At 35.0% G+C, this 57,671-nt stretch carries 62 protein-coding genes and 1 tRNA gene (2 of these 63 running past the window's edge); 26 read left to right on the top strand and 37 right to left on the bottom strand.

Features of this window, described 5'->3' with window-relative positions:
- From ACFSQS_RS02080 to ACFSQS_RS02040, 9 genes are all read left to right on the top strand, one after another.
- Window positions 1-326, top strand: partial view of an SDR family NAD(P)-dependent oxidoreductase gene (locus tag ACFSQS_RS02080; RefSeq protein WP_388013329.1) — the 3' portion only. Its footprint begins 358 nt before the window's first position; the window shows 326 of its 684 coding nt (coding positions 359-684); its start codon lies beyond the left edge, outside the window; it ends in the stop codon at window positions 324-326.
- Window positions 327-328: 2 nt separating this feature from the next.
- Window positions 329-868, top strand: coding sequence for a glutathione peroxidase (locus tag ACFSQS_RS02075; RefSeq protein ID WP_388013326.1), 540 nt, complete (start codon window positions 329-331; stop codon window positions 866-868).
- A gap of 5 nt (window positions 869-873) precedes the next feature.
- Window positions 874-1,050 (top strand): Lacal_2735 family protein, encoded by a 177-nt coding sequence (locus tag ACFSQS_RS02070; protein WP_388013323.1) that lies wholly within the window; start codon window positions 874-876, stop codon window positions 1,048-1,050.
- The gene (locus ACFSQS_RS02065; RefSeq protein ID WP_388013320.1) at window positions 1,037-1,498 is read left to right on the top strand and encodes a TspO/MBR family protein; all 462 of its coding nucleotides are present in this window, start codon (window positions 1,037-1,039) and stop codon (window positions 1,496-1,498) included. Before ACFSQS_RS02070 ends, ACFSQS_RS02065 begins: the two co-directional genes overlap by 14 nt.
- 4 nt (window positions 1,499-1,502) lie before the next feature.
- Complete coding sequence (locus tag ACFSQS_RS02060) at window positions 1,503-1,970, top strand: SRPBCC family protein (RefSeq protein WP_388013317.1); 468 nt, start codon at window positions 1,503-1,505, stop codon at window positions 1,968-1,970.
- Between the two features lie 46 nt (window positions 1,971-2,016).
- Complete coding sequence (locus ACFSQS_RS02055; protein ID WP_388013315.1) at window positions 2,017-3,321, top strand: cryptochrome/photolyase family protein; 1,305 nt, start codon at window positions 2,017-2,019, stop codon at window positions 3,319-3,321.
- A gap of 371 nt (window positions 3,322-3,692) precedes the next feature.
- The gene (locus ACFSQS_RS02050) at window positions 3,693-4,055 is read left to right on the top strand and encodes a SnoaL-like domain-containing protein (protein ID WP_388013313.1); all 363 of its coding nucleotides are present in this window, start codon (window positions 3,693-3,695) and stop codon (window positions 4,053-4,055) included.
- 185 nt (window positions 4,056-4,240) lie between these two features.
- Window positions 4,241-5,908 (top strand): formate--tetrahydrofolate ligase, encoded by a 1,668-nt coding sequence (locus tag ACFSQS_RS02045; RefSeq protein WP_388013311.1) that lies wholly within the window; start codon window positions 4,241-4,243, stop codon window positions 5,906-5,908.
- Between the two features lie 158 nt (window positions 5,909-6,066).
- Window positions 6,067-6,447, top strand: coding sequence for a hypothetical protein (locus tag ACFSQS_RS02040; protein WP_388013308.1), 381 nt, complete (start codon window positions 6,067-6,069; stop codon window positions 6,445-6,447).
- 207 nt (window positions 6,448-6,654) lie between these two features.
- On the opposite strand, the gene ACFSQS_RS02035 is transcribed toward ACFSQS_RS02040, so the two are convergent.
- Window positions 6,655-6,728 (bottom strand) — tRNA-Met (locus ACFSQS_RS02035).
- A gap of 140 nt (window positions 6,729-6,868) precedes the next feature.
- On the opposite strand from ACFSQS_RS02035, the gene ACFSQS_RS02030 reads away from it, so the two are divergent.
- Together ACFSQS_RS02030 and ACFSQS_RS02025 are read left to right on the top strand one after the other, a co-directional pair.
- A complete protein-coding gene (locus ACFSQS_RS02030; RefSeq protein ID WP_388013305.1) occupies window positions 6,869-7,261 on the top strand; it encodes an START-like domain-containing protein in 393 nt (130 codons plus the stop codon).
- 64 nt (window positions 7,262-7,325) lie between these two features.
- Window positions 7,326-8,168, top strand: coding sequence for an aminotransferase class IV (locus ACFSQS_RS02025; RefSeq protein ID WP_388013302.1), 843 nt, complete (start codon window positions 7,326-7,328; stop codon window positions 8,166-8,168).
- Between the two features lie 120 nt (window positions 8,169-8,288).
- Here the strand turns inward: ACFSQS_RS02025 and ACFSQS_RS02020 are convergent, their stop codons facing one another.
- The 5 genes from ACFSQS_RS02020 to ACFSQS_RS02000 form a co-directional block, all read right to left on the bottom strand.
- A complete protein-coding gene (locus ACFSQS_RS02020; protein WP_388013299.1) occupies window positions 8,289-8,849 on the bottom strand; it encodes a YqgE/AlgH family protein in 561 nt (186 codons plus the stop codon).
- 123 nt (window positions 8,850-8,972) lie between these two features.
- The gene (locus ACFSQS_RS02015; RefSeq protein ID WP_290268080.1) at window positions 8,973-9,245 is read right to left on the bottom strand and encodes an HU family DNA-binding protein; all 273 of its coding nucleotides are present in this window, start codon (window positions 9,243-9,245) and stop codon (window positions 8,973-8,975) included.
- A gap of 190 nt (window positions 9,246-9,435) precedes the next feature.
- Complete coding sequence (gene fmt / locus ACFSQS_RS02010) at window positions 9,436-10,383, bottom strand: methionyl-tRNA formyltransferase (protein WP_388013295.1); 948 nt, start codon at window positions 10,381-10,383, stop codon at window positions 9,436-9,438.
- Between the two features lie 201 nt (window positions 10,384-10,584).
- Entirely contained in the window at window positions 10,585-12,486 is a 1,902-nt protein-coding gene (locus ACFSQS_RS02005) for a RecQ family ATP-dependent DNA helicase (RefSeq protein WP_388013292.1), read from the bottom strand.
- Window position 12,487: 1 nt separating this feature from the next.
- Window positions 12,488-13,027 carry an AAA family ATPase gene (locus ACFSQS_RS02000; protein ID WP_388013289.1) on the bottom strand — a complete coding sequence of 180 codons (540 nt, stop codon included), beginning with the start codon at window positions 13,025-13,027 and terminating at the stop codon, window positions 12,488-12,490.
- Between the two features lie 91 nt (window positions 13,028-13,118).
- Here ACFSQS_RS02000 and ACFSQS_RS01995 point away from each other — a divergent pair, with 91 nt between their 5' ends.
- From ACFSQS_RS01995 to murA, 3 genes are all read left to right on the top strand, one after another.
- Entirely contained in the window at window positions 13,119-13,412 is a 294-nt protein-coding gene (locus ACFSQS_RS01995; RefSeq protein ID WP_388013286.1) for a DUF493 family protein, read from the top strand.
- A 266-nt stretch (window positions 13,413-13,678) separates the two neighbouring features.
- Complete coding sequence (locus tag ACFSQS_RS01990) at window positions 13,679-14,332, top strand: DUF4290 domain-containing protein (RefSeq protein WP_388013283.1); 654 nt, start codon at window positions 13,679-13,681, stop codon at window positions 14,330-14,332.
- Window positions 14,333-14,338: 6 nt separating this feature from the next.
- Window positions 14,339-15,649 carry a UDP-N-acetylglucosamine 1-carboxyvinyltransferase gene (gene murA, locus ACFSQS_RS01985; protein ID WP_388013280.1) on the top strand — a complete coding sequence of 437 codons (1,311 nt, stop codon included), beginning with the start codon at window positions 14,339-14,341 and terminating at the stop codon, window positions 15,647-15,649.
- Between the two features lie 43 nt (window positions 15,650-15,692).
- Here the strand turns inward: murA and ACFSQS_RS01980 are convergent, their stop codons facing one another.
- The 13 genes from ACFSQS_RS01980 to ACFSQS_RS01920 form a co-directional block, all read right to left on the bottom strand.
- Window positions 15,693-16,364, bottom strand: coding sequence for a hypothetical protein (locus tag ACFSQS_RS01980; protein ID WP_388013278.1), 672 nt, complete (start codon window positions 16,362-16,364; stop codon window positions 15,693-15,695).
- 99 nt (window positions 16,365-16,463) lie between these two features.
- Complete coding sequence (locus ACFSQS_RS01975) at window positions 16,464-16,910, bottom strand: hypothetical protein (protein ID WP_388013275.1); 447 nt, start codon at window positions 16,908-16,910, stop codon at window positions 16,464-16,466.
- 201 nt (window positions 16,911-17,111) lie between these two features.
- Window positions 17,112-17,630: an Hsp20/alpha crystallin family protein gene (locus ACFSQS_RS01970; protein WP_388013272.1), complete on the bottom strand. Its 519-nt coding sequence runs from the start codon at window positions 17,628-17,630 to the stop codon at window positions 17,112-17,114.
- Between the two features lie 122 nt (window positions 17,631-17,752).
- The gene (locus ACFSQS_RS01965) at window positions 17,753-18,166 is read right to left on the bottom strand and encodes a hypothetical protein (RefSeq protein WP_388013269.1); all 414 of its coding nucleotides are present in this window, start codon (window positions 18,164-18,166) and stop codon (window positions 17,753-17,755) included.
- Between the two features lie 21 nt (window positions 18,167-18,187).
- Entirely contained in the window at window positions 18,188-19,549 is a 1,362-nt protein-coding gene (locus tag ACFSQS_RS01960; protein ID WP_388013266.1) for an MBL fold metallo-hydrolase RNA specificity domain-containing protein, read from the bottom strand.
- A 17-nt stretch (window positions 19,550-19,566) separates the two neighbouring features.
- Window positions 19,567-20,412 (bottom strand): ATP cone domain-containing protein, encoded by an 846-nt coding sequence (locus tag ACFSQS_RS01955; RefSeq protein ID WP_388013263.1) that lies wholly within the window; start codon window positions 20,410-20,412, stop codon window positions 19,567-19,569.
- Between the two features lie 73 nt (window positions 20,413-20,485).
- Complete coding sequence (locus ACFSQS_RS01950; protein ID WP_388013260.1) at window positions 20,486-21,316, bottom strand: universal stress protein; 831 nt, start codon at window positions 21,314-21,316, stop codon at window positions 20,486-20,488.
- Entirely contained in the window at window positions 21,306-22,172 is an 867-nt protein-coding gene (locus ACFSQS_RS01945) for a universal stress protein (protein WP_388013257.1), read from the bottom strand. The genes ACFSQS_RS01950 and ACFSQS_RS01945 overlap by 11 nt, the downstream gene beginning before the upstream one ends.
- Before the next feature lie 24 nt (window positions 22,173-22,196).
- Entirely contained in the window at window positions 22,197-23,045 is an 849-nt protein-coding gene (locus tag ACFSQS_RS01940; protein ID WP_388013254.1) for a universal stress protein, read from the bottom strand.
- Between the two features lie 647 nt (window positions 23,046-23,692).
- Window positions 23,693-24,079 (bottom strand): hypothetical protein, encoded by a 387-nt coding sequence (locus tag ACFSQS_RS01935; protein WP_388013251.1) that lies wholly within the window; start codon window positions 24,077-24,079, stop codon window positions 23,693-23,695.
- A gap of 5 nt (window positions 24,080-24,084) precedes the next feature.
- A complete protein-coding gene (locus ACFSQS_RS01930) occupies window positions 24,085-24,933 on the bottom strand; it encodes a universal stress protein (RefSeq protein ID WP_388013248.1) in 849 nt (282 codons plus the stop codon).
- A gap of 90 nt (window positions 24,934-25,023) precedes the next feature.
- Window positions 25,024-26,079: a response regulator gene (locus tag ACFSQS_RS01925; protein WP_388013245.1), complete on the bottom strand. Its 1,056-nt coding sequence runs from the start codon at window positions 26,077-26,079 to the stop codon at window positions 25,024-25,026.
- A complete protein-coding gene (locus ACFSQS_RS01920) occupies window positions 26,076-27,956 on the bottom strand; it encodes a sensor histidine kinase (RefSeq protein WP_388013242.1) in 1,881 nt (626 codons plus the stop codon). The genes ACFSQS_RS01925 and ACFSQS_RS01920 overlap by 4 nt, the downstream gene beginning before the upstream one ends.
- A 125-nt stretch (window positions 27,957-28,081) precedes the next feature.
- On the opposite strand from ACFSQS_RS01920, the gene ACFSQS_RS01915 reads away from it, so the two are divergent.
- The 9 genes from ACFSQS_RS01915 (at window position 28,082) to ACFSQS_RS01875 (ending at window position 34,003) form a co-directional block, all read left to right on the top strand.
- Window positions 28,082-28,492 (top strand): hypothetical protein, encoded by a 411-nt coding sequence (locus tag ACFSQS_RS01915; protein WP_388013239.1) that lies wholly within the window; start codon window positions 28,082-28,084, stop codon window positions 28,490-28,492.
- A 3-nt stretch (window positions 28,493-28,495) separates the two neighbouring features.
- On the top strand, window positions 28,496-28,795 hold the full coding sequence (gene trxA, locus ACFSQS_RS01910; protein ID WP_388013236.1) for a thioredoxin: 300 nt from the start codon (window positions 28,496-28,498) through the stop codon (window positions 28,793-28,795).
- 82 nt (window positions 28,796-28,877) lie between these two features.
- Window positions 28,878-29,480, top strand: coding sequence for a WG repeat-containing protein (locus ACFSQS_RS01905; RefSeq protein WP_388013233.1), 603 nt, complete (start codon window positions 28,878-28,880; stop codon window positions 29,478-29,480).
- A 92-nt stretch (window positions 29,481-29,572) separates the two neighbouring features.
- Window positions 29,573-30,463, top strand: coding sequence for a DnaJ C-terminal domain-containing protein (locus ACFSQS_RS01900; protein ID WP_388013230.1), 891 nt, complete (start codon window positions 29,573-29,575; stop codon window positions 30,461-30,463).
- The gene (locus ACFSQS_RS01895; protein WP_388013227.1) at window positions 30,463-30,756 is read left to right on the top strand and encodes a chaperone modulator CbpM; all 294 of its coding nucleotides are present in this window, start codon (window positions 30,463-30,465) and stop codon (window positions 30,754-30,756) included. The genes ACFSQS_RS01900 and ACFSQS_RS01895 overlap by 1 nt, the downstream gene beginning before the upstream one ends.
- A 10-nt stretch (window positions 30,757-30,766) precedes the next feature.
- The gene (locus ACFSQS_RS01890) at window positions 30,767-31,351 is read left to right on the top strand and encodes a CDP-alcohol phosphatidyltransferase family protein (RefSeq protein ID WP_388013224.1); all 585 of its coding nucleotides are present in this window, start codon (window positions 30,767-30,769) and stop codon (window positions 31,349-31,351) included.
- Between the two features lie 69 nt (window positions 31,352-31,420).
- Window positions 31,421-31,873, top strand: a complete 453-nt coding sequence (locus ACFSQS_RS01885) for a pyridoxamine 5'-phosphate oxidase family protein (RefSeq protein ID WP_388013221.1) — start codon at window positions 31,421-31,423, stop codon at window positions 31,871-31,873.
- Between the two features lie 21 nt (window positions 31,874-31,894).
- Window positions 31,895-32,992 carry a DUF6920 family protein gene (locus ACFSQS_RS01880; RefSeq protein WP_388013218.1) on the top strand — a complete coding sequence of 366 codons (1,098 nt, stop codon included), beginning with the start codon at window positions 31,895-31,897 and terminating at the stop codon, window positions 32,990-32,992.
- Window positions 32,993-33,076: 84 nt separating this feature from the next.
- Entirely contained in the window at window positions 33,077-34,003 is a 927-nt protein-coding gene (locus ACFSQS_RS01875) for a universal stress protein (protein ID WP_388013215.1), read from the top strand.
- A 54-nt stretch (window positions 34,004-34,057) separates the two neighbouring features.
- On the opposite strand, the gene ACFSQS_RS01870 is transcribed toward ACFSQS_RS01875, so the two are convergent.
- The 3 genes from ACFSQS_RS01870 to ACFSQS_RS01860 are packed head-to-tail and all read right to left on the bottom strand — an operon-like array spanning window position 34,058 to window position 36,615.
- Entirely contained in the window at window positions 34,058-35,044 is a 987-nt protein-coding gene (locus tag ACFSQS_RS01870) for an MlaD family protein (RefSeq protein WP_388013212.1), read from the bottom strand.
- A 17-nt stretch (window positions 35,045-35,061) separates the two neighbouring features.
- Window positions 35,062-35,841, bottom strand: a complete 780-nt coding sequence (locus tag ACFSQS_RS01865) for an ABC transporter ATP-binding protein (protein WP_388013209.1) — start codon at window positions 35,839-35,841, stop codon at window positions 35,062-35,064.
- A 3-nt stretch (window positions 35,842-35,844) separates the two neighbouring features.
- Window positions 35,845-36,615 carry an MlaE family ABC transporter permease gene (locus ACFSQS_RS01860; RefSeq protein WP_388013206.1) on the bottom strand — a complete coding sequence of 257 codons (771 nt, stop codon included), beginning with the start codon at window positions 36,613-36,615 and terminating at the stop codon, window positions 35,845-35,847.
- 130 nt (window positions 36,616-36,745) lie between these two features.
- Here ACFSQS_RS01860 and ACFSQS_RS01855 point away from each other — a divergent pair, with 130 nt between their 5' ends.
- Window positions 36,746-37,525 carry a patatin-like phospholipase family protein gene (locus ACFSQS_RS01855; RefSeq protein WP_388013203.1) on the top strand — a complete coding sequence of 260 codons (780 nt, stop codon included), beginning with the start codon at window positions 36,746-36,748 and terminating at the stop codon, window positions 37,523-37,525.
- Window positions 37,526-37,586: 61 nt separating this feature from the next.
- Window positions 37,587-38,531 (top strand): L,D-transpeptidase, encoded by a 945-nt coding sequence (locus tag ACFSQS_RS01850; RefSeq protein WP_388013200.1) that lies wholly within the window; start codon window positions 37,587-37,589, stop codon window positions 38,529-38,531.
- A 156-nt stretch (window positions 38,532-38,687) separates the two neighbouring features.
- Here the strand turns inward: ACFSQS_RS01850 and acs are convergent, their stop codons facing one another.
- Genes acs through ACFSQS_RS01820 form a run of 6 tightly spaced genes read right to left on the bottom strand, consistent with a single transcriptional unit; the run spans window position 38,688 to window position 46,903 of the window.
- A complete protein-coding gene (gene acs / locus ACFSQS_RS01845) occupies window positions 38,688-40,595 on the bottom strand; it encodes an acetate--CoA ligase (protein WP_388013197.1) in 1,908 nt (635 codons plus the stop codon).
- Window positions 40,596-40,634: 39 nt separating this feature from the next.
- On the bottom strand, window positions 40,635-42,563 hold the full coding sequence (nagB, locus tag ACFSQS_RS01840; protein WP_388013194.1) for a glucosamine-6-phosphate deaminase: 1,929 nt from the start codon (window positions 42,561-42,563) through the stop codon (window positions 40,635-40,637).
- A gap of 17 nt (window positions 42,564-42,580) precedes the next feature.
- Window positions 42,581-43,558 (bottom strand): Gfo/Idh/MocA family protein, encoded by a 978-nt coding sequence (locus ACFSQS_RS01835; protein WP_388013191.1) that lies wholly within the window; start codon window positions 43,556-43,558, stop codon window positions 42,581-42,583.
- Between the two features lie 32 nt (window positions 43,559-43,590).
- Window positions 43,591-44,910 (bottom strand): sugar MFS transporter, encoded by a 1,320-nt coding sequence (locus tag ACFSQS_RS01830; RefSeq protein WP_388013188.1) that lies wholly within the window; start codon window positions 44,908-44,910, stop codon window positions 43,591-43,593.
- Between the two features lie 22 nt (window positions 44,911-44,932).
- Window positions 44,933-46,000, bottom strand: a complete 1,068-nt coding sequence (locus ACFSQS_RS01825; protein WP_388013185.1) for a phosphotransferase enzyme family protein — start codon at window positions 45,998-46,000, stop codon at window positions 44,933-44,935.
- Window positions 46,001-46,903, bottom strand: coding sequence for a nucleotidyltransferase family protein (locus ACFSQS_RS01820; protein WP_388013182.1), 903 nt, complete (start codon window positions 46,901-46,903; stop codon window positions 46,001-46,003).
- Between the two features lie 184 nt (window positions 46,904-47,087).
- On the opposite strand from ACFSQS_RS01820, the gene ACFSQS_RS01815 reads away from it, so the two are divergent.
- Window positions 47,088-48,131 (top strand): substrate-binding domain-containing protein, encoded by a 1,044-nt coding sequence (locus tag ACFSQS_RS01815; protein ID WP_388013179.1) that lies wholly within the window; start codon window positions 47,088-47,090, stop codon window positions 48,129-48,131.
- Window positions 48,132-48,133: 2 nt separating this feature from the next.
- On the opposite strand, the gene ACFSQS_RS01810 is transcribed toward ACFSQS_RS01815, so the two are convergent.
- From ACFSQS_RS01810 to ACFSQS_RS01770, 9 genes are all read right to left on the bottom strand, one after another.
- The gene (locus ACFSQS_RS01810) at window positions 48,134-48,769 is read right to left on the bottom strand and encodes a carbohydrate-binding family 9-like protein (RefSeq protein WP_388013176.1); all 636 of its coding nucleotides are present in this window, start codon (window positions 48,767-48,769) and stop codon (window positions 48,134-48,136) included.
- Between the two features lie 46 nt (window positions 48,770-48,815).
- Window positions 48,816-49,676 (bottom strand): formyltetrahydrofolate deformylase, encoded by an 861-nt coding sequence (purU, locus tag ACFSQS_RS01805; protein WP_388013173.1) that lies wholly within the window; start codon window positions 49,674-49,676, stop codon window positions 48,816-48,818.
- A 227-nt stretch (window positions 49,677-49,903) separates the two neighbouring features.
- Window positions 49,904-50,776: an AraC family transcriptional regulator gene (locus ACFSQS_RS01800; RefSeq protein ID WP_388013170.1), complete on the bottom strand. Its 873-nt coding sequence runs from the start codon at window positions 50,774-50,776 to the stop codon at window positions 49,904-49,906.
- Window positions 50,777-51,020: 244 nt separating this feature from the next.
- Window positions 51,021-52,163, bottom strand: a complete 1,143-nt coding sequence (locus ACFSQS_RS01795) for an alpha-hydroxy acid oxidase (protein WP_388013167.1) — start codon at window positions 52,161-52,163, stop codon at window positions 51,021-51,023.
- Window positions 52,164-52,181: 18 nt separating this feature from the next.
- Window positions 52,182-53,870, bottom strand: coding sequence for a beta-N-acetylhexosaminidase (locus ACFSQS_RS01790; RefSeq protein ID WP_388013164.1), 1,689 nt, complete (start codon window positions 53,868-53,870; stop codon window positions 52,182-52,184).
- A gap of 30 nt (window positions 53,871-53,900) precedes the next feature.
- Complete coding sequence (locus tag ACFSQS_RS01785) at window positions 53,901-54,239, bottom strand: L-rhamnose mutarotase (protein ID WP_388013161.1); 339 nt, start codon at window positions 54,237-54,239, stop codon at window positions 53,901-53,903.
- Between the two features lie 5 nt (window positions 54,240-54,244).
- Window positions 54,245-55,573 (bottom strand): L-fucose:H+ symporter permease, encoded by a 1,329-nt coding sequence (gene fucP / locus ACFSQS_RS01780; protein ID WP_388013158.1) that lies wholly within the window; start codon window positions 55,571-55,573, stop codon window positions 54,245-54,247.
- An 80-nt stretch (window positions 55,574-55,653) separates the two neighbouring features.
- Window positions 55,654-56,433 (bottom strand): SDR family oxidoreductase, encoded by a 780-nt coding sequence (locus ACFSQS_RS01775; protein ID WP_388013155.1) that lies wholly within the window; start codon window positions 56,431-56,433, stop codon window positions 55,654-55,656.
- A 222-nt stretch (window positions 56,434-56,655) separates the two neighbouring features.
- Window positions 56,656-57,671: the final stretch of a glycosyl hydrolase family 95 catalytic domain-containing protein gene (locus tag ACFSQS_RS01770; protein ID WP_388013152.1), read on the bottom strand. It continues 1,369 nt past the right edge of the window; 1,016 of the gene's 2,385 nt are visible here — the last part of the coding sequence; its start codon lies beyond the right edge, outside the window — the gene reads right to left on this strand; its stop codon occupies window positions 56,656-56,658.

Raw genomic sequence — 57,671 nt, 5'->3', positions numbered from 1 at the left:
CAGCCAAATTGGGCATGCCTTTTCATGCCAGCATAGCAACCTCAAAATCTGGAGTAGAAGGTTTGGTTAAATCTTTAGGTGCAGAACTTGCGCCGACTATTCGTGTAAACGCCATTGCTCCCACGGTTACTAATACCCAATTGGCCTCAAAACTTTTAAGGAATGAAAAAATGGTTGAGAATATTACAGAAAGACATCCTCTAAAAAAGTTTTTAAATCCTGAAGAAGTTGCAGATATGGCTGCATTTTTAATATCAGACAAAGCCGCTTCAATGTCTGGGCAAATTTTTGAAATGGACTGTGGCATTGTTAGTTTTAAAATATAACTATGAATCCGCTAAAAATTTTTATTGCTACTTTATTTTCAAAAGAAAACAAAGCTAAGAAAATAGATATCGATTCTATTTATGAAATAGAGATAAATACACTTGATGGCAAACCTTTAAAGCTTTCAGAGTTTAAAAACAAATTTATACTTTTTGTTAATGTAGCATCAAAATGTGGTTTTACACCACAATACAAAGCCCTGCAACAGTTGCACGAAACCTACAAAAACAAACTGCAAATTATTGGCGTGCCCTGTAACCAGTTCGGAAAACAAGAACCCGGTAATGCCAACACCATAAAATCGTTTTGCGAAAAAAATTACGGCGTTTCATTTTTAATAACCGAAAAAATAGATGTTAAAGGAAAAAACCAACATCAACTTTACACCTGGCTTACCCAAAAAGCAAACAACAAACGGTATAATTCTGCTGTAAAATGGAATTTTCAAAAATATTTAATTGATGCCAATGGGCGTTTGGTAGATTACTACTTTTCAACAACCAGCCCCTTAAGCAAAAAAATAACCAATCATTTAAAATAAAAGCTATGTTCGGATTATTTAAAAAGAAAACCGAAGTTGAAAAGCTTCAAGAAAAATACGAAAAACTCATGAAAGAATGGCACTCACTTTCTACTGTAAACCGCTCAGAAAGCGATAAAAAATACGAAGAAGCCGATGCCATTGCCAAACAAATTGAAAGATTAAAGAATGAAGCTACTTAAATACTTTTTCGTTTTTTTAATCATCAATTTTGGTGCATTGGCCATTGGTAGCTGGCTTATGGATAATGGCCCGCAAACAAACTGGTACGTTAACTTAAACAAAGCCCCATGGACTCCACCAGGTTGGGTTTTTGGTGCAGCTTGGACCACCATAATGCTTTGCTTTTCAATTTATATGGCACTTTTGTATAAAATTACACCGCATACAAAATTGAAGATATTATTCTTAATTCAGTTTGTACTTAACGTTAGTTGGAATTTCCTCTTTTTTAATCAACATTTAGTTTTGCTTGGTTTAATTTGTATAATTTTACTTACCATTATAATAGCCAAATTGTTGATAGATTATAAAAACAAACTTAAATATAAATCGCTTTTAATACTCCCCTATTTTTTATGGTTATGCATTGCAACATCATTAAATGCTTACATATTAATTTATAACTAAACTGATGAAAATTTACAGACTCCACAAAAAACAAAACCTACCAATTACCATAGATGAAGCTTGGGATTTTTTATCGAACCCAAAAAACTTAAAAACCATAACACCAGACTATATGGGGTTTAATATACTATCTGGTGCAGACAGACCTATGTTTGCGGGCCAAATAATACAGTATATTGTTACACCGGTTTTGGGTATAAAAACCAAATGGGTTACAGAAATTACACATGTTATTCATAAACATTATTTTGTTGACGAACAGCGTTTTGGCCCCTATGCACTATGGCATCATAAACATTTTATAAAAGAAATTGATGGCGGCGTAGAAATGGAAGATATTATAGATTACAAAGTACCTTTCGGGATCCTTGGGCAATTAGTTCATCCTATTTTAGTAAAACCAAAATTAGAGGAAATATTTAATTACAGAACAAAAAAATTAGAAGAACTATTCGGCACATATCATAAGTAAAAACTACATTTTTAGAGATTCCGATGCATCGGAAAAAAAGCATAAAATGAAACAACCCATTAACATATTCTGGTTTCGTCGCGATTTAAGACTCGAAGACAACCACGCATTATTTGAAGCTTTAAAAGGAAAACACAAGGTACTACCCCTATTTATTTTCGATTCTGAAATATTGGAAAAACTACCAAAATTAGATGCTCGGGTTACTTTTATTCACCACACGCTTCAAAACATAAACACAAAACTCAACAATAAATATAAAAGTGGTATCGCGCTATTTTACGGCAAACCCATATATATTTATAAACAATTAATTAAAGATTATAATATTGAAACGGTTTACACCAACCATGATTACGAACCCTATGCCAAAACCCGAGACAAGGAGATTAAAACATTTTTAAACGAAAACAATATCGATTTAAAAACATACAAAGACCAGGTTATTTTTGAAAAAGATGATGTTGTAAAAAGCGATGGCACACCCTATCTGGTTTACACACCGTATATGAAACGTTGGAAAGAAACATTTAAAAATATCGAATTCAAATCTTTTGATTCAGAGGCTTTGTTGGATAATTTAGTTTCAAAAGAAACATATCCAAATTTAAGTTTATTAGATATGGGTTTTCAAGAATCAAATCAACAAATAAAACCCTACCAAGTTACCCCAAAATTGATACAAACCTACGAGGCTACGCGAAATTTTCCAGCAAAAGATAGCACCTCACAATTGGGGCCTCATTTGCGTTTTGGTACGGTAAGCATCCGTAACATGGTAAAAAAAGCCATGGCTGAAACCAACGCTGTTTTTTTGCAAGAATTAATATGGCGCGAGTTTTTTATGCAAATCCTTTGGCATTTTCCGCAAACCCAAACCCAAAGCTTTAAACCCAAATACGACCGCATTGTTTGGCGTAACAACGAAGCCGAATTTAAAGCGTGGTGCCAAGGAAAAACAGGCTACCCTTTAGTTGATGCTGGCATGCGACAATTAAACAAAACAGGGTTTATGCACAACCGTGTGCGCATGTTGGTTGGTAGTTTTTTATGCAAACACCTACTAATCGATTGGCGCTGGGGCGAAGCCTATTTTGCAGAAAAACTGCACGATTACGACATGGCAAGCAACATTGGCAATTGGCAATGGGTTGCGGGCTGTGGCGTTGATGCAGCACCGTATTTTAGAATTTTTAACCCCACAACACAAATTCAAAAATTTGATAAAAATCTAGAATATATTAAAACATGGGTTCCAGATTTTCAAGAACTCACCTACCCACAACCTATTGTAGAGCATAAAATGGCGCGAGAACGTTGTTTAGAGGTTTATAAAAGCGCCTTGAGTTAAGCTTTAAATACACTTGACTTTGTTAGAGAAAATGATAACTTCGCTTACCGTCGGATATAAAACACTCCTAATGAGCGAAGTCGAAGTATTAAAACGACGCATATCTGCGAGCCAGTAAACGAACCTCTACAAAAAACAAAACAACTTTCTACTCAAAAAAAATTAAGTTGCAAACCAGCCCGCGTTGGGGATTGCAGTGAAAATCCTTTTTGTGAGGCATGAGCAAAAAGATTACAACGTAAAGCCCGACCTCCCGAATCTTCGAGAGTGTAACGCCCAAAATAACAGCTTTAAAAAACATAACATTTTATTAAGATTGGTGTGTTTAAAATTTTGGTACATTTATAACGCAACTTAAAACAAACTAAATTATGAATACACAAGACGTAGCAAATAAGTGGGCACAAATGTGTCGCGAAGGTAAAAACATGGAATGCATTGAAGAGCTATATGCCGACCATGTTGTTAGTAAAGAAATGCCCGGTGTCCCTTACGGAGAAATTGTTTCTGGCAAACAAAACGTTTGGGATAAAAGCAAACAATGGCTTGATAATGTGCAGGAATTTCATAGTGGCACTATATCTGATCCTGTAGTTGCTGGCAATCATTTTACAAGTAAAATGGAATTTGATGTTACCTTTAAAGACCGTGGCAGACAACAAATGGAAGAAGTTTGCGTATTTGAAGTTAACGATGGTAAAATTGTTAACGAACAGTTTTTTTACAGCATGTAGCAAAATTAAAAAAACTAAATTTCTTAAAAAAACAGAAAAGCTTCAGCCAACGCCATGAAGCTTTTTTATTTACTCTATATCGATAAAACGCGCTATAATTATATGACAAAATCACAAAATATATTTACAAAAAACTATACTTTTGCAGCAGAATTTATAATTTCTACAACACAACTTTAAGCTTTATGACCGATTTACAAATTGCAAAAACCATAGCTCTTAAGCACATTTCCGATATTGCTGAACAATTTGGCATAAACCCCGAAAACATAGATATGTACGGCAAGCATAAAGCTAAATTGCCACTACAAGCTATAAATAAGGAAAAGGCAAAAAAAAGCAATTTAATATTGGTTTCCGCAATTTCGCCAACACCTGCCGGCGAAGGCAAAACAACAATTTCCATTGGTTTATCTGAAGGTTTAAATAAACTTAACAAAAAAACCACGGTGGTTTTAAGAGAGCCTTCATTGGGCCCTATTTTTGGTATAAAAGGAGGTGCCACCGGTGGCGGATATTCGCAGGTATTACCCATGGAAGACATAAACCTTCATTTTACTGGCGATTTTTCAGCTATTGAAAAAGCGCACAACTTACTCTCGGCCATTATTGACAACAACATTCAAAGCAAAACAAACTCATTATCAATAGACCCCAGGACCATTGGCTGGAAACGCGTTATAGACATGAACGATCGTGCCCTAAGACATATAATTGTTGGTTTGGGTGGTACATCTTCCGGTATTCCCAGAGAAACCGGATTTGATATTACCGCGGCATCAGAAATTATGGCCATCCTCTGTTTGGCCGAAAATTTAACCGATCTAAAAAAACGATTAGGTAACATTTTTATAGGATATACTTATAAAAAAGAACCCGTTTACGCCAAAGATTTAAAGGCCGAAGGTGCTATGGCCGCCCTATTAAAAGATGCCATAAAACCTAATTTAGTACAAACAATTGAGGGGAATCCTGCTATTATCCACGGCGGACCTTTTGCTAATATTGCCCAAGGTACCAACTCCGTAATCGCTACGTTGATGGGTATGTCGCATTCAGATTATACGGTAACCGAAGCTGGTTTTGGCTTTGATTTGGGTGCCGAAAAATTCTTCGATATTAAATGTCAAAGTGCCAATCTTAAACCTAAAGCCGTAGTGCTAACCACTACCATTCGCGCATTAAAATACCATGGAGGTGCCGATTTAAAATCGCTTACAGCACCAAATATTGAGGCACTTAAAAACGGCTTGCCAAATCTAGAAAAACATCTTGAGAACATATCTAAATTTAACGTTGCTCCCGTAATTGCAATTAATAGATTTACATCAGACAGTGATGCCGAAATACAGCTAATAAAAGATTTTGCAACATCCAAAAATATTAAAGTAGCTTTGGCCGATGTTTGGGCAAAAGGAGGCGAAGGAGCCTTAGAATTAGCACAATGTGTTATTGATATAGTTGAAGCTGAAACCTCAAACTTTAAACCTTTGTATGATTGGGAGTCTAGTGTTACCGATAAAATTGAAACTATTGCTACCCAAATTTATGGTGCAGAGTATGTAGATTATACCACTAAAGCAAAAGCACATTTAAAGAAAATATCAAACTTAGGCCTAAACCATTTGCCCATTTGTGTGGCAAAAACCCAAAAATCGCTATCCGATAACCCTAAGCTATTGGGACGCCCCAAAGATTTTATTATTACCGTAAGAGAAATTGAAATCGCTGCCGGTGCTGGTTTTTTAATACCCATTACCGGAGATATAATGCGTATGCCCGGGTTGCCAGCCCATCCCGCCTCTGAAAATATAGATATTAGCGACGATGGTGAAATTACAGGCTTGTTTTAAATTATAACTAATGGCCACCAAACAAACTTAAAACCAACCTTAAATAAAAAATGCCCTAACGCAACATGGCAAAACTTAAATACGTAGAACTACGTATTTCTAAAACAAGTTAAATTCACTATATTTAATTGTAAGTTAAATTTTTGATAAACATTTTTATGAAAAATCACATTTTTGTTATTTTAATAATGCTCTCGTTCAATTTTTACGGACAAGAAAAAATATGCTCTAATTTTAAAACTGGTAAATTCCAATATGCAGACTTAAAATATAAAGACTGGAAAATATCAAGAAACGACTCTATACAAATAGAATTAAATACCAAAACAAGACTTAAACTATATAATTCAATTGTTTGGAAATCAGATTGCGAATTTGTGCTAACCTGTTACAAGGCTTTAAACACCAACGTTCCGGAAGACTTTGTTGGAAAAATTTTTCATATTGAAATCACAGAAACCTTTAATAATGGCTATTATTGCATAGCAAAAAACAAGGACATAGATGATATGCACCTAAAAATATTAAAAGTAAAATAAACAACCTTAGCACTATTTTATCGTTAACCGTTGTGCGTATTATTAATCCATACTAAATAAAAAAAAAAACACATAACTATTAACACCTATTTTTCAAAAAAAAGGTTACATCAACCTACAAAGAACAGCCAAACCCAACTTTAAAACACTTTAGCATTTAAAAAGCATAAAAAAAACCCAAGATAAAAATCTTGGGTTTTTTGTTTGTAGCGAGAGGGGGGCACGATCCCCCGACCTCCGGGTTATGAATCCGACGCTCTAACCAACTGAGCTACCTCGCCATAATTCCATAATTTAAGGCTGCAAATATAAAAACAAAATTGTAGCCTGCAAACTTTTAATCGTGCAAAATATTATTAAATTTTGTTATTAAACTAATCAATTAATGTATATATTGAGCATCATAAATTTTAAAGCACTTATGGACGATAAAATTAAATTTGAAATTGAATTTCCAATACACGCATCACCTCAGTTGTTATACCAATACATATCTACACCTTCTGGGTTATCAGAATGGTTTTCAGACAATGTTAACTCCAGAGGCGAATTGTTTACATTTATTTGGGACGATAGCGAAGAGCAGGCCAAACTATTAAGCAAAAAAAGCGGCGAGCGCGTAAAATTTAGATGGTTAAACGATGATGAAGAAGGCGCCTCTTGCTATTTTGAAATTAGAATTCAGGTCGATGAGATTACCAAAGACGTATCGCTTATGGTAACCGATTTTGCTGATGAAGACGAAATTGATGAAGCCAAAATGCTGTGGGAAAATCAAATTTCAGATTTAAAGCACGTATTAGGTTCTGTGTAACCAGATAATATATAAAACCGTTATATTTGCCCACTTTAAATTCAACTAAAAGTGGGATTTTTTTATGATTAATTTTAACCAACAAATCTTAGATCCAGATTCTAAACTATCTGTACATAGCCGGGGCTTTAATTACGGAGATGCCCTTTTTGAAACCCTAAAAGCATCGCAGGGCAAATTGCTTTTTTGGGAAGACCATTATTTTAGGCTAATGGCATCAATGCGCATAATGCGTATGGAAATACCTATGGAATTTACCATGGAATTTCTTGAAGAACAAATTAAAAAAACACTTGAGGCAAATAAACTACAACAATCATCGGCCCGTGTTAAGCTAATGGTGCAAAGAAAACAAGGTGGCCTGTACTTGCCAGATACAAATACGGTAGATTTTATAATAAGCGCACAAGCCTTAAAAGACGATTTTTATCTTTTAAAAGACGCATTTTACGAAGTCGATCTGTTTAAAGATTACTACATTTCTCCAACACTGCTCTCTACGCTTAAAACCAACAACAAAGCCATCAATGTGGTAGGCAGCATTTTTGCCAAAGAAAACAACCTGCACAACTGCTTGCTTTTAAACACCAACAAACAAGTAATAGAAGCTCTTAACGGCAATGTTTTTGTAGTTAAGGATAATGTAATAAAAACACCGCCTATTGCCGATGGTTGCCTAAAAGGAATTATGAGAAAACAACTTATGGATATTATAAAAAAGGTGCCCGAATATAAATTTTTAGAAGCTTCGGTGTCGCCTTTTGAACTTCAAAAAGCAGACGAGGTTTTTATAACCAATGTTATAGTTGGTATTCAGCCCATAATAAAATACAGAAAAAAAACATTTAGCACAAACGTATCTAAAATGCTAATGCAAAAACTGAATGTAAAGATTAGATTGGGTTAATAAATTCCTATTGTAAAACAGAAATCACATAAATAAATTTCAGCTTTTTAAAAGGTTAATTTAAAGCATTTAAATATAGCTGACTAAGGGTTTTGAAATTGATTTGTTTTAATATTAACATCAATTGTAACTAGGGTTTTCTGGTGCATTGGACCAAATGCTGTACTCGCCACCAAACTCCAGCATTTTTTCTTTCCAAAAACTGTGGTAATCTTTTTCTATAATATGCGCTTTATACACATTACTTGTAACCACCCAAGAATGGGCTTTTAGCTCGTCGTCCAATTGGTTTATCCCCCAACCGGAGTAGCCAAGAAAAAACCTAATATCACTCTCTTTTATGGAGTGGTTTGCAATAAGTTCGGCAACTTTACTAAAGTCGCCTCCCCAATAAATACCCAAAGAAATCTCTATACTGTCTGGAATTAGATCTGGCACCTTATGTATAAAATAAAGATTGTCCTGCTCTACCGGACCGCCGTTATAAACTTTAAAATTAACCCCAATACCTGGTATTAAATCGCTTATTGTGTATTCCAAAGGCTTATTAAGTATAAAACCTATAGAGCCTTCTTGCGAATGGTCTGCCAATAAAACTATAGAGCGGTTAAAAGAAACATCGCCAATTATAGCGGGCTCTGCGATTAACAAATCACCTTTTTTGGGTTTAGTTGTAATCATATTGTCTGGAAATTTATTAATAAATCTAATATTTATTTATTAAAAATGCAACTTTAAGATGCAATCAACAAAAAATGCCTTCAGTTTTTGAAGGCATTTAAAGAATTATAATATGGGATAATATTAGTTTACCGCATTTGATAAATCAGATCCTGCCTTAAACTTCACCACGTTTTTAGCTTTGATTTTGATTGTTTCACCAGTTTGAGGATTTCTTCCTTCTCTTGCAGCTCTTTTAGAAACCGACCAAGATCCGAATCCTACCAAAGATACTCTATTGCCTTTTTGCAAAGCACCTTCAATTTCAATAATAGCACACTCTAAAGCTTTTTTTGCAGCAGCTTTAGTTATTCCTGCGTGTTCTGCCATAGCATCGATTAAATCTGTTTTGTTCATAATATAAAATTTAATTATTAATAAATTGGTTAAACATTTGTTGTTAAATACTCTACAAATTTATACGGATTATACTACCATACAAGTAATGCTAAGGTAAATACCTGCTTTTGTTAATAACTTATTGCTTTTGTTAATAAAGCTTATGCGTTTTGTCGGTTTTTTTTAAAAATCGAGTGAGAATAAGGCTTTAGAGCACTTTGGCTTCATTACAAAATGCATACCCATTTAAAAGCGATTTGGCATCCATACTACGCTTACCAGGTAGCTTAATTTCGTTTAATACAACGTATCCGTTTGCAACAGCAACTTTTACTTCGTTTTTAGTGGTAACCACAGTACCAATTTGCAAATTATGGGCTGTATTTTCTTTTGCTGCTTTGTAAATTTTAATATCTAATGCCTTTTCGCCATTTAATAATGTGCACCATGCTGCTGGATAGGGGCTCAACCCGCGTATTTGGTTATAAATATTATCCAACGTATCGTGCCAATTAATTTTACAATTATCCTTGTTAAGCTTGTGCGCTGTTTTTATAGCGTGGGTATCCACTTGGGGAATTGTTTTCACATTACCTTTTTCAATTAAAGCAACGGTTTTTAAAACCAATGCGCTGCCAACAACCATCAATTTGTCGTGTAAGCTTCCAGCATTTTCCTCGGGGTCTATGGCCACGTCCTCTTGAAGAATCATTTCGCCCGTATCAATTTTCTCATCAATAAAAAACGTTGAAACGCCGGTTTTGGTTTCGCCGTTTATAATAGCCCAATTAATAGGTGCGGCACCGCGGTAATTTGGTAACAACGAAGCGTGCAAATTAAAGGTGCCGTATTCCGGCATTTGCCAAACCACTTGGGGCAGCATCCTAAAAGCCACCACAATTTGGAGGTTGGCTTTTAAAGCCTTTAGCTCATTTAAAAAATCCTCGCTTTTTAAATTTGTGGGCTGCAAAATGTTTAAGCCCACAGATTTTGCATATTGTTTTACCGCACTTTCGTTCAATTTTCGTCCGCGGCCGGCAGGTTTGTCGGGTGCCGTAATAACGCCCACAATGGTATAGTTGTTTTCTACCAATGTTTTTAAGGTCGCCACTGCAAAATCTGGCGTTCCCATAAAAACAATTCTTAAGTTTTTCATTTTCATTTTCATTTATATTTAAAATTTGGGCGTTCCCCTGCGCTTCGAGTACCTCAGCGATTGTCGGGTCGGGCTTTCCGCTGCAAGTCCGCGCTCGTGCCTCGCTGTGGGCTTTCCGCTGCAATCCCTAACGCACCTATCTGCCAAAGTTATACCAAACCCAATATTTAGTTCGTCTTTGCAATGTTCTTTTTTTAGTAATCAGTCTTTTAATTTATAGGTATTTGTTGTTGTAATTGTAATCATATTGTGTTCCAAAAGTAACTTTAAAACGGTTTTCACATCTTTCTCTGGGTAATTTAAAGTGGTGCTAATTAGTCGAGACGACAAGTCGCCGTTTTCAAGTAATTCTATAATGCGTTTTTTTATGGTATTAATATCTTGCGGTTTATTCTTTTTTTCAGCTAAAAAGCAAACCGAACAAATGCCGCAAGGTTTTACATCTTTTTCACCAAAATAAGCGAGCAGCTGTATGCTTTTGCAAACCGTATCGTTTTCAACATAATCAAGCATACTTTTAACCTGTTGCTGTTTTAGCTTGTTTTGTTGCTCGATAATGGAGGCGATGCGATTAATGGTTTTATCGTCTTCGCGTGGTTGGATAAAGGTAATCTGCGCATCGGTTTTTGCCAAATTTAAAGTGATGATTTCACTACGTTCAAGCGCGTTTAAAACAGCGATTAATTTAGATTCGGTAACCGAAGCCTTTTCGGCAATACGTTTTAAATCAACTTTGGTAACATGGTCGAAAATACCGCCGTACATTCTAAGCATCGATTTTACTATTATATTATATTCCTGGTGCGTTTCCAGATAATTAAACAAAGCTCCGCTAGAAATAACAAACTGAACCGTAACCTTGTTTTTAAACTGTTTTGATAGGGTAATCACGCTATTTCGGTCTAAAATCAACAGGGCGTTATAGCATAAAATAGAGTTGAAGTTATAGGTTTTGCAAAAGGTGCTAAAATTGAAATCGTTGGTAAGGTATTCGCCTTCGCCATAAGAAACCTGGAAATAACTGCACAGTTTTCGGTACACCTGTTTTACAAAATTTACCGTTGGCAGCACCTTTAAAAATTGGTTTTTAACCAAAACGGCATCGCTATTGTTTTTTAAAATAACGGCGAAAGCCTTGTCGCCATTTCTACCCACACGACCCGCTTCTTGAAAATAACTCTCAATGCTTTCGGGTAAATTTAAATGGATAACCGTTTTTACATCGGGCTTATCAATGCCCATCCCAAAGGCATTTGTGGCTACCATAACCTGTTTGCGGTTGTTAATCCAAGCAGTCATGTTTGCATCTTTTTCATCATTGGAAAGTCCCCCGTGGTAATAGGTTGCCCCAATGTTTTTCGAGGCTAAATACGAGGCCAAATCCAAGGTTAGTTTTCTGTTTCTAACGTAAATAATCGACGAGGCCTTATACTTTTTTAAAATGCTTTCAATCCGGTAATATTTATCGTTTTCGTGGTAAACCATGTACGCCAAATTGGGTCTGTAAAACGATTGCTTGAATATTTTGGGTTTTATAAAATCGAGTTCTTTGGTAATGTCGTCAATAACTTCGGGTTTTGCCGAAGCCGTTAAGGCTATTACATTTACACTGGGTTGCAATTGGCGCAGAAGCGTAATGTTTTTATAAGCGGGCCTAAAATCGCTTCCCCATTGCGAGATACAGTGCGCCTCGTCCACTGCAATTAAATTCACGTTCATTAACCGGATTCTATCCTGTACCAATTCTTGCTGTAAACGTTCGGGCGAGAGGTATAAAAACTTGTAATTGCCGTAAATGCAATTATCCAAAAGTGTATCTAATTGGCCATACGAAATCCCACTGGTTAACGCCATGGCTTTAATGCCTTTATTGTTAAGCTGCTGCACTTGGTCTTTCATAAGCGCAATTAAGGGCGAAATTACAATGCAAATACCATCTTTTGCCAAAGCAGGAATTTGAAAGCACAACGATTTTCCGCCACCCGTAGGCAACAATGCAAAGGTGTCTTCGGCATCTAAAACCGCATTAATAATAGCTTCTTGGTTGGGTTTAAAGGAAGTGAATTTCCAATAGCGTTCCAATATGTTTATGGGGTGTTCCATCTTACATATTTAGGGTATTAAGAATATAATCGACTCTTTTTTCAACCGCATCAAAAGGCACATCAATCAATTTATAGTTAAACGACAGATAGGTGTTTTGTAAATGGTCGTGAATTTGCAAAGCTTCTTCAAAACTTTCATAACGCTCGTTATCTGTTACATAAATATCTTGCCATGGTTTTAAAATAAATACGCAATCGTAAACACTATCTTTACACACATCCATAAAATACTGCGGATAACTTTCTCCTATAAAATCCATATACGCTAAAACATCGGGTACTCCCCTATCTAAAAAAACCACGCTTGTATTTAGGTTTTTAGTATCGTTATATTGCTGTTCGCGCCCCCTTAAAAGCAATTCGCTAAACAATAAAGGGTTTGTTAAAAACAGTTGGTCGATACCATCTTTTTTTGCATCAAGAATAACTTGACGCGAAATTTCCTCAAAACAAGTAAAACCTCTATTAATCAATTCATTAATAACGCTAGACTTTCCAGTTCCTGGGCCACCGGTAATAACAATTCTTTTAGTATCCAAATGGGTAATATTTATACTGTAAAAATCGGGATTTAACTTCTATTAAAAAAATGCAAATAAACAGTATCTTTGCCATTTATTAAACAATATTATGAGCACACCTACAAATTCTGATGAATTTTACAAGAAATTAAAAGTCCAATTACAAGACACGGCGCTTTGGCCCACAACTTATTTGTACAAATTTATTGTAAAAACAGATACAGAAAACATTGCTAAAGTTGAAGCTATTTTTGATAATATGGGCGCTGTTATAAATACAAAGCAGTCTAAAAATGGTAAATACACCAGTGTTTCTGTTAATATAGTAATGAAAAACCCAGAGGCCGTAATTATAAAATACAAGGAAGTAGCAAAAAAAGTAGAAGGCGTTATAAGCCTTTAAAGATTGTTGAAGTTTTCAATTTTTATTGGATAGTTTAATTGAAAACGAGAATTCTGCGTTAGGGATTGAGGCATTTGTTGAAGCTCCCCGACGCAGGAGGGAGCGACTGCCGAAAGCCCGACCCCATTGGTCGCTGAGCGGAGTCGAAGTGCGGGGTAACGCCCAAATAAAAATAAAAGACATATTTTTAAACTATCTCTTATTTTTTTGTATTTTGCGAGCGCACAGCAACTACGTGCAACAAACATATAATCTACACATTTATTTTGATAGACGATTTAGAATACAATACAGAGCGCGAGCATTTAATTATCCCAGAATACGGTCGCCACATGCAGAAAATGATTAACTACGCTAAAAGCAGGGACACAAAAGAAGAACGCGATAAATTAGCCAAGGCTATAATTTCTGTTATGGGAAACATGCAACCACATTTAAGAGACGTTCCAGATTTTCAGCATAAATTATGGGATCAGCTATTTATCATGTCCAATTTTGAATTGGATGCCGATTCGCCCTTTGAAAAACCCACAAAAGAACTTTTTGAAGAAAGTCCGGAGCCGTTAAAATATCCGCAAAACCATCCTAAATATCGGTTTTACGGAAACAATATTAAAACGATGATAGATGTTGCCAATACATGGGAAGCGGGCGAGCTTAAAGAAGCTTTAATTTATACCATTGCCAACCACATGAAAAAGTGTTTTTTAAATTGGAACAAAGACACGGTTGAGGATGCGGTAATTTTTAGCCATTTATTCGAGCTCTCAAACGGAAAAATAGATTTGCGCAACTCTGAGGAAGATTTATCAGACTCATCAAGCTTAATGCGAACCAAAACCAAATACAGCAACAGTAGCAACAAAAAAGGCGGACACCAAAAAAAGGGTTCGGGCAATCGCCAAAGAAAACGTTATTAAGCATTTATGGGAACATTTAAAATTGAAGGTGGGCACCAATTAAAAGGAAGCATTCGCCCGCAAGGTGCAAAAAACGAAGCCTTGCAAATTTTATGCGCCGTATTATTAACTCCAGAACGCATTACCATACATAACATTCCAGATATAGTAGATGTTAACAAACTAATTAGTTTATTAAAAAAACTAGGTGTTAAAGTTGAAAAAATATCACATGGAACTTACGCATTTCAAGCCGATACCGTTAATTTAAAATATCTGGAATCGCCTGAATTTAAAGAAGACGGAAAAGGACTTAGAGGCTCTATAATGATAGTTGGCCCTTTATTAGCACGCTTTGGCAAAGGTTACATACCAAAACCCGGAGGCGACAAAATAGGCAGACGACGCTTAGACACCCATTTTGAAGGCTTAATTAAACTAGGAGCAACATTTAAATATAGTAAAGAAGACCAGTTTTATGGTGTTGAAGCCAATACCCTAAAAGGCACTTACATGTTGCTTGAAGAAGCCTCGGTTACCGGAACGGCAAATATTGTTATGGCTGCTGTTTTAGCCGAAGGGCAAACCACAATTTACAACGCCGCTTGCGAACCTTATTTACAACAACTTTGTAAAATGCTGAATCGTATGGGTGCTAAAATTAGTGGCGTAGGCTCTAATATGCTGGTTATTGATGGCGTTGAAAGTTTAGGCGGCACCGAGCACACGATGCTTCCAGATATGATTGAAATTGGAAGTTGGATTGGTTTAGCGGCCATGACAAAAAGCGAGCTAACCATTACCAATGTAAGCTGGAACGATTTAGGTGTAATACCAAATGTTTTTAGAAAATTAGGTATAACCGTAGAACGACAAGGTGATAATATTTATATTCCTGCGCATACTAATGGTTACGAAATACAAAACTATATAGATGGTTCTATTTTAACCATTTCTGATGCGCCATGGCCAGGGTTTACACCAGATTTATTAAGTATTATACTGGTTGTTGCCACACAAGCCAGAGGCAGTGTTTTGGTGCATCAAAAAATGTTTGAAAGCCGTTTGTTTTTTGTTGATAAACTGATTGATATGGGAGCTAAAATAATTCTTTGCGACCCACATCGTGCTACGGTTATTGGGCACGATTTTAAATCGACTTTAAAAGCCACTACCATGACATCGCCAGATATTCGCGCCGGCGTTTCCTTGCTAATTGCGGCCTTGTCTGCTAAAGGCACATCGACTATTATGAATATTGAGCAGATAGACAGAGGCTACGAAAACATAGATGAACGTTTACGTGCCATTGGTGCACATATTGAAAGGTTTGAATAATCTGGTTTTAATAATACATTTATACTATTTTGTAGATTAAAAATTAATTAAAAATACTTTCTTTATTTGTGCTATCTTCCAATAGTTTATGATTGATAAGCTGCTGTTCTTCTAAAACTACAATAACAAGTCTTACATAATGGTTTACGGTTTCTATTATTGATTCTGGATCTATAATATCTATATAGCCCTTCCAAATTAATGTTCTATCTTTTGTGGGGCAAATACAGTACATAGAAGTTTCTGCATGATATACTGTAAACTCATTATAGTAATCTGGGTTGTAGTAAGCGTCTTGATATTTTAAATAATCTTCTCTAAACTTTATGTGGGTATTCTTATCTTCTTCATAATTTTCCCTGTAAAGAATTTTATCTTCAACACCAATAACTTTTGTAAATAAAAGAGTATCGAATCCATCAAGTAAAAGATTGTTTTCTAGTTGTTTTAATTCTTCATCTGTCTTTTTTTCTGTAGTAAATGATGGTTCAAAAAGCTCTAAACTCATTACCGCTTCTATACCTCTAGATTGGTATTCTGCTTTTAGTTGTTTTTCAAATTGCTGTCTCGCTTCTAGGTTTGTTGTCATGCCTACAATTAAAACTTTGTTGGGGTTATAAGTAACAAAGTCTGGATTTTTCCAGTTTTCTACCAATTGTGTTGTTGAGCAACTTGTTACTGCAAAGTAAATGGCTAATATTTTTAAATATTTCATCTGAGTATATTTAATTTTTTAAATAGGTATGTGCAACATCCATTTACCCACTGTAATTAGGTATCAAGTTTTAGTTATAGATGTTTCATTTTAATCATTTTATTCAAGCAATCGGTTTTGTTTTTCTTCTTTAATAATGCCTTTTATTAACGAAAAAAGTTGTGTTTTTAAGCTTCTGTATTTAATAAAAAAATCTCCAACTTGAGATTTAAGTTTTATATGCGCTGCTCTATAGGCGTTTTCTTCTTGTATTTGGTTTATGCCATCTACCATAATCTGCAGAGTTTTTTCGTGCTTTACAATGCTATCGATTAATATATGGGTTTCTTTTTGTAATCTGTTTAATTGCCGGACAATGGTTTTACTTTTAGCAAAATGTTTGGAGTCTATAAGCTTTAGGGTGTAAGATTTAACCAAATCGTCTAAAAATTGCTGTTCGTCTTTTACAAACCTGAGCTGAGATAACCATTTAATAGAATTGCTATGCATGGTTTCTGCACTAAACCAAGCTTGGTAATGTTTTACTTTTATGGCTTTTGATTCCATTTGTGCTTATTTGAAATTAAAAAAAGAGGCTGTCTAAATAACCAATATTATGCTTTCTCTTGATGAATAGCGTTGAAACCTATATTGTTTTCCGGAAGCTTAAACAATTAAATAGAGTTGTGTTAAGCGTTCGAGAAAGCTTGCTAAGGGAAGTACACTGTGCCATATTGGATGAGTTTTTTAGACAGCCCTAGAAACAGGTTAACTAACTTGAATCACTTTTTTGGGTGCCTCTTTATCAGTTAGCGGTTCTTGCTTTAACAGCTTTACTTTTAAGATTCCGTTTTTGTAAGTAGCCTTAATATCTTGCTCTAAATCTACAGAAGGCGGAAGCAAGAGCGATCTTTTAAAGGATTTGTAACTAAATTCCTTTCGGGAAAAGTCGTCCTCGTTTTGCTGGTCTTCTTCTTGTTTCTCACCACAAACCTGAAGCAAGTCTCCATCAATGGTAACCTCAAAATCTTCTTTGTTAAAACCTGGAGCTGCAAATTCGATTTCAAAATGTTCTTTTTGTTCTTTAACATTCATTGCCGGCATTAAACTGTCATCTTCAAAAAAATCATCATTGAACATGTCATCGAATCCTACAAGGTTATTTAGGTCCCGATTAAAAAACCGGCTTTCCCACGGTCTTAATAAATTGTTGCTCCATGGGGTTAACAATCTGTTTTCGAAGGGAGATAATACACTTCTTTTTTTGCGTTTTAATAGTGTTGACATGGTACTAAATATTTTAGGTTAAACTTTTAATAACAGTACTAATATAGTTGCAATAACAAACCTTTACAATGATATATATCAGTTAGTTAACATTGGTTTTACCTGTTTTAAGACTACTGTTTTTAATTAATAACAACACTTTCTAGATATTGGAACAATCTAAATTTAAAGTCGGAAATTTTAGTTTTAAAGTTGAATATGCTAAGCTCTAAATCGTCATGTTTTTTAATAAATAAATTGTTAAAAGGCAAATCTTTATATTTCATCTTTTTAATTTGGTTTGCATGCAAAAGTAATTGAGTTAGCAGCTCCTTATTATTTTCATTTAAAGTATGTATTTCTCTTTTATAGTTAACAAGCGTTTCATATAAATTGATTTCTTTAGTTTTATAAATGGGCTTACTAAGTAAAGATTTAAAAAAATTCAACTCAAATTTTAAATATTCAAGACTGGTTTTAGCTCTCAATATATAGTACTGCAATTCTTCAATAGATTTAGTACGATTAAAGCTTGTATATGGCTGTAGTGTTTTCATTTATTTGCGATATTAAAAAAATTATAGCCTTACTTTTTCAACATCTGAGAGTTTTGGTATTTTAACCTGCCAACCATAGGTGTCTTGTATTTTAACCCGAAAAGCATCTAGTGCTGTGGCTTCGCCGTGAATTAAAAATACCTGCTCAGGTATGTTTTTAATATGGCTCAACCAATTTATTAAATCGTTTTGATCGGCATGAGCCGATAAACTTTCTACACAAACAATGTTGGCCTTAACAGGATGGTATTTACCAAAAAAGCGTATTTCGTGCGCACCGTCTTTTAGCTGTCTGCCTCTGGTACCTTCGGCTTGATAGCCCACCAACAATACTGTTGTAGATGCTTCATCTATAAGTTGTTGTAAATAAGTAAGTACGCGCCCACCAGTTACCATGCCACTGCCTGCTATGATTATTTTAGAGCGTTTATCGTCTATGGTTTCCCAGGTTTCTTTATAAGATTGGATAATATTTATATGGTTGCACATGGCATTATAGTCTGCCATTGGTAATTTGTGCCATTTAGGAAAACGTTTAAAAACCTCTAAAACGTTGTTCCCCATGGGGCTATCTATAAAAATAGGAATGTTGGGTATGTTGTTAGCTTTGTAAAGTTTCCAGAGTAAATACATGAGTGTTTGCAGGCGCTCTACAGCAAAACTAGGGATGATTAAATTTCCTTTTTTATAGATGGTTTCTTTAATGAGCTTTGTTAAAACATCTTCAATATTTTCTTTAGGGTGCAGCTTATTCCCATAAGTACTTTCGATAAACAAAAAGTCTGCCCATTCTGGTTTTTTTGGGTCGTCCAGTAAATAATCGTTAGGCCTGCCAATATCGCCAGAAAACACGAAACGTTTACCGCTTATATCCATTTCGATAAAAGTGGCTCCAATAATATGCCCGTTATACTTAAACTTGTACGATATATTTGCAGATAGCGTTATCCATTTATCGGGCATTTCCGCTTTAAACAACCCTATGGTTTTTTCTGCTTCAAATTTGGTGTAAAAAGCCAAGGCAGGTTGGTGCTTGGTGTATTTTTCCTGATTTGCTTTTTTGGCTTCCTCTTCGTGTATTTTGGCACTGTCTCTTAATATAATTTCGGCAATTGCCAAAGTGGGTGCAGTTCCTATAATTTTACCTTTAAAGCCTTGTTTTACCAAGCGTGGTAAATACCCAACATGATCTAAATGCCCGTGGGTTAGCAATACCAAATCAATAGCTTCAACATCAACAGGCAAATCACTCCAATTAAGTGCCCTTAATTCCTTTAAACCCTGAAACATGCCACAATCTATCAAGATGTTTTTTTCTGAAGTTTCCAAAAGAAATTTTGAGCCCGTAACTACACCAGCTGCTCCTAAAAAATTGATTTTCATAAAATTACCCATAGCCTTTAATGATTACAAAGCATCTTTATTTCATTCAATATTTTTTCTTTTCTGGTTTCTGAAACCCCTAAATGATCCAGATAAAACGCATCTCCAATTAATGTTCTGCACAGTACCACATCTCTACTTAACAAAAACTGTTTTTCTCTGTTGCTAAGCAATGTGGAGACGGTAATTGGGTACAAGCCCAAACGGTCTATTCGATGTTTTAGGCCATCGTTTTTTGGATAATCCCAACTTAGTAAATACAAATTAACACATGTACCGTATTGTATGGCATCCTGGGTAAAACGTGTATTGGTAACCACCCAGCCGTCTGTAAGCACAGAGTTGTTATTATTAGATTTAACATTCCAATGGGCTTTTACATCGTTGTAGCGTGCGTGTATATAAAGCGGAATTTTCACATTACAGTTAAGGCCTTCTTGATTATGGAATTTACATTCTATTATCGTGGTTTCATTGTTTTTGTGTGCAATAACATCTATTTCGTGCGTTACACATTTGCCTTGTAAAATTTTACCAACTTCGGTTTTATAACCCGAGTATTGCAAAATGGCACTTATAAAACGCTCAAAAGGAAAGCCCGTTGGCCCCAGCTCGTAAATGGCTTTTTTAAGTTTGTATTTTGATGCAAAATGGCTTTTCTTTTTTTTGAGCAATGCAAAGGCTCTGTTGTAGATTTCTTTTGTTGAAATGCCGTGGTACAGCTCGTCCCTAACCTTATCTATTATTTGATTTATAGTTTTACGATCTGCTCCGGTACGATTTAATGAGGCTTTTAATTTATCTAATGAAAATCTTGCTTTTTCACCCGACGATTTAATAATTTCTATAGAAGTTGTATCCATAACCAATAAGGTAATATTTAAAGTTTTAAAGCATTAATGCAATGCAAAAAGTTAAAAAGTACAGTACCTTGGTTTACTCTGGTATAACCAAAAATGGCACTAAAGGCTTAAACCCTATTTTTTTTATTATGGGTTCCTTCACTATATTTTCAATAAAACTATGCTTGTAATTTACCATAGCCAGAATGTTTATGTTCAATTCTTCTATAAAATCATTAATTTCTGCTGTTTTTTTATCGTACTTGGGCATCCAATGCAAACTATACTTGTTATTGTTTAAGTAGCTTTGCAGCATCATCTGGTTGAATTGTTGTATCTCGCTTAGCTCTTCGTTTTCATTAATATGTAATATTCTAATTTTAGAGTTGTATAAATCTGCCATTTGCGTTAGGGGCTTTATCTCATTAGAGCCATAAAAACGGTTGTAATCTGTTGGAAAGGCAATTTGCTTTGGAGCAACAAAATCGTAATCTTCTGGTATAACCAATACGGGGCAGTTAGCAAAACGGGAAATAACGCGCACGGTATTGCTGCCAAAGAAAAACCCTTTTGCTCCGGTAACACCTTTGGTACCCATTATTACAAGGCTAATGTCGTGGTTAATAACTGCATTGTTAATGGCTTTATCCAAATCGTTAATACTTAAAATAATTTTAAAATCGTGGTTTGGGTTGCCATTGCTTTCTTGAGCCAATTGTTTTAAATTTAGCAACTCTTTTTTGGCTTCTTCTTGGCTTGTTTTTAATAAACTTTTAGAAATTTTAGAGCGCATAGCCACACTTATAGCTACCGAGTTTAATAAATAAAACGTACATTCTTCGTGGGCATAAAGTTTTAAAGCATATACAATGGCGCTCCATGAATTGTCTGAAAAATCTGTTGGAAGTAAAATATTATGTTTCATTTGTTGTTTTTTTAAATGGATTTGCAGGAATTACCAAAAAAGGGATGTTTAAGTGAAAACCGATTTGGTTAATGGTGTTTTTAAAAAACAGGTTCTCAAAAAACGAGTGTTTGTTGTTAATCATAACCAACAGGTTAACCCTGTGCTTTAGCTGAAAATTACTTATGGCGTCTGATACTTCTTGATTGCGTAAATCATGAAACAGATAGGCCTTCTTGTAAAAGTATTTTTCCAGGTTTTTTTTATTTGCTTTTTGGGCTAATGATAAATCTAGGCCATACGAAACATGCAAAATATCAATTCTGGTATTGTAAAGCGACATAATATTTAATATGGGCTTAATATGGTGGTCTTTATAATCGATATCGTAATCGGTTGGAAACAATATTTCGTGAGGTGGCTCAAAAACAAAACCGTACGGAACTGCAATTATGGGGCATTTTACGTTTTTAAAAGTATGTACGGTATTAGAGCCAAACAAAATCTCTTTGGCACCCGTAGCGCCTTTTGTACCCATAACCACATAGTCTATATTTTCGTTTTCAACAACTTCTTTAATTTCTGGAATAAGGGTATTAAAAGCCGCTTTGATCTCTATGGTGTGTTTAGGGTTGTTAAAAGCCTTTATCATTTTAGCCTTAAAATCTTTAAGCTGTTTTAAAGAGGTTTCCCTTACGGCATCGGCTAAACCATATTGTGCAGGATTTACCAAAACATATTCTACATGGTATATTATAGGCGTATAAGTGTTTAGCAAAACAAATGTGCAGGTATCATTTTTAAACAGCTTTAAAGCATAAGTTATGGCATTCCAGGAGTTTCTAGAAAAATCAGTGGGAAGCAGTATTTTTTTCATGGTTTTTAAAATTATAAAGGTTTGTTAATTGCGTCTCATATTCTGTAATGCCAAAAAAGGAATATCAAGATTTAAACTCAGTTCGTCTATGGTAGATTGAAACAGGAAATGCTCTAAAAAAGAATGCCTTGTGTTTACCATAACTAGCAAATCTGTTCCGTTCTCTTTAATGTGCTTGTATATGGCATTAATAATATGTTTGCTGTTTTCTATTTTAAAGTTAATGTTGTTTTTGCATAACTCCCCTTCTATAAAAGCCTTGTTGTCTTTTTGTCTAAGCGATAGTGTATTGCTTTTAGAAATATAGAGCATATCTATTACCGCCCGGTAAGGCACTGCAATTTCGCACAGCAATTTTAGCTCGCGTCTTTTATAGGGTATCATATAATCTGTTGGAAACAGAATATGATTTGGCTTAGTGTACCTATAGTTTTCAGGTATGGCCAAAACTGGGCATTGTACATACTTTAAAACTTGTAGTGTATGGCTACCAAAAGTTAAGTTCCTGTCGTTGGTTTTGCCTCGGGTTCCCATAACGATTATATCTATATTTTGCTCATCTACAATTTTATTTGCTTCATCTACTAATAAATTGTTTGAGGCTATTATATGGTAGGTATGTCTGGGGTTATGGGACCTGCCAGCGGTAAGGCTAAGGGTATTTTTTAGTTGTTCTTCAGATTTTTTGCCAATTAGCATGGTAATACGCTCTAGGCTTTCATTGGCCAACAGCGCTTCATCTGCATAAATATCGTCTTGATAAGCATGCATAAAATAGAACTCGCAAATGTCGTATTTGAATAATGCTACGGCATAGTTAATGGCATTTATTGCGTTTTCAGAAAAATCGGTGGGAATCAGTATTTTTCTCATGGCTACAAATTATTTACAACTAAAGTTAAATACTATTTTAGGCCGGTGCAATGATAATTATCAGCTAATAAAAAAATTAAAACATAAAGTTTAGAGCCCTCGGCATTACATTTATGCAAACAAAAAAAGGGATTGTTTTTTTTAAACGCTCCCTTTTTTCTCACATTAGAATATATGCGAATCAATTAATAGCCATTAAATTAAACAGAAACAGAAAGCCTAGGCTTTCTGTTTCTTTTGTAAAATGCTTGAATTTTTATTAACCAACCTTAAATTACCACTAATATACTCATGAAAGTTAAACTAAACCTTCTGAACAACCAATAGTTTCAAACATTTTAAAACAGCTTAAGCATCTTGTAACACTTAAGCGGTGTGTTTAAAAAACAGGAGACCAAGGCCTCCTGTTTTTTTACAAGGTATTTAATGGAATAATCCAGCTTTGGCGTTTACAACATACCTTTTTTTTAAAAAAGCAACATTGCCGTTTACCTACCAAACCATAGCTTTAAATACCTTGTTTTGGCATTGCATTATTACAATACCAAGATATACGGTTTTAACTTATGTAAAAGAACCACTCAATTTTACCGCTAATATACAGTAACAAATACCTTGGTAAAATGATATATATCAGTTTAAAAAAATTACATAGGCACTATACCATAAGCAATGTTTAGTAAAAACATGCCAGTTAAAAACAATAAGGTATAAAAAACCTGTACCAGTTTTATATTAATGAATTTTAATGCCGAAGTGGTGCGTTTTGGAAATGTAAACAACACCACGCCTTTAAAAAGCGCTAACCAGCCAATAAGAGTAATTATAAGTTTCCAATTGAGCTGCCAAATATTATGAAATAAAATATTTAGCAAGCCTATTACAATGGCTAAAAACGAGGCGATGATTAAAAATTTCTCATCGTTTAAATCATTAATAATTTGTTTAATGCGCTTTGGGTTGAAACTTAATATTAAAAAGAAAATAATAAGGTACCAACCCCAAAACTTGGCTAAAAAAATAGAATGGTCCATAGTTGTTAATTTTTTTCGTGTAACACTAAAAAAGGTATTTCTGTGTGATAGCTTATAGCTTCAACTTTAGAATGAAAAAGTATTTGCTGAAAATAATTTAGGTTTTTTGCCACCATACAGATCATGTTTATATTGCGGCTTTCTACAAAGCACTGTATGGCATCTTCTAGTTTTTTATTGGTTAAATAATGAAAACTATGCGCTAATTGGTTAAAGTAATCTTCTAAAAGCTCTTTGTTTTTGTCTTGGTCGCTGTTTAAACCCGCCTTGTTTTTGGTAATATGGAGAATTCGCAATGCAGATTTGCATTTGTTTAAAATTTCTGTAAGCGGCTCAAGAACTTGTATATCGTAATTTAAAGAGAAATCCGTAGGAAATGCAACTTCTTTTAGCTTAACATAGCTAGCGTTCTCAGGAATGGCAAAAGTAGTACATTGCACTTTGGTAATTACATCGCCAGTGTTGCTTCCTACAATAATTTTTTTTAGTCCTGATGCCCCTTTAGTGCCCATTACAATACAATCTATTTTCTTTTCCTCAACCTGTTTCCTAACAGATTCTATAAAGAAATTATAATCTGTAATTGTGTAAAACCTATGTTTTTTATTAGTTGGGAAATGTATGGCAATCTGTTTTAAAACGCTTTGGAGTTTTTGTTTTGCTGGTCGTGTATAAAGGGTTTCTAAGGCGTTTTTAGAACTAAGAAAAGGCACATCGCTAGCTACTGCTTTGCTTAACTTGCTTACGTGCAGCAAATAGAAGTTACAGGGTTCTTTTTCAAAAAAATTGATTGCGTATTTTATGGCGTTCCATGAATTTTCTGAAAAATCTGTAGGAAGTAATATATTTTTCATCTAACAGCATCTTTACAAGCACTAATTTACATGTAAAGTGGTATGTGCAAAATGATATTAATCATTTTTAGCAATTTCTGTTTTTAATTTTTAATTGATGTTTTTTAATTTTTCGATATCTATTACGGTAATATTTCTGCCATCTGCTTTAATAATGCCTTGTTTTTTAAAGAGTGCTAAGGTTCTAATAAAGGTTTCCGGGGCAATACCGGCAACACTTGCCAAATCGCTTCGAGAGATTTTAATGGTATCGTTGGGCTTGCGGTTAATTTTTTCGGCAAATTTTAAAATGGTAGCTGCGGTTTTTTGGTTTACCGTACTGTAGGCCATTTGCAAAAGTTCCTCTTTTACGGCAGATAGGTTATGGGCCAGCAATTCTATAAGCTCAAGTAGTAACTTTGGGTTTTTGTGGAGTATGATTTTAAATTCTTTAATGGAAATACCAAATAAATCTGTGTCATCAATAGCCGCAGCGGTTTCTTTGTACGGTGTGTTTTGCATAAAGGAATTGTAGCCAAACAGGTCGTCTTCTTTATACAAGGCTGTTACAAGTTCTTTTCCCAGCTCGTTTATTTGGTAGCATTTTACGGCACCCTTACTAATTAGGTAAATGTAGTTAGAGTGGTCTCCTTCGTTATAAATAACGGTTTCGTTCTTAAAAGCGAATTCTTTACCGTGGTCTTCAAAATGGTTTTTTAAATCGTTAAGTGTTTTTATTTCGTTAGGGCTGCTTGGGCTGTGGTGTTGCTTTATGTTTTTTTTTAAATCCTGTAATATCGAAACTTTTGCCAATCGGCTTTCAATGGCACTAATAAGATCGTCTTCTGTAAAAGGCTTTGTTATATAATCGTCTGCGCCCAAATTCATGCCTTTTCTTACATCTGCACGTTCTGTTTTTGCCGACAGGAAGATAAAAGGGATAGTCTTGGTACTTTTGTTTTTCGATAGTTTATCTAGCACCGCGTAGCCGTCTAATTCGGGCATCATAATATCGCATACTATAATATCTGGTCTGTGCATTTTCGCCATTTCAATCCCCGTTATGCCATTTGAAGCTGTAAACACCTTGTAACCAGACAGTTCTAAAAGTTCTGCGGTGTTTGCTCTTAAAACAGCATCGTCTTCTATTAGTAAAACTGTTTTCATGGTTTTGCTGTATTGGGAATTGTAATGGTAAAGCTAGAGCCTTTGTGCTCTTTACTAATAAAACTAATAGTGCCTCCTATATTTTCTAAATGATTTTTTACAATATTTAAACCAATGCCGGTACCCTGAGTGTTAACCACGTTTTCGCCCCTAAAATAACGATCAAAAATATGGTTTTGGTCTTTTTCAGGAATACCTATGCCCTGATCTTTTATTACAAACGTGGTTGTTTCATGGTTCTGATTAACCTCTATGTCTATGGTGGTATGCTCTGGAGAGTAGTTAATGGCGTTGTATATTAAATTGGATAATATAAGTTCAATGATTTTCTCGTCTTGAAATACAGAAAGCTCGTCGATGTTTTTAGGATAGTTAATTTTTTGCCCTTCCTTTAATAGCATATTGGCGTTATAAACCACTTCGTTTACCACTTTGCTTAATTTAAAATGTGCATATCTGTAGTTAAGCTTACCAGATTCTAATTTCTCGAACGATAAAAAATCGTTTAAAATGTTATTTAAATAATGTACTTTATCGCTAATTATCTTTATGTGCCTGTTGCGTTTATCTTGCTGTTCTGTTAATTGGTATTTGGCCAACAATTGGCTAGAGGTTAAAATACCGCTTAATGGGGTTTTAAACTCGTGCGACACTAAAGATAGGAATTTTGTTTTTAGCTCGTTAAGCTCTTTTTCTTTACTTAGAGCAATTTTAAGCTGCTCGGTTCTTTCCTCTACTTTGTTTTCTAGTTTGGCAGTTTGGTTTTTTAGCTCTGTAATATCTAAAATAATGGCAACAAAAACGTTTTTTTCGCCCAAATGTGATAATTGCAGGTGTACCTCTACAGGGTAATTGGTACCATCTTTACGTTGGTGTACGGTTTCCAGCTTTAATTTCTCTACATTTTTTTGTAGTAATGCATCAATGGTTTTTCTAAAATTAGCTTCGTTATCATTGTGGGTTATATCCAGAGGTGTCATGTTTTTAAGCTCCTCTAAGCTGTAGCCTATATTTTTTTGGGCGCCGTAGTTGGCATTTATAAATTTTAATGTTTCAACATCAAAAACATAGATTTCGTTTAAAGATTCATCAAAAATAGTGGCCAGATGCTGCCGTTCGTCTTCGGCTTTTTTACGTTTGGTAACATCGTTTTGTATGCCAATAAAATTTGTAACAACACCCTCGCTATTGGTAATGGGCATAATGTACAAATCGTTCCAAAACAAAGTGCCGTCTTTTTTGTAATTGCACAGGGTTACTTGGCAGCTTTCGCCTTTTTTTATGGCCTTTCTAAGTTTTTTAAGTGGTTTTTGGTTTCTGTCGTTGCCTTGTAAAATGCGGCAGTTATTATTTAGTATTTCTTTACTAGAAAAACCGGTAAGGTTTTGTGAAGCCGAATTAAAATATATAACCGGATTGTCTTCTTGCAAAGCATCGGTTATAATAATTCCATTGTTTGCAGACTCCAGTGCCCTACTTTTAAGCATTAGTTGTTTTTCTGTATTTTTCTTTTCTGAAATATCCCTAACCATGGCCATAACATAGGTTTTGTTATATATGGAAAAAGGATTCAATTCAACCTCTACAGGAAAAACGGTACCATCTTTTTTTAAGCCAAAAATATCTACCGCCTCTCCCATTTTTCGGCGTTTGCCCCTTTTTATGAATGCCTCGAAATATGCAGCATGACTTGTGTGATATTGAGATGGTATAAGTACATCGAGTGCTTTACCTAAAATCTCGGTTTTTGCATAACCGAAAATAGATTCTACAATTGTGTTAACCTCCATTATGTTTTGTTGGTTATCTACAATTATTACACCTTCTGAGACGGCTTCTAGCAGAATATTGAATATTTCTTGATCTTGTTTAAACATAAAAAATGGGGCTTTTCAATATTGCCTTTAAAGATAAGAAAAAATTGATTTTAGCTGTACTGATTTATATCATATTCAATATTATAAAAAGTGTATAACTTTAGGGCTTGTAATTTGGGCACAATATGATAACCAAAAAGAAAATGATGCTTCTGTTTTACCAAAACCTTGGCAAAATATGCTATGCCGTTGCTGCAGCCGATAAAGAAGTACACCCATTAGAACACACCAAATTAAAGGAATTAGTAAAAAAACACTGGCTAGACACAGCTATTGTTAAAGGTACTTGCAGTTCTAATGCCGCTTACCATATAGAACTTGTTTTTAATAGCTTAAATAATAAAAACAATCTGGATGCACATACCTGTTTTAAAGATTTTGTAGCTTACAAAAATTTACACAAGCATTTATTTACCACCAAAATAAGGCGCTTAATATTAAAAACCACATCTGAGATTGCACACGCCTATTCGGGTATTAACAAGTCTGAACTTATTATGCTTGCCAAACTTGATATAGAATTAAAAAAACCATAAAAAATGAAGTCTAGTTTTAATACCCTAATCAATTCTGAAACGCCCGTTTTGTTAGATTTTTTTGCCCATTGGTGTGGCCCGTGCAAAATGCTTGCCCCTATTTTAAAAGAGGTAAAAAGCGAGCTAGGTAACGCACTTAAAATTATAAAAATAGATGTAGACAAAAACCAGGCTTTAGCTGCTAAATACCAAGTAAGAGGTGTGCCCACCATGATGCTTTTTAAAAACGGCCAACAGGTTTGGAGACAATCTGGAGTGCTTCAAAAAAATGATATTGTTTCGGTTGTAAAACAGCACTTATAATTTCTTTTTTGCATTGATAAATATCATTTTGCAATACAATAAAGCACCGTACTTTTAAAGTATAAACATTAAATATTTAATCATGAAAAAAGTATTATTTGTGCTATTAATAATGCCTATTTTTACAATTGGCCAAACCAATAAAGCACTAGATTTTGTATCGCCAATACACGATGGCTTGATAGCGGTTAAAAAAAACAATGCTTGGGGATTTATAAATAGCAAAGGTGTATTGGTTATAGATTTTAGAGACGATTTGGTGCTTACCGAAACCCAACAGGGCAAATATCCGGTTTTTAAAAATAACCGATGTTTAATTTCATCAAAAAAGAAAGGCATTGTCTATTTTGGGTACATAGATAAAAATGGTAAAACAGTAATAAAGCCTCAGTTTTTAAATGCTTTTAATTTTAACAACAACAGTGCCATGGCGTTAAAACTTATAGAGGAAAAAGTTGGCAAAAACGAAATATTAGGAAAAAACATAGTTTACCACAGATACTTTGAGGTGGTTATAGATAGTAACGGCATGGTAAAAGAGTACTTAAATCCAAAAGGGGTTAATGTTATTTTAGACAAAAATCATGTAGGCATACCACCAGAAATAACCTCAAAACAAATTTCAGATTCTATTTATGCCGTTTTAAACCAAAACAAAAAATGGACCATTGCTCTAGTTAATTAACCCAAAGCATTTAATAACAAATGCAGTCCGTGTAGTTTAAACTACTCATATTATTTTTTTAAAAATGAATTGAAACCTAATAATATAAGGTTATGGCATTTATAGATTATTATAAAATATTAGGTATTACCAAAAAAGCCACCGAAGCCGAAATAAAAAAAGCATACCGAAAACTGGCACGCAAATACCACCCAGACTTAAACCCCAACGACAAAGTTGCCGAAAAAAAATTTAAGGAAATAAACGAAGCCAATGAGGTATTAAGCAACCCCGAAAACCGAAAAAAATACGACCAATACGGCGAGCATTGGCAACATGCCGAAGATTATGAAAAGGCAAAACAACAGCGGCAACAGTACCGCAAAAGCTACCAAGGCGCAACGGGTGGCCACACAGAGCAAGATTTTTCAGATTTTTTCGAGAATATGTTTGGCGGCGCGTCGTCTCGATTCCACGGCAGCCAAGTAAAATTTAGAGGGCAAGATTATAATGCCGAACTACACCTGCATTTAAAAGACGTTTACACTACCCATAAACGCACCTTAACGGTTAATAATAAAAACATAAGAATTAACATTCCTGCCGGTGTAGAGAACGGACAGGTTATCAAAATAAAAGGCCATGGCGGCAAGGGTGTAAATGGTGGGCCAAATGGCGATTTGTTTATACAGTTCCACATTGCAAACCACTCCAAATTTAAAAGAGACAAACACCATCTTCATACCGCCGTAGATCTAGATTTATACACAGCTTTATTGGGCGGAGAGCTTACAGTTAATACCTTTAACGGAAAAGTAAAATTAACCGTAAAACCAGAAACACAAAACGGCACCACAGTAAAACTTAAAGGCAAAGGGTTTCCTAAATACAAAAAAGAAGGTGAATTTGGAGACCTGTTTATTACCTATCAAATAAAACTGCCCACTAAACTTTCTTCAGAAGAAAAGGCACTTGTACAACAATTACAAAAACTGCGTTTATAATGGATACACAACATTTAATACCCGTAAAACTAATCTGTAAGCGCTATAATGTTCCTGTTTCGTTTATAAATACGCTGCAAGAGTTTCAGCTTATAGAACTTATTATTGAAAAGGATGATTTTTACATCCATACCACCCAAATTAAAGAGGTTGAAAAAATGATGCGCTTGCATTACGATCTGGAAATTAATATTGAAGGTGTCGATGCCATCTATAACTTATTAAAACAAGTTGAACATTTAAAAAACGAAATAACAATACTTAAAAACAAATTAAACCGCTTCGAGCAGTAAACCACTATAAATGCTCACCTTTAAAAACTACAATATTGCCGATTGGTTTTCATTTTACCGAATTGTTGCTTCTCCTATATTATTAACATTAATTTGGTTTGATTTACGCTTGGTTTTTACTTGGCTTTTATTAATTAGCTATTGTACCGATGCCATAGATGGCCATTTGGCAAGAAAGCTTAAAATAACAAGCCCCAGAGGTTCGCAACTCGACTCGTTTGGCGACCAAATAACACTTATAATTGGCCTAATTGGCCTGTTTTATTTTGAAACCGATTTTATTAAAACCAACCGCGTTTTAATAGGTATCGCATTTATACCCTATATTATACAAATGGTAATTGCCTATTTTAAATATGGTAAAGCAACGGCATTCCATACCTATTTGGCTAAACTATCGGCAATAATTCAAAGTATATTTATTTTATGGGCACTTTTTTTTACACCAGAACCCGTTTTATTTTACATCATGATTGGTATTGGGCTAATAGAAACTTTTGAAGAAATTGCGCTTATTTTTTTATATGATAATTGGGTGGCCGATGTAAAAGGTGTCTTTTGGGCATTACAAGATAAACGGCTAAAAAAAAGGTAGATTGATATATATCATTGTGAAGTATAAAAAGTAACAATACTTTTAAATACATGCTTTAACAATACTACCATGAAAGACTTAACAACACATGAAATAAAACACATTCTAAAAACCAATTACATTGGAAACCTATCTTTTATCTGGAAAAACAAACCCTATGTAATTCCTATTACCTATTATTATAACGAAGAAGAAAATTGTATTATAAGCTATTCGGGAGAAGGCCATAAAATAGATGCCATGCGCACAAACAAAGCAGTAGCACTTGGTGTTACCCAAATACAATCTGTTACCCATTGGCAATCTGTACTGGTACATGGCCATTTTGAAGAATTAGAAGGCACCTATGCCAAACAAGAACTGCACAAATTTGCGTTGGGCATAAAAAAACTAATGCTTTTTAAAGAAAACAAACACCATCAGCTAATAAGTGATTTTTCCAGCAAGATAAGCGCTTGCGGTGTGCCCATAGTATATCGCATAAAAATTCTTGAAATAACAGGAAAACACAGAACATATTAAACCAACATAACACTTGTTATTATGAAACTGGGTTTCGGACTTTTATTAATTTTACATGGCACAATGCATTTAATAGGTTTTGTAAAGGCCTTTTATTTTAATGCTGAAAACAAACAAGCACTTGGTATTTCTAAGTCGGCTGGCTTACTTTGGCTGTTAGTTTTTATATTATTTATTGCTTTGGCGTCTTTGTTTTTTTACGACAAAAAATGGTTTTATCTAGCTTTTGTTACCGTTTGTATTTCACAAATTTTAATTCTTACCGTTTGGAACGATGCCAAATTTGGAACCCTTATAAATGCCATTATTATATTAGTAAGTATCTCTGCCTATGGCAACCACCATTTTAATAATAAAGTTACAAAAGAAAAAACAGCATTATATAAAAACATTACAATCAATAATACTAAGGTTGTTGGCAAAAACGACCTTTTGCCGCTTCCTGAAATTGTACAGAAATGGATGGAAAATTCGGGTGTTTTAGATAAACAAAACACAGTTTCGCTAAGGTTAAAACAAATTGGGCAAATGAGAACCAAACCACATAGCAAGTGGATGCCTTTTTCAGCAGAACAATATTTTAACTTAAGTAATCCTGCTTTTGTTTGGGTAACTAAGGTTAGGTTCTTGCCCATTATAAATATGGTTGGCAGAGATAAGCTAACAAACGGTAAAGGCGAAATGCTTATTAAATTAGCATCATTAATTCCAGTAGTAAACGAAAGAGATAACCACAAAATAAACTCTGGGACCATGCAACGTTTTTTAAGCGAAATGTGCTGGTTTCCGTCGGCTGCTTTAAACCATTACATAACCTGGGAATTTATTGATAGCTCTTCCGCGAAAGCGACATTAACCATAAAAAAACATAGTGTTTCAGGCATCTTTAAATTTAACACCAAAGGCGATTTGCTTGCTTTTGAAACCAACAGGTATTATGGAGGGAGCAAAGATGCAAAACAAGAAAAATGGGTTGTTAAAATAATAGATTACAAAAATTTTGATGGCTACAGAATACCTTATAAATGCAAGGTGGTTTGGCAATTGCAAGACGGCGATTTTAATTGGTTAAATCTAGAAATCACAGATTTAGAATATAATATAACAGAACCTTATTAAGTACTTTTTTACTTGGTTATATGATAAATATCATTTTTAAAAATGTTATTAAAGAATAGATTTGCTTGATAAAACCAAAGTGCTATGAAAACCATATTATACGCCACAGATTGCACCGAAAACGACGCCAAGGCCTTAAAATACGCCTACCGCTTTAGCTGTATTATGAAAGCAGAATTACACGTTTTGCGCGTTTACCAATTTCCACCCATAAATTTATCAACTATTCAATCTTCAGAGTTGGTAAAAAAGCGCATGCAGCAGGAGCAAAAAGATATAGTTACAAAATACTGTGCAGACCATCTTAAAAACGAGTTTCGCCAAGAGCCTGTTTTTATACATGCTACAGAACAGGCATCTATTGCCAACGGCATTCTTGATACGGCAAAAAAACTAGACCCAGATCTTGTTATTTTAGGTATGAAAGATAGCCACAGTAATAGAGGCCTTTTTTCGGGCAATATAGCCAATGCGGTATTGGATAAAATTGAAACCCCACTGCTAATGGTACCCAATGGCATAGTTTACAACAGGCTTTCAACTATTGTTTATGCTTCAGATTTTGAACAGGAAGACCTATTATCTATTAAAAAACTTATAGAAATTGCGCGTCCGTTCAATGCCCTTATCGAGGTTGTACATATCCATAAAACAGATACTGCTAGTGCAAAAGAGCGGATGGATAAGTTTAAAAACATGCTTTTAAAACAGGTGTCGTATCCAGAAATTGGGTTTAAAACAATAGCATCATCTAAAATAAAACAAGGTTTGGTTAATGTTTTAAATAACGAAAAAGCCAATATGCTTGCCATGTTAGAGCGCAACCGCAATGTAAAACTTACCAACTTATTTTACAAAGATTTAATAAAAGACATGGGCACCACCGTTGCCATACCCATACTGGCGTTTAACAAAGGGGCCAAAATAAAATTTAATACGGCAAATGCTATACATAATAAAGCTACACAAGACTGTGAAAAAAGCAAACAGAATGTGGTATTGAACATTTAAACCCTATGCTATAAAGTAAAAGCACTAGGTTGTATTTTTTTATGGCCTGGTTTTTTAATTGTTATCTTTTAAGGCCTTTTTTTTCTCGCGCTCTAATTTCCTGAAATAGCTTCGCGTTAAAAAATTATGCTTTAAAGCCTCCATGTTTTGGTTAAATTTATCGGTACCTTGGTTAAGGTTAATTAAGGTTTCTTTAAGGTTTTTAACAAATTCCTCATCGTTAGACAAATAATTTAAAGCACCTTTACCATCTTTTATATTGCCAATGGTTTTGTCTAAATTGGCAATAAGCTTGTTTATAGACTCACTCGACGCATTTAAGTTAGCAATTGTTTGTCGCATTTTTTCAGCTTCAAAAGGATCGTTTAGTAATACACCTGCAACACTTTCATTCAAATCAATAGAGTTAACAATACCGTTAATTCCTTTTATGGTTTTACGGGTTTCAACACTTGCCAATTGTAAATTGTTAATGGCTTGCTTTATATTATTTGCCGTTATAGAATCGTTAATAAGCATAGCCAATGTACCTTTTCCGCTAGTAATAGCGTTTGTAATTTCCAATAATTCTGCGGTTAACAATGCTGCGTTTTCGTTGGTTACATTTAAGGTGTTTAGCATATCGTCTGTTCCTATTTTGGTAAAAGATTTAATAATATCTCCGGCTGAAATAGTAGCAGCATTACCTTTTCCCGGAATAATATTAACTATCATGTTTCCTACCAAACCATCTGTTCCTATGGTAGCAATGGCGTCTTTCTTTATATGCTTTACCATTTTTTTATCTATAACCATATTTACATTTATTGTTGAATCGTTTATCATGGAAATAGCATTTACCGTTCCTATGTTAATACCTGAATATCTAACATTGTTGCCTTTTAGCAAACCGTTAACATTATTGAAGTTTGCGCTAATGCTAAATGTCTTGGCGAACATATTTTGGCGATTGCCAATTAAGTAAACAGCCCCTACAAAAAGCAGTAATGCTACAATAACAAAGATGCCCAATTTTAGTTTTTCGCTAGTTGTTTTTTGCATGATCTTCAATTTTTGATTTATTTAAAAAACGCTCTTACGTTTTGGTCTTTAGACGCTGCTAATTCTTTATAAGTCCCTTCGGCGTAATTAATACCGTTTACCAATAAAACAATACGTTCTGAGACCACTCTGGCACAATCAACATCGTGTGTTATTATTAGTGATGATGTGTTATATTTTTTTTGTATTTTACGCATAAGCGCAATAATTTCTTTTGATGTAATAGGATCTAGTCCGCTTGTTGGCTCATCGTATAATATTATTTTAGGCTTAAGTATTAATGTTCTTGCCAAAGCGATACGGCGTTTCATACCGCCAGAAAGTTCAGATGGCATTAAGTTTATAGCATTAACCAATCCAACGCTTTCTAACGCCTCCATAACTAATGGTGTGGTATCTGTAATATTTTTAAACCTACTTTTGTGCCTGCGCAACGGAAACTCTAAATTTTCTCTTACCGTCATAGAATCGTATAAAGCACTACCTTGAAAAAGGAAACCTATTTCGGTACGCAACTCATCTAAATCTGTACGATTTAATGTTGTAATAGCTTTTCCCATAACTTTAATGCTGCCAGAGTCTGGTTGTATTAAACCCACCAAGCATTTTATCATAACCGATTTTCCGGAGCCAGATTTACCCATTATAACTAGGTTTTCGCCTTTAAAAAGGTTTAAGCTAAAGCCGTTTAAAACATGGTTATTACCAAAGGCTTTTTTTAAATCTTTAATTTCAAGAATTGGTTCTTCATCCATTAAAGATGTTGGGGTTTCTTTTATGTTTTGTGTTTTATCCATGATTTAAATTTCAAAAAATATATCGGTTACAAATACCGCAATAAAGTCTATTATAAAAAGTAACATTGATGAAAACACCACGGCAGAATTAGCCGCCATTCCTACCCCAACGGTACCTTTTTTGCAATAATAGCCTTTAAAACAACCCACAAGTCCAATGGCAAACCCGAAAAAAAACGTTTTTATGGTTGCAGGGATAAGGTCTCCAAATGCCAACGCATTAAACACTTTATTAAAATATAATTGAAAAGAGACTTCGCCTTTGGCGTTTTCTACAATAAAAGATCCTAAAAGCGCTATGGTATCGCCCAGAATAACCAACAAAGGCAGCATAAGTGTCGCTGCTAAAACTCTAGTAACCACTAAATATTTAAACGGATTTGTACCAGAGACCTCCATAGCATCAATTTGCTCTGTAACACGCATGGAGCCCAATTCTGCACCTATACCAGAAGCTATTCTTCCGGCAAAGGTAAGCGCTATAATTACGGGGCCAATTTCTCTAATAATCGATATGCTTACCATAGAAGGCATCCAAGACTCTGCACCAAACTCCTCTAGTGTGGGTCTGGTTTGCAGGGTTATTACCAAACCAATAATAAAGCCTGTTACAGCAACCAATAAAATAGAACGGTATCCAATACTGTAACATTGTCTTAAAAGCGCTTTAAACTCAAAAGGTTTAGAAAAAAGCTGTTTAAAAAAGCGATTTGCAAAATAAGCAAGAGCTCCAATTTCTATAATAAAAGCTTTTATTTTTATGAATTTTAACATAGAGTACATTCTATTATTTAAAATTATACTATTTCTATTAGTTATAAAATGATTAAAATCATGTAATACTGATGCATATCATTGTAATGCTTCAGGAATTTTGCTACTTTTAAAATTAAATATGTAACACATGAGTTTAGGTTTGGTTTTATCTGGTGGAGGCATTCGTGGTGCCGCCCATATTGGAGCCATAAAGGCTTTAGAAGAACACAATATTTACCCAACCCATATAGCAGGTACAAGCGCTGGTGCTATTGTTGGCGCACTTTATGCTTATGGACACAATGGCGATGTGATTTTAAATTTTTTTAAAGCTATTAATGTATTGGATATTAAAAAATACGCTTTAAACAAACCTGGGTTTATTGATGCCGAAAAATTTTATTCTGATTTTAAAACTTATTTAAAAAACGACGATTTCAAGTTTTTAAAAAAAGAGCTGTACATTACGGCAACCAATATTTTAAATGGCCAATTAGAGGTTTTTAGCAAAGGTGAACTTATTAAACCCATTTTAGCATCTGCTGCTATTCCAGGCATTTTTCCTCCTGTAAAGATAAAAGACTCGTATTATGTTGATGGCGGTACACTTAACAACTTTCCGGTAGAATTGTTAAAACCCAAGTGCAAAAAAATTATTGGGGTTTATGTTAACGGATTTGAAACTATAACCATTAAAGATTTAAAACATTCGCATAATGTAGTAGAGCGTGCTTTTAAATTAAAATCGGTTAAAGAAGATCAAGAAAAGTTTAGCGATTGCGATTTGGTTATTTCGCCGAATGAATTGGGCAAATATGGCACTTTCGATAAAAAATATCTCGATCAGGTTTTTAAACTAGGATACGATGCTACCAAAAAAGAACTACAAAACAATAAAGTATTTTTACCTTCTTTTATTGAAAACTGATGATTGTCATTTTTGACTCTTTGATACATATGTATATTTAATACCTATATATTGATGAGCCATGAAAACTTACAAAATGCTGCCCCAAATAAGCACCTCTTTACTTGTTGCAATTTTCGTTTTGTTTTTCCTAGAATATTGTAGTCCAAAAAACGAAACTTTTACCAGTTATCGTGCAAAAACCCTTTCAAGATCTGTTGCAAAATCCGCCCCAGAAAAAATCCATATTACTACCCATAAAACCATCAGAATTGATCAATATTTTCAGTTTTTAGACTCTATTGTAAACAAATACGACTCGATTACTGCATATCCTTTAAGCGAGCATTTGCTGGTTAGGGCCAATCCATGGATAATTGATACCCTAAAAAACACCGATTATTATTATATGAAAACCAGAGACTCCTTTATATATAACCAAAAAGAAATGATTGTTTTTCCAAAAGGAGCTACTTTGGTTTTGCCAGATTCTACTAGAGCGAAACAACTGTTGGAATCGTTTAAAAAAACCCGTTTAAGCGTTAATATTCCTGAATTTAAATTACGCATTTTCATGGATACCTTGAGGCTTTACGAATTTCCGGTTCGCGTAGGGCGCAATGAGAAAAAGTTTCTTAAAATGGCCGGTAGGATGGTTGATTTAAAAACAGAAACCGGATCTGGTACTATTGTAAAGCATGTGCGCAATCCAGATTACCACAACCCTGTTAGCGGGCAACAATACCTTGTAACAAAAAGAGATGATGGCAAGATAACCAAACTGCCCCAAATTCCTTTTATAGAAACTGAAATAAACGGCATAAGAAACGGGCAATTAATACATCCAACTACCAACCCCATAACTTTAGGTAAAGCTAGTTCTAATGGCTGTATTGGCACAAAAGAAGCTGATGCTTGGGTAATTTATTATTACGCACCCATTGGAACGAAAATAAATATTAATTATAATTTGAATGTAACCGATGCAACTGGAAAAAAAAGTGTTATACAAGATATTTATAAGTAACCTTGAATATACTTTCGATGCGAAAAACCATATTAAAAACTGATTATAAATAATTATACCATTTACAATTTAAAATTACCATATATAAAGCGTTGTTTTTTGCCTGACAATAATTTTAAACCATAAATGGTATAATTGGTTGGGTTATACTAAAAGCTAAACTACATTATCCATAATATCTTTTACTATTTCTGGATTTTGTAATGTAGAAGTATCGCCTAAATCGCCCGTATCTTTGCTAGCAATTTTTCTTAAAATACGTCGCATAATTTTACCAGATCGGGTTTTTGGCAAACCATCGGTAAACTGTATTTTATCAAGTTTGGCAATAGGGCCAATATGCTCTGTTATTATTTGGTTTATTTCTTTTTGCAAATTTTCTTGATTTCTGCTTTCTCCCGTATCTTTTAAAGTTACGTATCCGTAAAGGGCATTACCTTTAACTTCGTGTGGGAAACCAACAACGGCAGATTCTGCAACGGCAGGATGTTCGTTTATAGCATCTTCAATTGGTGCTGTTCCTAAATTATGGCCAGATACTATAATAACATCATCTACTCTACCAGTAATTCTGTAATAACCAACCTCGTCTCTTAAAGCACCATCGCCTGTAAAGTATTTGTTTTTATAGGTTGAGAAATAAGTTTCTTCGTAACGCTTATGGTTAGCCCAAATGGTACGAGCCATTGATGGCCACGGAAACTTTATACATAACTTCCCTTCTACTTGATTATCCATCAATTCTTCTCCAGACTCAGACATTAAAGTTGGCTGAATACCTATAAAAGGTAAGGTGGCATAGGTAGGTTTGGTTGGTGTTACAAAAGGTATTGGGGTAATCATTATACCTCCTGTTTCGGTTTGCCACCAGGTATCTACTATTGGGCTTTTATTTTTTCCAACATTATCATTGTACCAATGCCAAGCTTCTTCGTTAATTGGTTCTCCAACAGACCCGAGTACTTTTAAAGAAGATAAGTCGTATTCGTTAACCAATTCGGTACCTTGTCTTGCTAGAGCGCGAATGGCTGTTGGTGCAGTATAAAACTGAGTTACTTTATGTTTTTGCACAATATCCCAGAAGCGTCCAAAATCCGGATAACTTGGCACGCCTTCAAACATTACCGTTGTGGCACCGTTTAACAATGGGCCGTAAACAATATAACTGTGGCCTGTAATCCAACCAATATCGGCTGTACACCAATACACATCGTTTTCTTTGTACTGAAATACATTCTTAAAACTATAAGCGGTGTAAACCATATAACCAGCGGTGGTGTGCACCATACCTTTTGGTTGACCTGTTGAACCTGATGTGTATAAAATAAACAGAGGATCTTCAGCTTTCATAATTTCAATTTCGCAGGTGTTTGATGCTTCGTCCAATAAAGGTTGCAGCCATTTATCTCGCCCCGCTTTCATGCTAACATCAGAGTTAATACGCTTTACAACCAAAGAGGTATGCACACCCGGACAACTTTCTAAAGCTTCATCTACAATACCTTTTAAATCTATGGTTTTTGCTCCTCTGTAAGAGCCATCGCTGGTTATTACAAGCTTACAATCGCTATCGTTAACTCTAGAGGCGATTGCTGTTGCGGAAAAACCTGCAAAAATTACCGAATGTATGGCACCTATTCTGGCACAGGCCAAAATTGAGATTGCCAGTTCGGGAATCATGGGCAGATAAATACAAACACGGTCACCTTTGGATATGCCTTGGCTTTTTAAAACGTTGGCCATTTTGTTAACACGCTCGTGCAACTGTTTATAGGTTATGTGTTCTGTTGGATCGTTTGGATCGTTTGGCTCGAACAAAATAGCTGTTTTATCGCTTCGAGTCGCTAAATGCCTGTCGATACAGTTTTCTGTAATATTAAGTTCGGCGCCATCAAACCATTTAATTTCTGGTTTGGCAAAATCCCAGCTCAAGACCTCGTCCCATCTTTTTTGCCATAAAAAGTGCTCTTCGGCGATTTCCTCCCAAAACTTTTCTGGTTCTTGTACAGACTTTCTATACACTTGGTAATACTCTTCTAAATGCTTGATATGATAATTACTCATAATTTTAGTGTTTTAAAAGTTAATAAAATTTAAATAATATTAAAAATGCCATCTTACAAAGGCTTCCATAGCGGCATAATGTGCCAAACCTAATTCGTCGTATAAACTGGCCGTTTCTTTATTTCGGTCTTCTGCGCGTTGCCAAAACTCTCTACTATCTGAACCTTGGAACACCACACCGTCTTTTTGTGATTGGTGCTTAAATATACCTTTTCTTTTTTCTAAAACTTGATCTGGCCCCATGGGTACGGCCATTTCTATTTCATCTATACCCCATTCTTGCCATGCGCCTCGGTATAGCCATACCCAACAATCTGACATGAATTTTTTAGACTTTAGGTTTTTAACTGCCGCAAAAATTGCATCTAGGCATACTTTGTGCGTACCGTGTGGATCTGCCAAATCTCCGGCTGCATAGATTTGATGTGGTTTGACTTTTTCGATAAGATCCATGGTGATTTTAATATCGGCGTCGCCTATGGGTTTTTTTTCAATGGTTCCTGTTTCATAAAAAGGCAATTCCATAAAATGGATTTGTTCGTCTGGAATACCAACAAAATGACAGGTAGCTCTGGCTTCTCCTTTTCTTATCAGCCCTTTTATATAGCGTACTTCCTCGGTATCGATTTCGCTGGATTTTTTATTTTTCAGAAAGTTAACTGCACGTTTATAAATAGCTGTGGCTTCTGTACTTTCTATTCCAAACCTATCATTGTAATCGCAAACAAAACTTGCAAAGCGCAGTGCTTCATCATCTGCAACAGCAATATTACCAGATGTTTGATACCCTACGTGTACTTCGTGCCCTTGTTCGTGCAATCTTCTAAAGGTGCCTCCCATACTAATAATATCATCGTCTGGATGCGGACTAAAAATGATAACGCGTTTTTTTGCTGGTTCTGCACGTTCTGGTCGTTTACTATCGTCTGCACCTGGTTTACCACCGGGCCAACCAGTAATGGTGTTTTGTAGTTTATTGAATATTTTAATGTTAATATCATAAGCTGGTCCGGCATCTGCCAATAGATCGCTCATACCGTTTTCAATATAATCGGCATCTGTAAGCATTAAAATAGGCTTCTTTAAATGAAGTGCTAGACTTAACACCGCTTTTCTGATGAGTTTGTCTGTCCAAACAATTTTTTCAACTAACCACGGTGTATTGATTCTTGTTAGTTTAGATGCTGCAGCTTTATCTAAAACAAAAGTGGCATTGTTATGTTCTTGTAGGTAGGATGCCGGAACACGACTTGTTACTTCTTCTTCTGTTGAGGCTTTAATGATATTGGATTTTCGTTCTCCCCAAGCCAAAAGTATCACTTTCTTAGCTTCCATTATTTTTTTAACACCTAAGGTAATGGCTGTTCTAGGTGTATTTTCTAAGCCTGAAAAGTCGCCACTTGCGGCAACTCTTGTAATATGGTCTAGAGCAACCAAACGGGTTTTGGAGTTTTGCAGAGATCCAGATTCGTTAAACCCGATATGCCCGTTACCTCCAATACCTAAAACCTGTAAATCTATACCGCCCAATGCTTCGATTTTAGCTTCGTATTGATCGCAATAAGGCCTAATGTCTTCTTTTGCCAATGTTCCGTCTGGGATATGGCAGTTTTCTGGCAATATGTCTATATGGTTGAACAGTTGTTCTTTCATAAAGCGCACATAACTGTTTACAGAGTCGGGTTCCATTGGGTAATATTCGTCTAGATTGAAAGATATTACGTTTTTAAAACTCAAACCTTCTTCTTTGTGCAAACGCACCAATTCTGCGTAAAGACCTTTTGGAGAAGACCCAGTTGCCAAACCTAAAATGCAGGGTTGCTTTTGCGATTGCTTAACTCGTATAAGGTTTGCTATTTCTTTAGCAACTGCTTGAGATGCTGTTGTTGAATTTTCGTAAACTACGGTACCAATATTTTCAAATCTTTTTTCGAAACCTGTTGCTTTGTCTATGCTACTTTTTAACATTGTTCTGGTTTTAAGTTTTAATTATTGTTTTTTAATATATTTTCTAATACCCATGTGGTATGTGCTGCTGTTTTACCTGTTGATGGGTGGACTTTGTTTTGCATTATATGTTTTTTTATATTTTGAACATGAAACAATTGAATGTTTTCAGGGTTCTCGATAAACAGGCTTTCTTTATGGTCTCCGTGCTCTAATTCTACAGGCACTTCACCAAAAACCGAAAAACTAATTTTTCCTTTTTCGCCATAAATATAAACATCATCTTCTCTTTTTTCGGTTCCAAAATTCCAACTCCCAGAACCGGTGATACCAGATTGGTGCATCCAAGTTCCCGAAATGGCATCCATGGCAGTATATAAACCTTGTTGATTTGTGGCGATACCTTGAGCAATGGTAATATCGCCCAACAAGTGCATAAACAAATCAATACCATGGGATGCTAAATCATCAAAATAACCCCCTTTTGCTATTTTAATATCTGTACGCCAGTTGTATGTCTTGGCTAAATCAATAGCGTTTGCCGGTTTGCTAAAATGCCAATTTATGTGCCTTATCTTTCCTATTTTATTGCTATCAATCCATACTTTAATTTGCTTAAATCTGGGTAAAGACCGCCTGTAATAAGCAACAAATAAGGGTGTTTTTTTTGCTTTAAAAGCCTCATTTATCAATAAACACTCGTCATAAGTCGGTGCCATTGGTTTTTCAATACAGCAAATTTTTTCTGCCTTAGCGACCTTTAATGCGTAATAGCAATGCGAGTCTGGTGGTGTTGCAATATATACGGCATCAATTTCGGGGTCGTTAATCAATTCGTCTGCATTGGCATAAAATTTAGGGACATTATGTCTAATGGCAAAATCTTCAGCTTTTTCAACATTACGGCGCATAACGGCTTGTAGTTCGAAACCCTCTACCTTTTGGTACGCCGGCCCACTTTTAAGCTCGGTAACGCTGCCGCAGCCAATAATTCCCCATTTAAAAACTTTACTCATTGTCCCCAAAAAATCAATTAGTAAAAGCTTATTTATTTAGTTGTCCAACTTTTTATTTTATGCCCCCAAACGGCAAAAAATAATATAATAGCGTAACAAGGTATTAAAACCCAATAGCTACCAGTTGCTGCAGTTGCAGCGGCATCTGCTTCGGCAATACCAGTTGTAATTAATTCGTGTTTATTGGCATCAACCATTCTGCCATATAAAGGCGGTATGATTGCCCCGCCGGAAATTGCCATAATTAATAAGGCCGAAGCGGTTTTTGTGAATTTGCCTAAACCATCTAAAGTTAAGGGCCATACAGCAGGCCATACTAGAGCATTTGCAATGCCCAATGCCGCAACAAATAATACCGAGGTAAACCCTGTGGTGTACAAAATACAGAAACTAAAGATAATACCTAAAATTGCACTAGCAATTAAGGCCGTTTTTTGCTTAATATATTTTGGTATTAAAAATACACCTAAGGCATAAGTTGCCACCATAGCCATAAGCGTATAAGTGGTAAAGAATTTAGCTTCTTCACCGGTAAAGCCTAATGATATTCCGTAAGCTATTATGGTATCTCCGGCTATTACTTCGGCGCCAACGTAAACAAATAAAGCCAATACACCCAACCATAAATGTGGAAATTGAAAAATACTTGTTTTTGTACTTTTTCCTGTTGCTTTATCTTCTACTTCTTCGGCTTCAACATGAGGAAGTGGAGCTTTTCTAATTAAAACGCCTAGAACAAACAATACGACAGCCATAACAACATAGGGTGTAAAAACACTGTCTGCCATTGTATCTAATAATTGTCCTTTTTCTTCATCAGATACGCTTCCTAATTTTTCTTGTACTTCATCAATACCTGATAATAGTATAGCTCCAAATATTAAAGACCCTAAAGCACCTGCTACTTTATTTGCTATCCCCATAATGGCTATACGTTTGGCACCACTTTCAATAGGCCCTAGTATGGTTATGTATGGGTTTGCGGCGGTTTGCAAAATTGTCATGCCTACGCCTTGAATAAAAATAGCTAATAAAAACACCCAATAGGTTCTTGCTTCGGCTGCTGGAATAAACACCAATGCGCCTATCCCCATTATTACCAAACCCACTGACATGCCTTTTCTGTAACCGATTTTATTTAAAATATATGAAGCTGGTAAAGCCATAACTACGAAAGAAATGTAAGATGCTGAAGCTACAAGGTAAGATTGTGCTTCGGTTAGCTCGTTTATGGTTTTCATAAAAGGGATTAAAGCACCGTTTATCCAAGTTACAAAGCCAAAAATAAAGAAGAGTCCAGCTATTATTATAATAGGTACTAGTGTGTTGGTTGGTTTATTGTTATGCTCCATATTTTTTTGGTTGATTTAATTATTATAGTTGATTAATTTTTTCTGTAAAGCTTCGTATGAGTTTAAATTGGTTTTTGGCTCGGTCTAAATTATGCTCGGGGTATTTGGTTTTATAATAAATATCGTTATTCAAATAATCGGTTAAAAATCTTAAAGCCATAATAAATATCATTGTTTTTGCTGCTAACGGAAGGTATTTAAGCTCTGTAGGCGTTAATGTGGATTTCATTTTTTTAAGAAATCCTTTTGTGTAAGCTTTATAATAATCTGCATTAAAGTTTACTAAGTCCAGATTGGTTTCATCTTCGGCGGCTGTATTGCAAATGGTTCTTATGGCATCTCCAAAATCGTAATGCACAATTCCCGGCATTACGGTATCTGTGTCTATCAAGCAAAGGCCTTTGTTTTTTCTGTTAAAAAGCGCGTTTGAAATTTTGGTATCGTTGTGTGTTACGCGAATTTTTATTTCTCCAGATTCTTTTAGTTTTTGAAGAATGTGCATTTCTGCTTTTAAATCTTCAACTTTTTCGATATAGGGTTTTGCTTTTTCCATGCGTTCTTTTGAAGCAACTTTTAAGGCATCTTCAAACTGTGAAAAACGAAAAGACATATCGTGGAACTTAGGAATAACCTCGGTAAGTTTTGAGGCATCAAAATCGCTTGTTAGCGTTAAAAACTGCCCTAATAATCGGCCGCCTTGGTATGCTACCTCTTTGTTTTTAACGATTTCGTGGGTAACGCTTTTATCAATAAAATACATTAAATTCCAAAAGTTGCCTTCGTTATCTTTGTAATACGAATTGTCTGTTTTGGTTTTTGCAAAGGCAAGTACTCGCCGTTTTTGTTTTTTTAAAGGAAGGTGTTTTAGTTTTGCTTGAATGTGCTTACTAATGGCCACTTTGTTCTCTATTAGCCCGGGCACATCTTTAAACACCCCTTGGTTTATGCGCTGCAGTACAAAATAGGGCTTCGTTTTTGTTTTGATTAAATAAGTATCGTTAATATGGCCTGAGGCTAATTCTTTATAAGATTCAAACTCGCCGTTGTGATCGAATTGATTAAAAATGTACTCTAATTTTTCTTCTAACATTTACCAAAGTTTTACAGGATAAACACCTTGCTCTTTTAACTCTTTAATTGCTTTTTCAACAACTGCCTTATCTTCTTTATAAGTTACCCCAAACCATTTGGCATCAGATTTTAAAACCTCGACGGTTGCTTTTTTTGATTTTAATATCTCATTAACTATGGACGGGATGTAAAATTCTGCTTTTAAATTGGATTTATTAGCTTCTAAAAACTCGCTGAACAACTGGTTTCCGAAGTTAAAACATTTTGGTGTAAATCCCCAAAAATTCATCGAAACAATTGTGTTTTCGTTAATTGGCACTAAACTTCCATCATCGTCTTTTCGCATTAGCTTACCATCTATTTTTTCAATGTGGGTTCGCTCGGTTACATCGGTTAAAAATCCGTTTACATCTACTTCGCACTCGCCTCTAGACACATAACCATGTTCTGAAACCGTGTTTTTCAACAAATAAGCCATGGTGCTAAAACTGTAAGACGTTTTATCTTTTGCCATTAAAGATTTTGCCATAACCTGAAAGGCTTCTTTACCGTAAAAATCGTCTCCGTTAATAATGGCAAAGTTTTCTTTTACTACATCTTTTGCCATTAAAAGCGCATGCCCGGTGCCCCAAGGTTTAACACGCTGTGGGTTTACGTATTCTTTTGGCACACTGTCTAGTTCTTGATAAACATAAGCAACCTCTGCTTTTCCTTCTATTTTTTTATTGAATATCTCTTTAAAATCTTTTTCAAATCGTTTCCTGATGATAAAAACAAATTTTCCAAATCCAGCCTGAAGGGCATCGTAAATTGAAAAATCTATAATGGTATCGCCTTGGGGTGTAAAGGTGTCCATTTGTTTTAAACCTCCATAACGGCTTCCCATGCCAGCTGCTAATATTACAAGTGTTGGTTTTTCCATTCTATTTTAAATTGTTAAACAAAAAAAAACGCTAGGTGCTATTATTCTGTGTTTTAGGTGCTTTTTTAATAATTTTATAAGCTAACAAACTTACAGATTAATTTGCCAATAAAAAAAAAATCATAAAAAAAAATGTGTTCGAGCACATTATTTTTTAATGTATCTTTACATATATTTATGCGTTATGAAAAAATACACCATTAAAGATATTGCTGAATTAGCAGGGGTTTCTAAAGGCACTGTGGATAGGGTTTTACATAAACGTGGTAAGGTTTCGGCGGCAGCCTTAGAAAAGGTTACCAGGTTATTAGAGGAAATTGACTACCAACCAAACCTTATAGCACGCAGTTTAAAGAACACCAAAGACTACCATATTTGCGTGGTACAGCCAGATCCTGAAATAGACCCCTATTGGCAGCCTTGTGTTGATGGCGTAAACGATGCGATTAAGGAATATAAATCGTTTGGCATTACAATTGATTCGTATTTTTTTAACCACGCAGACACCGATTCTTTTTTTAAAATAAACAAGACTATTTTACAACAACGGCCAGATGCTGTTTTGATAACGCCCATTTTCCATAAAGAATCTGTAGAGGTTATAAAGCAATACAATGCCAAAAACATAATTGTTAGCACAATAAACGATCCATTGGAATTAAACGGCATTACAAATTTTGTGGGACAGGATTTAATACAAAGCGGGAGGGTTGCGGCGCGACTTATGGAAATGATAATACCAAAAAACAGAACCATTTTAATTATTCATCTAGACGAGGTGTTTAACAACTCGATACACATGCAGCTTAAGGAAAAAGGTTTTAAAAATTATTTAGAGCGTTTGCAGCACAGTAATTTTACATTGAAAACCTGTAGTTTACAGCAAGCCGATTTATATGATAAACTAAATGGTTTACTAAACAACCCCAATTCCGTTTCTGGTATTTTTGTAACCACATCGAAAGTTTACAGTGTTGCCAAAATTGTTGATAATTTCCCTAATTTGGATATTAAGATTATTGGCTACGATTTATTGGATGAAAATATAAAGTACTTAAAAAACAATGCCATAGATTTTTTAATAAACCAAAACCCAAAGCACCAAGCGTATCTTTGTATAACACAACTTGCAGAATATTTTCTCTTCGACAAAAAAATACCAAGGGAGAAACTATTGCCCATAGACATTGTTAATTCTGAAAATTTTGATGGTTATACTAAAAATTAATCTTAAACGAATTTTAAAACGCCAAAAGATGATGGTGTATGAAAATTGGGTTCTTCGGTTTGTGGATTTACCCAAGTTATCCAAGTTGGTTCGTAGCTTCCATGGGTTTGTTTATGGTATTTGGCACGATAAATTCCGGTTTCAATTGTTCCGTCTTTTAATAAATTAAATTGTTTTAATGAGGCTAAACTTATTGAGCCTTCTACAGTAAAACTGTTGTCATGTTTAAAAGATTTTACGTTAATAGCTTCTGCTGGCCAATTCCAATTAAAATCGAAATTCTTATTTGGCTTCGCTATAAAATCCATAATTCTGGGCGTTGGGTCAATCTCTAAACAATAATATGGATTTAAGCTTTTATCGGCTCTAAAAAAAAGCTCAACACGATCAGAATTATTAATGCTGTTATGGGTATCATCAGTTGAATCTACATAAATTTCAGCATCAAAAACCTTAAAGTTAAAAAATAAATGCTCTGTGGTATAGAGTGCTCTAAATTCAATTTTATCAATTTTCTTATCGTCCCAAGGCGAAACAAAATCAGTTAAAACTTCGGCTTTTACCCAAGCTTTGGCATTGCCTTTTCCTGTTATGGATAATGAGTTTTTGGTAATTTGGTTTACGTTATAAGTCTTCAAGATGCATTGTTTTTTTGGTTTGCTCTATTGTTTTCAATATTCAACATTAAGAAAAAATAACCGTTTTGTTATTGTAAGCCATAACTTTTCTTTTGGCATGCAATTTTACGGCACTAGATAGAACGATTTTTTCTAGATCGCGCCCTTTTGCAATTAAATCCTTTACGCTATGGTCGTGCGATACATGGGCCACATCTTGCTCTATAATAGGGCCTGCATCTAATTCTTCGGTAACATAATGGCTTGTTGCCCCTATTATTTTAACACCGCGTTTATAGGCCGAATGATAGGGTTTTGCTCCCACAAAAGCAGGCAGAAAAGAATGATGGATGTTAATAATTTTACTTGGGTATTTATCGATTAATTTACCCGATATTATTTGCATATATCTAGCCAATACAATAAAATCGATATTGTATTTTTCTAGCAATTGCAGTTGTCGTTCTTCAGCCTCAGCTTTGTTGTTTTTAGTAACGGGAATATGATAAAACGGGATTTTAAAGTTGTTTGCTATTGGTTTTAAATCGTTGTGGTTACTTAATATAAAAGGTATCTCTAACCCTAATTCTCCAGAATTGTATCGTCCCAACAAGTCGTATAGGCAATGGTCGTATTTCGATACAAATACAGCCATTTTTTGTTTAGCATCAGAGGCGTAAATGCGCCATTTTAAATTAAATTTATTAACCAAGGTATCTTTAAATACTGCTTTAAACTTTGCCATGGAAAAATCTGCGCTGTTAAACTCTCCTTCCAATCGCATAAAAAAGGTGTTCTGCTCCCTATCTACATGCTGGTCTATATACACAATATTTCCGCCATTTTTTGCAACAAAAGTTGTAACAGTTGCAATAATATTGGGTTGGTCTGCACAGTTGATCAAGATAATGATTTTTGAATTCTCCATAAGCTTTACACTTGCTTTTTAATTAACATTACCGCTTATACCATAATAGTTAATACTTTTTGAAATCACTTTATTTTAGAACAAAACGGATTACAATATTAACAAACAGAACAAACCAAAACACAAAAAAGCTTAGTGAAAAAACACCTTTTGAAGAAACATCAATTTACCTTTAAAATGTTGTAAATAATTTTAATAAACCTGAATTTTATAAGAAAGAATATAATTTATACTGCTCCGGTTCGGGTTTTTAGATATTCGGTTGGCGAGTAATTGGTGGTTTTTTTAAACTGTCTGTTAAAATTAGAAATATTGTTAAACCCAGATTCAAAACAGATTTCTGAAATGTTATATTTATCTTCCATCAATAATTTACAGGCATAACCAATACGCACTTCGTTTAAATACTCGCTAAAGGTTTTTCGGTTTACACGCTTAAAAACCCTACTAAATGCAGTTGGATTCATACAGGCAATGTTAGCTACCTCTTCAAGGGTAATGCGCTCTTTAAAGTTTTTAATTATATACTCGTAAACTTGGGCTAAATTGGTTTTACCGGTATTATTAAAAGAGTTTACAAAGCCCATGCTGGACAAAAGTTTGTAGTCTTTATGGTTTGCCAGTAGGTTTAGTATTTTAAAAAAAGAAAGGGTTCTGTTAAACCCGTTTTCTTGTTCCAGGTTTTTTATCATTTTAATGGCTGCGCTTAAATCTCCACGAAACACAATGCCATATTGGGCATTGCTAAATAGATTTTTAATGGCTTGCATTTCTGGCATGTTAAAAAAAGCTTCGCCTGCAAAATTTTCTTCAAAATGAATGGCTATGGCCTGTGCTACAAGTCTAGAGCCTTCTTTAAAATAATCTTTGTCGTTTAACCACATGTGCGGCAGGTTTTTACCTATCAAAACTATTTCGCCAACAGAAAACTGTTCGATGCTATCGCCTATAAATCGGGTTCCGGTGCTTTTTAATATGGTAACCAATTCAAATTCCGGATGATAATGCCATATCTTTAAAAAATTTGGGTAACGATTATTTCTAATGGTAAAAGAGGTGTTGCTTAACTTGGTACTTCTATCTAATAAATGTAATTTCATTACCCTGGGCTTAATTAAATAAACACATAATTATTTGATGTGAAAATATAAAAACCGTTCGATTAAAGCAAAAAAAGTATCGATTATAGTTGAAAAAATACAGATTTTACAAATTAGAACTACACCAAATAATGTAGTTGGTTATGCACAAGGCAGTTAGCCGAAAAAAAAGATTGCTAAAGTTGTTTTTACTCGACTAACCAACCAAACCTATTGTACTAAAAAAACCGCTTTATACTAAAGCCTACTTAATTAAATGGTTTCTAAAATCTTCTACTTTTTCGCAACAAATTTGTTCCATAACCTGCTGTAATTGGGTTTTTAAAAGCGAAATGGTATGGTTGCCACCTTTGTTTCCCAAAGCTGCAACGCCATACATAAAGGAGCGTCCCATAAAAGTGAATTTTGCTCCCGAAGCTAGACTTCTTGCAACATCTGGACCAGAACGGATACCGCTATCCATCATTACTTCTATTTGATTACCGTATTTTTCAGCAATTCTGGTTAAAGGTTTTATGGTAGATTCTCCGGCATCTAATTGCCTGCCTCCGTGGTTGGAAACAATAATGCCATCTAAACCCAGAGCAATTGCTTTTTCGGCATCTAGTTGGTTAGCTACACCTTTTAAAACTATTTTACCTTTCCATAAATCTCTAATAGGTTTTATTCGCTCTTCGTTTAACCTACCGGAAAAGGTATCGTCCATAAATTTGCCCAATTGTTTTAAGTCCAGGTTTTTTGGCATGTATGGTTTCAAGGTTTCAAAATTTGGTTGCCCATGTTTTAAGGTTTGAAAAGCCCAATTAGGTTTTCCTAAAATTTGAAAAATATTGCTTACCGACATGTTTGGGGGCATAGCTAGGCCATTTCTTATATCTCTTGGCCTAAAACCAAAAGTGGGCACATCGCATAAAATAACCAAGGTTTTGTAGCCCGAGTTTTCGCATCTTTTCAAAATGTCATTTCTAATCTCAGTTTTAGCTGGATGGTATAATTGAAACCAAGCTTTACCTTCGGTTAATTCAGATATGCGCTCTATACTGCTTGTGGTTACAGTGCTTAAAATAAAAGGTATATTGTGCTTAAAAGCGGCTTTGGCCAATATTTCTGGTGCATTGGGCCACATTAATCCCTGTAAACCAACTGGGGCAATACCAAATGGCGCATCGTATTCATGGCCAAACAAAGTGGTTTTCATGCTAGATGCCGTGTGTTTACTAAGATACTCGGGCAGCAATTCTACCTCGCGTATCTCAGCGGTATTTTTATACAGATTTATATCTTCATTACAGCCGCCATCTAGATACTCAAAAGCAAACTTTGGTATTCTTTGTTTGGCACGGGTTCTTAAATCTTCAATGGACGGGTATTTAGTATTAAAACTCACAACAGTTACATATTAATTTTATTGTTTTTCGAAGGTATGCATGGCATAGCTTAATTTTAAGGCATCGTATCTATCCTTAAAAGTATTTAATCGGGTACTAAAGTCGTCCCAATTTCGGTTTTCTTTTGAAGACCAAACGACTTCTGAAAGTGCTGTCATTCTGGGTAAAATCATATACTCCACATGGTCTGTGGTTTTCATGTATTCGGTCCACACATTGCCTTGTGCCCCTAAAACGTATTTATGTTGTTCAGCAGAAAGCTCTTTAGGTGTTGGCTGGTAAGCATACACATCGGCAACCGTGGTTTTTCCACCAATGGCCAAAGGTTCGTTGGCTTTGTCTTCGGTTTGAAAATGATCGAAATAACAGGAGTGTCCGGGTGTCATAATTACATCGTGGCCTTGTTTGGCGGCTTCTATACCACCTTTTTCCCCACGCCATGACATAACGGTTGCATTGGGTGCTAAACCGCCTTCTAAGATTTCATCCCAACCAATTATTTTTTTTCCTTTTGAGTTTAAATATTTTTCAATTCTTGTAATAAAATAGCTTTGTAATTCGTGCTCGTCTTTTAAACCTTGTTTTTTAATTCTGCTTTGGCAGCTGGGGCAACGTTTCCAATTGGCTTTTGGGCACTCGTCGCCTCCAATATGCACATAAGTTGATGGGAATAACGGAATTACTTCATTTAAAACATCTTTTAAAAACTTGAAGGTTTCTTCTTTTCCGGCACAATACACATCATCAAAAACGCCCCAAGTTTCTTGAACGATTTTTGGTGTTCCGGCTGCTTGAATTTCTTTTCCTTTCTTAGAGCCCATATCTTTGGTTACCTGTGTTGGCTCTTCTGGAAAACAACTTAAATACGGATAAGCGGCAATGGCTGCACTACTATGCCCTGGCAATTCTATTTCGGGAATTACGGTAACGTGTTTTTTTGTTGCATACGCTACAATGTCTTTAACATCGTCTTGGGTGTAAAAGCCACCGTATCGTTTTTCATCATTGCCCGTTCCGGGGTGGCGCCCAATTATGGTACCGTTTCTCCAGGCTCCTATTTCGGTAAGTTTTGGGTATTTTTTAATTTCTATTCTCCAACCTTGATCTTCGGTTAAATGCCAATGAAACGTATTCATTTTATGCATTGCGATTAAATCGATGTACTTTTTTATGAAATCTACAGGAAAATAATGGCGGGCCACATCTAAGTGCATGCCTCTGTATTGGTATAGTGGGTTGTCTTTTATAGATACGGCGGGAATGGTTAATTCCTTTAGGTTGCCATTTGCCAATTCTATGCTTGCCGGCATTAGCTGCCTTAGTGTTTGAATACCATAAAATACGCCTTTGGGGGTTTTACCTGCTATTTCTATGGTGCTGAATGTTACATTTAAAGTATAAGCTTCGTCGTTTTCAATGCTATCGTCCAGTTTTAAAACCACGTTTCCTGTGCCTTCGGATGAGAAATTGATGGATTTACCAGTTGCCCCACTTAACATACCCGCTAAAAATTCGCCTTCGTTTTTTAAACCTTCTACGCCAACAATTTTAGTGTTTCCATCTACTAAAAATCTACCGGTTTGTATGTCTAGGGTTTGCGGTTTGGGTATAATCTGGTAATCTGCTTCGGTGTTTGCCACTTCCTTGTATTTATTGGAGCACGAAAAACTAAGCAAACACACAAGTGCGATAATTGAAATCTTCATTTTTATATAATTTAATTGTTATTTATAGTTTTATAATTGATATATTTTTTCCATTAAAAGCCATTTTTCGTTTGCTTTTGCGGTTGGTAGAGCCTTTTGGTAATTCCACATTAAAGTTTCCCATTCTTGTACTTTGGGGTTGTTGGCATCCATTTTTGATTTTTTTTCGAATGAAAATGTATCGTTCACCTCCATAATCATAAACAACCTATTTACTACACAGTAAATCTCTAAAACTTCAATACCCGAATCTACAATACTTGCAGTTATTTCAGGCCAAATTTGCTTGTGGTATTTTTTATATTCTGCTATTAGTTTAGCATCATCAACTAAATCTAAAGCAAAGCAATGGCGTTTTAGGTATTTCATTTTAATTAAGCGTTATGTAAAACATCATCAGTAGCTTCATGTTTTTTAAAGACCCTCAAGCCGTACCAAGCAATATAAACAAAACAAAACAATGGTAAAATAAACGAGAAATTAACTTCTGAAACCCCCATGATTTGGGTATCTGCAACTCCATTCCCTCCTGCATCTATAATCATTCCTTGTAATTTAGGCATTAACGCACCACCAACAATGGCCATAATTAATCCTGCAGATCCTACTTTTGATTGTTCTTCGGTTAAATCGCCTAAAGCAATACCGTATATAGTTGGGAACATTAAAGACATACAGAATGATACACCAACTAAGCTGTACAAACCAAACATACCAGTTATAAAAATGGTGCCAAAAACAAAAACAACGGCAAGTATAGCAAAATACATTAATAATTTACCAGAACTCATAAATCGTAACATATATGTGCCAACGGCTCGACCTATAGTAAATATAACAAAGGCTGCCATTTGATAGTAACCTGCAGTAACGCTATCCATACCTATGGCTTCTGCGTATTGGTAAATATATGTCCAACACATTATTTGAGCGCCAACATATAAAATTTGAGCAAGTACACCAAGCACGTATTTTTTGTTTTTTGCTAAAGTGGCAAATGTTTGACTAATACTGGGCATACCGCCTTCGTCTCTAGATTGTGGCATTTTACTAACCAAAAACAGAACGAATATTACAATGAGCACTAAGCCTAAAATAACGTAGGGGTTACGAATAACCAATAAATCGGATGTTTTAACCAAGACTTTTGAAGCCTCATCGAGAGCGCTAAAATCTGTAATATCATCAGATTGTAAGTTCTTTAAAACAAATTGTTGCGCAACAAACAAACCAGCAATTAACCCAACCGGATTAAAGGCTTGAGCTAAATTTAAACGCTGTGTTGCAGTTTCTTTAGCACCCATTGCTAAAATATAAGGATTCGCAGCAGTTTCTAAAAACGCCAATCCAAAGGTTAAAATATATAAACCCAAACAGAAAAACATAAAACTCTCTGATTGCGCCGCTGGATAAAACAGTAATGCTCCTGTAGCGTACAAGGCTAAACCAATTAAAATACCCACTTTATAAGAATACTTTCGCATAAACATGGCTGCTGGTAATGCCATACAAAAATAACCACCATAAAAAGCCATTTGCACCCAAGCCGCTTGCGAATTAGAGAGTTCTAAAACCTTTTTAAACGCTTGTACCATAGGGTCGGTTACGGCATTGGCAAATCCCCAAAGCGCAAATAACGAGGTTACTAAAATAAAAGGGATTATTATCTTTTTTGAAACAACAACAGGTTTTGATTTGCTCATTTTAAATTTGAATTTGGTTTTACAAATGGGTAAAAATTACTGAACTGTTTTAATCTTTTATATTTTTTTCGCTGAACAACTTATAATGCCCTATCTAAATGGGTGTATCCGCCATCAACAAAAATAAGTTGCCCTGTGGTGTGGCTCGATTTGTCTGAAAGTAAAAATACTGCCGCATTTGCTATTTCTTTGGCTGTGGTCATTCTATTTTCTAAAGGTATGTTTTTAGTGATTGATTCTAATTTTTCCTTGGGATTATCAAAAGTTTTAATCCATTTATCGTATAGAGGTGTGTAACATTCAGCTACGATTAAGGCATTAACCCTAATGCTGTACGGCAACAACTCAACAGCCCATTCTCTGGTTAACGCATTTCTTCCGCCATTGGCTGCGGCATAACCCGATGTACCGCCTTGTCCGGTTAACGCTGTTTTAGAACCTATATTTATAATACTTCCTTTGCTTTTTTTCAACTCTGGTAAGGCATGGTGCGCAATAAGATAATAATGTACCAAATTACATTTTAAGGATGCCATAAAACCTTCATAACCACCATTTTCAAGACTCACCCCATCGTTTACTCCTGCATTATTTACAACACCATCAATTCGTCCGTATTTTTTAACGACAGCCTCAACAGCGTTTTTGCATTGTTCGGGATCGCTTAATTCTGCAATAGCGTAATGCGCTTCTTTGCCTTTGGAATGGATACTGTTTACAAGCGTTTCTACGCTTTTTTTATTTCGGCTGATTATAAACGGAATAGCACCTTCTGCAAGTAATGCATTGGTAATGCCCAAGCCAATGCCCTTAGAACCACCGGTAACAATAACGACTTTGTTTTTTAAGTTTAAATCCATGGTAACAATTAAAAGCTTATTTTTAGTAATTTAAGCCGTGGCAAGTTAACAAAATATAATTTCTGGAATAACCAATAATTATAGTTTAAAATAAGCTTATCTATTATTTTTTTAATAAGCCCCATAAATAGCTGATTGTATAGGATACAGACTTTATTGATTGATTTACAAAACTAAATCTCTGTAAGTAAAAATACTACTTATTTATGTTTTAAAAATTGCTTATTTTACAACATTTAGCTTATCATTCAACCAAATTTTTTCATTTTTTCGCAATTCAATTTTGACTGAAACACCATTATATTTAATGCTTTTTATTTGATTTTCTTTTGATAACAAACCAAGTTTTAGAAGTTTTCTGTCTTTCCACTCAATATCAACTTCAATATTGCCTCGAGCTTTTAAACCTGAAACATGACCTGTTTTCCAATTGTCGGGCAATGTAGGAAGGATTCTTAAAAAAGGCTCGTGCGATTGCATTAATAACTCTGCCACACCTGCTGAATAACCAAAATTTCCATCAATTTGAAACGGCGGATGCTCATCAAATAAATTATCGGCAACAGATATTTGCATAAATTTTTTAATGTTTTCTTGTGCCGATTTCGCATCCAACAAACGTGCGTTTAAATTAATCATCCACGCTCTACTCCAGCCGGTGCCTGCGCCACCATGTTGCAAACGGTAATCTATTGTTTTTCGGGCTGCATTAAACGTTATGGGAGTATTTTCCACAATGGTTTTACCAGGATGCAATGCGTAAAGATGCGACATGTGCCTGTGCCCTTTTTCGGGCTCATCGTAGGGTTCGTTCCATTCTAAAATTCTACCGTGATCGCCAACTACAACACCTGGAAACAAGCTTTTCCGCTTTAAGCGCACTTCTTCAACAAAATCATCTTCAATATTTAATACTTTTGAAGCTTCTAAAACATTATCGAAAACCTCAGCTATAATCTGGTGTCCCATAGCACTGCCAAACGATACAGCTCCAGAGTTGTCTTTATTGAAAAAATAAGAGTTTTCGGGAGATGTTTCTGGTGCCGAAACCCATAAATTGGTTTTTGGGTCTTTTACCAACCAATCTAAATAAAACTCAGCAATAGATTTTAAAACAGGATACGCTCTTTGTTTTAAAAAATCTGCGTCTTGTGTGTATAAATAATGCTCCCAATAGTGTTGTGAAGACCAACCGCCGCCATGAATCCAAGAGCCCCAATACGGTTGTTCTGCCCGCA

Origin of the sequence: Gelatiniphilus marinus, assembly GCF_042684345.1 — a bacterium.
GTDB classification, from domain to species: Bacteria; Bacteroidota; Bacteroidia; order Flavobacteriales; family Flavobacteriaceae; genus Gelatiniphilus; species Gelatiniphilus marinus.
Note: the sequence above shows the minus strand (reverse complement) of the source record. Positions and strands in the feature narration are given on the sequence as shown.

Coding starts and splice junctions, on each gene's coding strand:
- ACFSQS_RS01930 (WP_388013248.1), bottom strand. CDS start 24,933: ATGAAAAATATATTACTTCCTACAGATTTTTCAGAAAATTCATGGAAC.
- ACFSQS_RS01835 (WP_388013191.1), bottom strand. CDS start 43,558: ATGAGTAAAGTTTTTAAATGGGGAATTATTGGCTGCGGCAGCGTTACC.
- ACFSQS_RS01935 (WP_388013251.1), bottom strand. CDS start 24,079: ATGGACCATTCTATTTTTTTAGCCAAGTTTTGGGGTTGGTACCTTATT.
- ACFSQS_RS01950 (WP_388013260.1), bottom strand. CDS start 21,316: ATGAAACATAATATTTTACTTCCAACAGATTTTTCAGACAATTCATGG.
- ACFSQS_RS01890 (WP_388013224.1), top strand. CDS start 30,767: ATGCTCACCTTTAAAAACTACAATATTGCCGATTGGTTTTCATTTTAC.
- ACFSQS_RS01895 (WP_388013227.1), top strand. CDS start 30,463: ATGGATACACAACATTTAATACCCGTAAAACTAATCTGTAAGCGCTAT.
- ACFSQS_RS01925 (WP_388013245.1), bottom strand. CDS start 26,079: ATGAAAACAGTTTTACTAATAGAAGACGATGCTGTTTTAAGAGCAAAC.
- ACFSQS_RS01945 (WP_388013257.1), bottom strand. CDS start 22,172: ATGAAAAAAATACTGCTTCCCACTGATTTTTCTAGAAACTCCTGGAAT.
- acs (WP_388013197.1), bottom strand. CDS start 40,595: ATGAGTAATTATCATATCAAGCATTTAGAAGAGTATTACCAAGTGTAT.
- ACFSQS_RS01860 (WP_388013206.1), bottom strand. CDS start 36,615: ATGTTAAAATTCATAAAAATAAAAGCTTTTATTATAGAAATTGGAGCT.
- ACFSQS_RS01800 (WP_388013170.1), bottom strand. CDS start 50,776: ATGAAATTACATTTATTAGATAGAAGTACCAAGTTAAGCAACACCTCT.
- ACFSQS_RS02055 (WP_388013315.1), top strand. CDS start 2,017: ATGAAACAACCCATTAACATATTCTGGTTTCGTCGCGATTTAAGACTC.
- ACFSQS_RS01940 (WP_388013254.1), bottom strand. CDS start 23,045: ATGAGAAAAATACTGATTCCCACCGATTTTTCTGAAAACGCAATAAAT.
- ACFSQS_RS01900 (WP_388013230.1), top strand. CDS start 29,573: ATGGCATTTATAGATTATTATAAAATATTAGGTATTACCAAAAAAGCC.
- ACFSQS_RS01825 (WP_388013185.1), bottom strand. CDS start 46,000: ATGTTAGAAGAAAAATTAGAGTACATTTTTAATCAATTCGATCACAAC.
- ACFSQS_RS01905 (WP_388013233.1), top strand. CDS start 28,878: ATGAAAAAAGTATTATTTGTGCTATTAATAATGCCTATTTTTACAATT.
- ACFSQS_RS01790 (WP_388013164.1), bottom strand. CDS start 53,870: ATGAAGATTTCAATTATCGCACTTGTGTGTTTGCTTAGTTTTTCGTGC.
- ACFSQS_RS01965 (WP_388013269.1), bottom strand. CDS start 18,166: ATGAAAACACTACAGCCATATACAAGCTTTAATCGTACTAAATCTATT.
- ACFSQS_RS01870 (WP_388013212.1), bottom strand. CDS start 35,044: ATGCAAAAAACAACTAGCGAAAAACTAAAATTGGGCATCTTTGTTATT.
- ACFSQS_RS02070 (WP_388013323.1), top strand. CDS start 874: ATGTTCGGATTATTTAAAAAGAAAACCGAAGTTGAAAAGCTTCAAGAA.
- ACFSQS_RS01960 (WP_388013266.1), bottom strand. CDS start 19,549: ATGAAAATCAATTTTTTAGGAGCAGCTGGTGTAGTTACGGGCTCAAAA.
- ACFSQS_RS02040 (WP_388013308.1), top strand. CDS start 6,067: ATGAAAAATCACATTTTTGTTATTTTAATAATGCTCTCGTTCAATTTT.
- ACFSQS_RS01815 (WP_388013179.1), top strand. CDS start 47,088: ATGAAAAAATACACCATTAAAGATATTGCTGAATTAGCAGGGGTTTCT.
- ACFSQS_RS02005 (WP_388013292.1), bottom strand. CDS start 12,486: ATGGAACACCCCATAAACATATTGGAACGCTATTGGAAATTCACTTCC.
- ACFSQS_RS01995 (WP_388013286.1), top strand. CDS start 13,119: ATGAGCACACCTACAAATTCTGATGAATTTTACAAGAAATTAAAAGTC.
- ACFSQS_RS01920 (WP_388013242.1), bottom strand. CDS start 27,956: ATGTTTAAACAAGATCAAGAAATATTCAATATTCTGCTAGAAGCCGTC.
- ACFSQS_RS02060 (WP_388013317.1), top strand. CDS start 1,503: ATGAAAATTTACAGACTCCACAAAAAACAAAACCTACCAATTACCATA.
- trxA (WP_388013236.1), top strand. CDS start 28,496: ATGAAGTCTAGTTTTAATACCCTAATCAATTCTGAAACGCCCGTTTTG.
- fmt (WP_388013295.1), bottom strand. CDS start 10,383: ATGAAAAACTTAAGAATTGTTTTTATGGGAACGCCAGATTTTGCAGTG.
- ACFSQS_RS02020 (WP_388013299.1), bottom strand. CDS start 8,849: ATGATTACAACTAAACCCAAAAAAGGTGATTTGTTAATCGCAGAGCCC.
- murA (WP_388013280.1), top strand. CDS start 14,339: ATGGGAACATTTAAAATTGAAGGTGGGCACCAATTAAAAGGAAGCATT.
- purU (WP_388013173.1), bottom strand. CDS start 49,676: ATGGAGAATTCAAAAATCATTATCTTGATCAACTGTGCAGACCAACCC.
- ACFSQS_RS02015 (WP_290268080.1), bottom strand. CDS start 9,245: ATGAACAAAACAGATTTAATCGATGCTATGGCAGAACACGCAGGAATA.
- ACFSQS_RS01915 (WP_388013239.1), top strand. CDS start 28,082: ATGATAACCAAAAAGAAAATGATGCTTCTGTTTTACCAAAACCTTGGC.
- ACFSQS_RS01865 (WP_388013209.1), bottom strand. CDS start 35,841: ATGGATAAAACACAAAACATAAAAGAAACCCCAACATCTTTAATGGAT.
- fucP (WP_388013158.1), bottom strand. CDS start 55,573: ATGAGCAAATCAAAACCTGTTGTTGTTTCAAAAAAGATAATAATCCCT.
- ACFSQS_RS01980 (WP_388013278.1), bottom strand. CDS start 16,364: ATGAAATATTTAAAAATATTAGCCATTTACTTTGCAGTAACAAGTTGC.
- ACFSQS_RS01850 (WP_388013200.1), top strand. CDS start 37,587: ATGAAAACTTACAAAATGCTGCCCCAAATAAGCACCTCTTTACTTGTT.
- ACFSQS_RS01785 (WP_388013161.1), bottom strand. CDS start 54,239: ATGAAATACCTAAAACGCCATTGCTTTGCTTTAGATTTAGTTGATGAT.
- ACFSQS_RS01830 (WP_388013188.1), bottom strand. CDS start 44,910: ATGGAGCATAACAATAAACCAACCAACACACTAGTACCTATTATAATA.
- ACFSQS_RS02065 (WP_388013320.1), top strand. CDS start 1,037: ATGAAGCTACTTAAATACTTTTTCGTTTTTTTAATCATCAATTTTGGT.
- ACFSQS_RS02045 (WP_388013311.1), top strand. CDS start 4,241: ATGACCGATTTACAAATTGCAAAAACCATAGCTCTTAAGCACATTTCC.
- ACFSQS_RS01855 (WP_388013203.1), top strand. CDS start 36,746: ATGAGTTTAGGTTTGGTTTTATCTGGTGGAGGCATTCGTGGTGCCGCC.
- ACFSQS_RS01875 (WP_388013215.1), top strand. CDS start 33,077: ATGAAAACCATATTATACGCCACAGATTGCACCGAAAACGACGCCAAG.
- ACFSQS_RS01775 (WP_388013155.1), bottom strand. CDS start 56,433: ATGGATTTAAACTTAAAAAACAAAGTCGTTATTGTTACCGGTGGTTCT.
- ACFSQS_RS01975 (WP_388013275.1), bottom strand. CDS start 16,910: ATGGAATCAAAAGCCATAAAAGTAAAACATTACCAAGCTTGGTTTAGT.
- ACFSQS_RS01885 (WP_388013221.1), top strand. CDS start 31,421: ATGAAAGACTTAACAACACATGAAATAAAACACATTCTAAAAACCAAT.
- ACFSQS_RS02050 (WP_388013313.1), top strand. CDS start 3,693: ATGAATACACAAGACGTAGCAAATAAGTGGGCACAAATGTGTCGCGAA.
- ACFSQS_RS01880 (WP_388013218.1), top strand. CDS start 31,895: ATGAAACTGGGTTTCGGACTTTTATTAATTTTACATGGCACAATGCAT.
- nagB (WP_388013194.1), bottom strand. CDS start 42,563: ATGTTAAAAAGTAGCATAGACAAAGCAACAGGTTTCGAAAAAAGATTT.
- ACFSQS_RS01955 (WP_388013263.1), bottom strand. CDS start 20,412: ATGGATACAACTTCTATAGAAATTATTAAATCGTCGGGTGAAAAAGCA.
- ACFSQS_RS02025 (WP_388013302.1), top strand. CDS start 7,326: ATGATTAATTTTAACCAACAAATCTTAGATCCAGATTCTAAACTATCT.
- ACFSQS_RS01970 (WP_388013272.1), bottom strand. CDS start 17,630: ATGTCAACACTATTAAAACGCAAAAAAAGAAGTGTATTATCTCCCTTC.
- ACFSQS_RS01820 (WP_388013182.1), bottom strand. CDS start 46,903: ATGGAAAAACCAACACTTGTAATATTAGCAGCTGGCATGGGAAGCCGT.
- ACFSQS_RS02030 (WP_388013305.1), top strand. CDS start 6,869: ATGGACGATAAAATTAAATTTGAAATTGAATTTCCAATACACGCATCA.
- ACFSQS_RS02075 (WP_388013326.1), top strand. CDS start 329: ATGAATCCGCTAAAAATTTTTATTGCTACTTTATTTTCAAAAGAAAAC.